The 56,714-nt window shown below is 74.8% G+C and carries 54 protein-coding genes and 1 tRNA gene (1 of these 55 running past the window's edge); 28 read left to right on the forward strand and 27 right to left on the reverse strand.

Annotated features, from left to right (window positions below; genetic code table 11):
• Positions 1–263 (forward strand): hypothetical protein (locus tag BMY88_RS20735; RefSeq protein WP_428978327.1); only part of this gene is annotated, 263 nt, incomplete at its 5' end.
• Positions 264–348: 85 nt separating this feature from the next.
• On the opposite strand, the gene BMY88_RS20740 is transcribed toward BMY88_RS20735, so the two are convergent.
• Entirely contained in the window at positions 349–708 is a 360-nt protein-coding gene (locus BMY88_RS20740) for a Rieske (2Fe-2S) protein (protein ID WP_091948369.1), read from the reverse strand.
• A gap of 91 nt (positions 709–799) precedes the next feature.
• On the opposite strand from BMY88_RS20740, the gene BMY88_RS24750 reads away from it, so the two are divergent.
• Positions 800–2,806 carry a TPM domain-containing protein gene (locus tag BMY88_RS24750; RefSeq protein WP_280138751.1) on the forward strand — a complete coding sequence of 669 codons (2,007 nt, stop codon included), beginning with the start codon at positions 800–802 and terminating at the stop codon, positions 2,804–2,806.
• A gap of 89 nt (positions 2,807–2,895) precedes the next feature.
• Here the strand turns inward: BMY88_RS24750 and BMY88_RS20750 are convergent, their stop codons facing one another.
• From BMY88_RS20750 to BMY88_RS20765, 4 genes are all read right to left on the reverse strand, one after another.
• Complete coding sequence (locus BMY88_RS20750; RefSeq protein WP_091948375.1) at positions 2,896–3,765, reverse strand: TauD/TfdA dioxygenase family protein; 870 nt, start codon at positions 3,763–3,765, stop codon at positions 2,896–2,898.
• A gap of 31 nt (positions 3,766–3,796) precedes the next feature.
• A complete protein-coding gene (locus BMY88_RS20755) occupies positions 3,797–4,612 on the reverse strand; it encodes an ABC transporter ATP-binding protein (protein WP_091948379.1) in 816 nt (271 codons plus the stop codon).
• Positions 4,605–5,672, reverse strand: coding sequence for a taurine ABC transporter substrate-binding protein (locus BMY88_RS20760; RefSeq protein ID WP_091948382.1), 1,068 nt, complete (start codon positions 5,670–5,672; stop codon positions 4,605–4,607). Before BMY88_RS20760 ends, BMY88_RS20755 begins: the two co-directional genes overlap by 8 nt.
• A 71-nt stretch (positions 5,673–5,743) precedes the next feature.
• Positions 5,744–6,610 (reverse strand): ABC transporter permease, encoded by an 867-nt coding sequence (locus tag BMY88_RS20765; protein ID WP_139220544.1) that lies wholly within the window; start codon positions 6,608–6,610, stop codon positions 5,744–5,746.
• Between the two features lie 309 nt (positions 6,611–6,919).
• Here BMY88_RS20765 and BMY88_RS20770 point away from each other — a divergent pair, with 309 nt between their 5' ends.
• Together BMY88_RS20770 and BMY88_RS20775 are read left to right on the forward strand one after the other, a co-directional pair.
• A complete protein-coding gene (locus BMY88_RS20770) occupies positions 6,920–8,017 on the forward strand; it encodes an LLM class flavin-dependent oxidoreductase (RefSeq protein ID WP_211435761.1) in 1,098 nt (365 codons plus the stop codon).
• Positions 8,018–8,085: 68 nt separating this feature from the next.
• A complete protein-coding gene (locus BMY88_RS20775; protein WP_091948389.1) occupies positions 8,086–8,832 on the forward strand; it encodes a VOC family protein in 747 nt (248 codons plus the stop codon).
• 68 nt (positions 8,833–8,900) lie between these two features.
• Here the strand turns inward: BMY88_RS20775 and BMY88_RS20780 are convergent, their stop codons facing one another.
• From BMY88_RS20780 to BMY88_RS20790, 3 genes are read right to left on the reverse strand one after another with little or no spacing between them, the layout of a single operon-like run.
• Complete coding sequence (locus tag BMY88_RS20780; protein ID WP_091948392.1) at positions 8,901–9,326, reverse strand: PPOX class F420-dependent oxidoreductase; 426 nt, start codon at positions 9,324–9,326, stop codon at positions 8,901–8,903.
• A 40-nt stretch (positions 9,327–9,366) separates the two neighbouring features.
• Positions 9,367–10,335 carry a pirin family protein gene (locus tag BMY88_RS20785; protein WP_091948395.1) on the reverse strand — a complete coding sequence of 323 codons (969 nt, stop codon included), beginning with the start codon at positions 10,333–10,335 and terminating at the stop codon, positions 9,367–9,369.
• Positions 10,336–10,369: 34 nt separating this feature from the next.
• Complete coding sequence (locus BMY88_RS20790) at positions 10,370–11,389, reverse strand: pirin family protein (protein ID WP_091948398.1); 1,020 nt, start codon at positions 11,387–11,389, stop codon at positions 10,370–10,372.
• A 163-nt stretch (positions 11,390–11,552) separates the two neighbouring features.
• Between BMY88_RS20790 and BMY88_RS20795 the strand changes: the two genes are divergently transcribed.
• The 5 genes from BMY88_RS20795 to BMY88_RS20815 are packed head-to-tail and all read left to right on the forward strand — an operon-like array spanning position 11,553 to position 16,911.
• Complete coding sequence (locus tag BMY88_RS20795) at positions 11,553–12,608, forward strand: methylenetetrahydrofolate reductase C-terminal domain-containing protein (protein WP_244524824.1); 1,056 nt, start codon at positions 11,553–11,555, stop codon at positions 12,606–12,608.
• On the forward strand, positions 12,601–13,365 hold the full coding sequence (locus BMY88_RS20800) for a class I SAM-dependent methyltransferase (protein WP_244524825.1): 765 nt from the start codon (positions 12,601–12,603) through the stop codon (positions 13,363–13,365). The genes BMY88_RS20795 and BMY88_RS20800 overlap by 8 nt, the downstream gene beginning before the upstream one ends.
• Before the next feature lie 53 nt (positions 13,366–13,418).
• Positions 13,419–15,068 carry a circularly permuted type 2 ATP-grasp protein gene (locus BMY88_RS20805; RefSeq protein WP_091948401.1) on the forward strand — a complete coding sequence of 550 codons (1,650 nt, stop codon included), beginning with the start codon at positions 13,419–13,421 and terminating at the stop codon, positions 15,066–15,068.
• Positions 15,062–16,012 (forward strand): alpha-E domain-containing protein, encoded by a 951-nt coding sequence (locus BMY88_RS20810; protein WP_091948404.1) that lies wholly within the window; start codon positions 15,062–15,064, stop codon positions 16,010–16,012. Before BMY88_RS20805 ends, BMY88_RS20810 begins: the two co-directional genes overlap by 7 nt.
• Positions 16,009–16,911, forward strand: a complete 903-nt coding sequence (locus tag BMY88_RS20815; protein ID WP_091948407.1) for a transglutaminase family protein — start codon at positions 16,009–16,011, stop codon at positions 16,909–16,911. The genes BMY88_RS20810 and BMY88_RS20815 overlap by 4 nt, the downstream gene beginning before the upstream one ends.
• A 142-nt stretch (positions 16,912–17,053) precedes the next feature.
• Here BMY88_RS20815 and BMY88_RS20820 read toward each other — a convergent pair whose 3' ends face one another.
• Positions 17,054–17,830: a hypothetical protein gene (locus BMY88_RS20820; RefSeq protein ID WP_091948409.1), complete on the reverse strand. Its 777-nt coding sequence runs from the start codon at positions 17,828–17,830 to the stop codon at positions 17,054–17,056.
• A 290-nt stretch (positions 17,831–18,120) separates the two neighbouring features.
• Here BMY88_RS20820 and BMY88_RS20825 point away from each other — a divergent pair, with 290 nt between their 5' ends.
• From BMY88_RS20825 to mnhG, 7 genes are all read left to right on the forward strand, one after another.
• On the forward strand, positions 18,121–19,941 hold the full coding sequence (locus tag BMY88_RS20825) for an ABC-F family ATP-binding cassette domain-containing protein (RefSeq protein ID WP_091948411.1): 1,821 nt from the start codon (positions 18,121–18,123) through the stop codon (positions 19,939–19,941).
• A 184-nt stretch (positions 19,942–20,125) separates the two neighbouring features.
• Entirely contained in the window at positions 20,126–22,981 is a 2,856-nt protein-coding gene (locus BMY88_RS20830) for a Na+/H+ antiporter subunit A (RefSeq protein ID WP_091948413.1), read from the forward strand.
• Complete coding sequence (locus tag BMY88_RS20835) at positions 22,978–23,478, forward strand: Na(+)/H(+) antiporter subunit C (RefSeq protein WP_091948416.1); 501 nt, start codon at positions 22,978–22,980, stop codon at positions 23,476–23,478. The genes BMY88_RS20830 and BMY88_RS20835 overlap by 4 nt, the downstream gene beginning before the upstream one ends.
• Positions 23,475–25,205 carry a Na+/H+ antiporter subunit D gene (locus BMY88_RS20840; RefSeq protein ID WP_211435762.1) on the forward strand — a complete coding sequence of 577 codons (1,731 nt, stop codon included), beginning with the start codon at positions 23,475–23,477 and terminating at the stop codon, positions 25,203–25,205. The genes BMY88_RS20835 and BMY88_RS20840 overlap by 4 nt, the downstream gene beginning before the upstream one ends.
• On the forward strand, positions 25,202–25,780 hold the full coding sequence (locus tag BMY88_RS20845) for a Na+/H+ antiporter subunit E (RefSeq protein WP_091948419.1): 579 nt from the start codon (positions 25,202–25,204) through the stop codon (positions 25,778–25,780). Before BMY88_RS20840 ends, BMY88_RS20845 begins: the two co-directional genes overlap by 4 nt.
• On the forward strand, positions 25,777–26,106 hold the full coding sequence (locus BMY88_RS20850; RefSeq protein ID WP_091948422.1) for an MrpF/PhaF family protein: 330 nt from the start codon (positions 25,777–25,779) through the stop codon (positions 26,104–26,106). The genes BMY88_RS20845 and BMY88_RS20850 overlap by 4 nt, the downstream gene beginning before the upstream one ends.
• Positions 26,103–26,555 carry a monovalent cation/H(+) antiporter subunit G gene (gene mnhG / locus BMY88_RS20855; protein ID WP_091948426.1) on the forward strand — a complete coding sequence of 151 codons (453 nt, stop codon included), beginning with the start codon at positions 26,103–26,105 and terminating at the stop codon, positions 26,553–26,555. Before BMY88_RS20850 ends, mnhG begins: the two co-directional genes overlap by 4 nt.
• 47 nt (positions 26,556–26,602) lie before the next feature.
• Here the strand turns inward: mnhG and BMY88_RS23975 are convergent, their stop codons facing one another.
• The 5 genes from BMY88_RS23975 to BMY88_RS20880 all read right to left on the reverse strand — a co-directional run bounded on the left by BMY88_RS23975 (position 26,603) and on the right by BMY88_RS20880 (position 32,526).
• A complete protein-coding gene (locus BMY88_RS23975) occupies positions 26,603–27,490 on the reverse strand; it encodes a VOC family protein (protein ID WP_091948429.1) in 888 nt (295 codons plus the stop codon).
• Positions 27,487–28,014 (reverse strand): RNA polymerase sigma factor, encoded by a 528-nt coding sequence (locus BMY88_RS20865; protein WP_091948432.1) that lies wholly within the window; start codon positions 28,012–28,014, stop codon positions 27,487–27,489. Before BMY88_RS20865 ends, BMY88_RS23975 begins: the two co-directional genes overlap by 4 nt.
• Before the next feature lie 52 nt (positions 28,015–28,066).
• Positions 28,067–29,818, reverse strand: a complete 1,752-nt coding sequence (leuA, locus tag BMY88_RS20870; protein ID WP_091948435.1) for a 2-isopropylmalate synthase — start codon at positions 29,816–29,818, stop codon at positions 28,067–28,069.
• Between the two features lie 171 nt (positions 29,819–29,989).
• Entirely contained in the window at positions 29,990–30,619 is a 630-nt protein-coding gene (locus tag BMY88_RS20875; protein WP_170861218.1) for a helix-turn-helix domain-containing protein, read from the reverse strand.
• A gap of 287 nt (positions 30,620–30,906) precedes the next feature.
• Entirely contained in the window at positions 30,907–32,526 is a 1,620-nt protein-coding gene (locus tag BMY88_RS20880; RefSeq protein WP_244524826.1) for a phospholipase D family protein, read from the reverse strand.
• A gap of 74 nt (positions 32,527–32,600) precedes the next feature.
• Here BMY88_RS20880 and BMY88_RS20885 point away from each other — a divergent pair, with 74 nt between their 5' ends.
• Both BMY88_RS20885 and BMY88_RS20890 read left to right on the forward strand, forming a co-directional pair.
• The gene (locus tag BMY88_RS20885; protein WP_091948441.1) at positions 32,601–33,869 is read left to right on the forward strand and encodes an aspartate kinase; all 1,269 of its coding nucleotides are present in this window, start codon (positions 32,601–32,603) and stop codon (positions 33,867–33,869) included.
• Positions 33,866–34,918 carry an aspartate-semialdehyde dehydrogenase gene (locus BMY88_RS20890; protein ID WP_091948443.1) on the forward strand — a complete coding sequence of 351 codons (1,053 nt, stop codon included), beginning with the start codon at positions 33,866–33,868 and terminating at the stop codon, positions 34,916–34,918. The genes BMY88_RS20885 and BMY88_RS20890 overlap by 4 nt, the downstream gene beginning before the upstream one ends.
• Positions 34,919–35,000: 82 nt before the next feature.
• Here BMY88_RS20890 and BMY88_RS20895 read toward each other — a convergent pair whose 3' ends face one another.
• The 5 genes from BMY88_RS20895 to BMY88_RS20915 all read right to left on the reverse strand — a co-directional run bounded on the left by BMY88_RS20895 (position 35,001) and on the right by BMY88_RS20915 (position 40,355).
• The gene (locus BMY88_RS20895; protein WP_091948446.1) at positions 35,001–36,809 is read right to left on the reverse strand and encodes a S9 family peptidase; all 1,809 of its coding nucleotides are present in this window, start codon (positions 36,807–36,809) and stop codon (positions 35,001–35,003) included.
• A gap of 4 nt (positions 36,810–36,813) precedes the next feature.
• A complete protein-coding gene (locus BMY88_RS20900; RefSeq protein WP_091948449.1) occupies positions 36,814–37,911 on the reverse strand; it encodes a hemolysin family protein in 1,098 nt (365 codons plus the stop codon).
• The gene (locus BMY88_RS20905; RefSeq protein ID WP_091948452.1) at positions 37,908–39,227 is read right to left on the reverse strand and encodes a hemolysin family protein; all 1,320 of its coding nucleotides are present in this window, start codon (positions 39,225–39,227) and stop codon (positions 37,908–37,910) included. Before BMY88_RS20905 ends, BMY88_RS20900 begins: the two co-directional genes overlap by 4 nt.
• Before the next feature lie 87 nt (positions 39,228–39,314).
• Positions 39,315–39,391 (reverse strand) — tRNA-Pro (locus BMY88_RS20910).
• Between the two features lie 52 nt (positions 39,392–39,443).
• The gene (locus BMY88_RS20915; RefSeq protein ID WP_091948455.1) at positions 39,444–40,355 is read right to left on the reverse strand and encodes a metallophosphoesterase; all 912 of its coding nucleotides are present in this window, start codon (positions 40,353–40,355) and stop codon (positions 39,444–39,446) included.
• A gap of 53 nt (positions 40,356–40,408) precedes the next feature.
• Between BMY88_RS20915 and BMY88_RS20920 the strand changes: the two genes are divergently transcribed.
• Entirely contained in the window at positions 40,409–40,888 is a 480-nt protein-coding gene (locus tag BMY88_RS20920; RefSeq protein WP_244524827.1) for a GatB/YqeY domain-containing protein, read from the forward strand.
• A gap of 19 nt (positions 40,889–40,907) precedes the next feature.
• Here the strand turns inward: BMY88_RS20920 and BMY88_RS20925 are convergent, their stop codons facing one another.
• From BMY88_RS20925 to bagA, 3 genes are read right to left on the reverse strand one after another with little or no spacing between them, the layout of a single operon-like run.
• Positions 40,908–43,346 (reverse strand): penicillin-binding protein, encoded by a 2,439-nt coding sequence (locus BMY88_RS20925; RefSeq protein ID WP_091948457.1) that lies wholly within the window; start codon positions 43,344–43,346, stop codon positions 40,908–40,910.
• 41 nt (positions 43,347–43,387) lie between these two features.
• A complete protein-coding gene (gene bagB / locus BMY88_RS20930; RefSeq protein ID WP_244524828.1) occupies positions 43,388–44,590 on the reverse strand; it encodes an ATPase BagB in 1,203 nt (400 codons plus the stop codon).
• Complete coding sequence (gene bagA / locus BMY88_RS20935; RefSeq protein WP_211435763.1) at positions 44,587–45,579, reverse strand: ATPase BagA; 993 nt, start codon at positions 45,577–45,579, stop codon at positions 44,587–44,589. The genes bagB and bagA overlap by 4 nt, the downstream gene beginning before the upstream one ends.
• A gap of 81 nt (positions 45,580–45,660) precedes the next feature.
• Here bagA and sp36 point away from each other — a divergent pair, with 81 nt between their 5' ends.
• From sp36 to BMY88_RS20950, 3 genes are read left to right on the forward strand one after another with little or no spacing between them, the layout of a single operon-like run.
• Entirely contained in the window at positions 45,661–45,834 is a 174-nt protein-coding gene (gene sp36 / locus BMY88_RS23980; RefSeq protein ID WP_091948604.1) for a Sp36 family protein, read from the forward strand.
• A gap of 7 nt (positions 45,835–45,841) precedes the next feature.
• A complete protein-coding gene (locus BMY88_RS20945) occupies positions 45,842–46,315 on the forward strand; it encodes a RidA family protein (protein ID WP_091948462.1) in 474 nt (157 codons plus the stop codon).
• 16 nt (positions 46,316–46,331) lie between these two features.
• Entirely contained in the window at positions 46,332–47,132 is an 801-nt protein-coding gene (locus tag BMY88_RS20950; RefSeq protein ID WP_091948465.1) for an NUDIX hydrolase, read from the forward strand.
• A 193-nt stretch (positions 47,133–47,325) separates the two neighbouring features.
• Here BMY88_RS20950 and BMY88_RS20955 read toward each other — a convergent pair whose 3' ends face one another.
• Both BMY88_RS20955 and BMY88_RS20960 read right to left on the reverse strand, forming a co-directional pair.
• The gene (locus tag BMY88_RS20955) at positions 47,326–48,000 is read right to left on the reverse strand and encodes a Crp/Fnr family transcriptional regulator (RefSeq protein WP_091948468.1); all 675 of its coding nucleotides are present in this window, start codon (positions 47,998–48,000) and stop codon (positions 47,326–47,328) included.
• Positions 48,001–48,214: 214 nt separating this feature from the next.
• Positions 48,215–48,448, reverse strand: coding sequence for a hypothetical protein (locus BMY88_RS20960; protein WP_091948471.1), 234 nt, complete (start codon positions 48,446–48,448; stop codon positions 48,215–48,217).
• Positions 48,449–48,599: 151 nt separating this feature from the next.
• On the opposite strand from BMY88_RS20960, the gene nth reads away from it, so the two are divergent.
• The 5 genes from nth to BMY88_RS20985 are packed head-to-tail and all read left to right on the forward strand — an operon-like array spanning position 48,600 to position 52,418.
• On the forward strand, positions 48,600–49,394 hold the full coding sequence (gene nth / locus BMY88_RS20965; protein ID WP_091948474.1) for an endonuclease III: 795 nt from the start codon (positions 48,600–48,602) through the stop codon (positions 49,392–49,394).
• Between the two features lie 11 nt (positions 49,395–49,405).
• Positions 49,406–49,984 carry a TlpA family protein disulfide reductase gene (locus tag BMY88_RS20970; RefSeq protein WP_244524829.1) on the forward strand — a complete coding sequence of 193 codons (579 nt, stop codon included), beginning with the start codon at positions 49,406–49,408 and terminating at the stop codon, positions 49,982–49,984.
• Positions 49,981–50,757 (forward strand): NUDIX hydrolase, encoded by a 777-nt coding sequence (locus tag BMY88_RS20975; protein WP_244524830.1) that lies wholly within the window; start codon positions 49,981–49,983, stop codon positions 50,755–50,757. The genes BMY88_RS20970 and BMY88_RS20975 overlap by 4 nt, the downstream gene beginning before the upstream one ends.
• Complete coding sequence (locus tag BMY88_RS20980; protein WP_091948481.1) at positions 50,747–51,232, forward strand: plastocyanin/azurin family copper-binding protein; 486 nt, start codon at positions 50,747–50,749, stop codon at positions 51,230–51,232. The genes BMY88_RS20975 and BMY88_RS20980 overlap by 11 nt, the downstream gene beginning before the upstream one ends.
• Before the next feature lie 4 nt (positions 51,233–51,236).
• A complete protein-coding gene (locus BMY88_RS20985; protein ID WP_091948484.1) occupies positions 51,237–52,418 on the forward strand; it encodes a MarP family serine protease in 1,182 nt (393 codons plus the stop codon).
• Between the two features lie 33 nt (positions 52,419–52,451).
• On the opposite strand, the gene BMY88_RS20990 is transcribed toward BMY88_RS20985, so the two are convergent.
• From BMY88_RS20990 to acs, 3 genes are all read right to left on the reverse strand, one after another.
• The gene (locus BMY88_RS20990) at positions 52,452–53,378 is read right to left on the reverse strand and encodes an alpha/beta fold hydrolase (protein WP_091948486.1); all 927 of its coding nucleotides are present in this window, start codon (positions 53,376–53,378) and stop codon (positions 52,452–52,454) included.
• 11 nt (positions 53,379–53,389) lie between these two features.
• On the reverse strand, positions 53,390–53,896 hold the full coding sequence (locus BMY88_RS20995; RefSeq protein WP_091948489.1) for a phage holin family protein: 507 nt from the start codon (positions 53,894–53,896) through the stop codon (positions 53,390–53,392).
• Between the two features lie 209 nt (positions 53,897–54,105).
• Entirely contained in the window at positions 54,106–56,055 is a 1,950-nt protein-coding gene (gene acs / locus BMY88_RS21000) for an acetate--CoA ligase (protein ID WP_091948611.1), read from the reverse strand.
• A 100-nt stretch (positions 56,056–56,155) separates the two neighbouring features.
• Between acs and BMY88_RS21005 the strand changes: the two genes are divergently transcribed.
• Positions 56,156–56,714: the 5' portion of a (2Fe-2S)-binding protein gene (locus BMY88_RS21005; protein ID WP_244524831.1), read on the forward strand. It continues 167 nt past the right edge of the window; the window shows 559 of its 726 coding nt (coding positions 1–559); the start codon lies at positions 56,156–56,158; the stop codon falls past the right edge of the window.

A 56,714-nucleotide genomic window follows, 5' to 3' on the forward strand; every position in this document is an offset into this window, starting at 1 on the left:
CCTGGGAAAGCGCGCCGGCGCACGGTGGGCCGGCGCAGCTACCGCTGCAGACCGACGCCACCGTGCACCGACTCACCGTCATCCCGCACGGCACCGTGACCCTCGGCCGGCACCTGATCCGCCTGGGCGCCGCCTACGGCGGCGCCCAGGTCACCGCCCTGGTCAACGGCCCCCAGGTCAGCTTCCACGCCCTCAGCGGCGACCTGATCGGCCAACTGACCCTGAACCCGGCCAAGCGTTACGCCACACTCTGCGCGGCCTAACCGAAGTGCGACACATGTCCTCAGACATCACTGCGACAGAGGTCCGGAGACACGACACGCAGGTTTCCTGCGCTCGCGCACTCCGCTACTCGAGGACGACGTCGTCGCCGCGGCGCACCGCCCGGCGCACGCGGAGCTTCAGGTAGCGGGCGTAGCCCCGGACCAGCTGCGAGTAGCCCGGCGTCGGGCCGTGGTAGCCGAGGAACCCCCGGGGCCCCTCGACCATCTCGCCGGTCCGGACGTCGTAGCGGCTGCGGTGCCAGGGGCAGACCAGGCAGCCCTCGGCATCGAGGGTGCCCTCGGAGAGGTCGGCCAGCTGGTGCCGGCAGCGGCGGGAGACGGCGAAGGGGGCGCCGCCGCGGTTGCCCACCGCCCAGTCCCCCACCCGGCGCACCGCTCCGGGCGGCAGGTCGGCGGCGGGGATGCGGTCGGGCTCGTCGGCCATGTCGGCTCCAGGTCGGGAGGGTGCGCGCGGACCGGCTCCCTACCCGCTCGCGCCCGTCCCAGACCGGGAGCGCGTCGGTAGGGTCGCCGTCGTGGTCCTCCGCCGGTTCGCTGTCGTCCTCGCCGTGGCCGCAGCGGTGGTCCTGACCGGGACGACCGCGCTCGCCGAGCCGCCCGTCGACGTCGTGGGCCAGGTGGACGACCGCGCCGACGTGCTCTCCGACGACGAGCAGTCGGCGGTGGAGGACGCGCTCGAGCAGCTGCAGGTCGACGAGGACATCGAGCTGGTCGTCGTCTTCGTCGACTCCTTCGACGGCCTCGACCGCAGGACCTGGGCCGACGAGAGCGCGACGGCGTCCGGCCTGGACAGCACCGACGTCCTGCTCGCCGTCGCGGTCGAGGACCGGGAGTACGGCTACGCCCTCGGCAGCGACGTCGACGTCACCGAGGACGAGGTCGACGAGTTCGCCGCGTCCGACGTGGAGCCGCTGTTCGGCGACGGGGACTGGGCCGGTGGCGCCGAGCAGTTCGCGGAGGGTCTGGCCGAGGCCAACGGCACCGACTACGGAACGGTGGCCGTGGTCGGCGGGCTGATCGCGCTCGGCGGCGGCGCGTACGTCGTCACCCGGGTGCGCCGGAAGCGGCGGCAGGCGGCGGCACCCGAGGTGACGCGGCTGGAGCGGCCCGACCCGCACGCCGGCGTGCCGACCGACCAGCTGCAGGCCCGGGCCAGCACCGCGCTGCTGGAGCTCGACGAGGCGATCAAGACCTCCCAGCTGGACCTGGACTTCGCCCGGCTGCAGTACGGCGAGGACGCCGTCACCGGGTTCGGCGAGGCGCTCGCGCAGTCCCGGGACGAGCTCACCCGGGCGTTCACGCTGCGGCAGCAGCTGGACGACGAGGTGCCGGAGGACGAGCCGACGACCCGGGCGATGCTCGCCGACATGCTGGCGCTGACGGCGGCGGCCGACGCGCGGCTGGACTCGCAGGCCGAGGAGTTCGACCAGCTGCGCGACCTGGAGAAGAACGCGCCGCAGGCACTGGAGGCGCTGGGCCCGCGGATCACCGCGCTGCACGGGCGGCTGCCCGCCGACGAGCAGCGGATGGCCGAGCTGCAGCGCCGGTACGCCCCGGCGGCGATCGCGCCCGTCGCCGACAACCTCGAGCAGGCCCGCGCCCGGCTGGCCGCCGCCGAGCAGGAGGTCACCGAGGCGCGGACGGCGCTGGACTCCGGCCGGCCCGGGGAGGCCGTCGGCGACCTGCGCGCCGCGGAGGACGCCGTGGTGCAGACCGGGCAGCTGCTGGACGCGATCGGCCGGCTGGCCGCCGACCTGGAGTCCGCGGTGCAGCGCATCCCCGCGGCCCGCGCCGACACCGAGCAGGACCTGGCCGAGGCCCGGGCACTGGTCGCGTCGGGGGACCGCAGCGGCCTGCAGCCGCAGATCGCCCGCGCCGAGGCCGCGATCGGAGCGTCCGACGAGGCGATGGCGGGGGCCGCCGGCGGGCCCGATCCGTTCACGGCGCTGCGCCGCCTGGAGGAGGCCGACATCGCGCTGGAGCAGGCCCTGGGGGCGGCCCGCGACGCCCAGGCGCGGGCCCACCGGGCCGCCGCCGCCCTCGAGCAGACGCTGCTCAACGCCCGCTCGACGATCGCGGCCGCCGGTGACTTCATCGCCACCCGGCGCGGCGCCGTCGGGCCCGAGGCCCGCACCCGGCTGGCGGAGGCGGAGCGGCACCTGCAGGCGGCGACGGGGCTGGCCGGCACCGACCCGGTCGGCGCGCTCCAGGCGGCGCAGCAGGCCGACGCCCTCGCCGCGCAGGCGCTGCAGCGCGCCCAGTCCGACGTCTCCGGCTGGAACTCCGGCTACGGCGGGGGTGGCTACGGCGGCGGGTTCGGCGGCGGCGGGTTCGCCGGGCCCGGGTACGGGCGCGGGCCGGACCTCGGCAGCCTCGTGCTCGGCGGCATCCTCCTCGGGGGCGGCGGCGGGGGCGGGTACCGCGGCGGTTCCTTCGGCGGATCGGGTCGGCGCTCGGGCAGCTTCGGGGGCGGCTCGCGCGGCGGTGGAGGGGGCCGGCGCGGGGGTGGCGGCCGCTTCTAGGCCGCCCCCGGGTTCGAGGCGACGTCCTCCCTCACCGCGGCGCGTCCTCCCGCACGGCGCGCGGTGCGGGAGGACGCGCTCGGATCAGGTCAGCTGATCGTGGCCGGGCCCACCGGCTCGTCGCCGCGCAGCGTCACCCGGTGCATGATCCGGCGGAAGTCGCCGTAGTCCCGGGCGGCGTAGTGCAACGTCGACCGGTTGTCCCACATCGCGACGTCGCCGGGCGACCAGCGGTGCCGCACGATGTGCTCCGGCTTGGTCAGGTGGGCGTAGAACGCGTCGAGCAGGCCGCGGCTCTCCGCCTCGGAGACCCCGGCGATGTGGGACGTGAAGCCCGGGTTGACGAACAGGCTGCGGCGCCCGGTCTCCGGGTGCACCCGGACGACGGGATGCTCCACCGGGGTCAGCCGGGTGTACTCGCCGTCGTCCCATCGGTTCCCGCCCCGCTGGGCCAGGTGGTAGCCCCACTCGCGGTTGCCGTCGTGCACCGCGGTCAGCTGGTCGGCCAGCGCCCGCACCGGCGCCGACAGCGAGGCGTAGGCGGCCTCGGCGTCGGCCCACGAGGTGTCGCCGCCGACGGGCGGCAGCTGGACCGCGCGCAGGATCGAGCCCAGTGGCGGCCGCCGGACGAACGTGACGTCGGTGTGCCAGGTGTCGCCGAAGCCGTTGTCGGCGGCGTCGAGGGCGTAGATCTCCGGGTGCTCCTCGTCCACGCCGCGGACGACGGGGTGCGACGGCGTCAGCTCGCCGAGCCGGCGGCCGAGCCGGACCTGGCTGTCGGGGTCGAGGGCCTGCGCCGGGAAGAACAGCACCTTGTGCGCGGTCAGGGCGGCGCGGACGGCGGCGATCGTGTCGTCGTCGGCGCGGGCAAGCTCGACCCCGAGGACCCGGGCGCCGTGGAACGGCCCGATCGGCTCGACGGTCAGCAGGTCGGTCGGGGCGGTGGCGGTGAGCGTCATGGCGGTCTCCTGCGTCGATCGGTGCGCGGGGTCAGCTGGCGACGGAACGGACGGCGGCCCCGATCTCGGCGCGCAGCGCGGCGTAGCCGGGGAGGCCGCGGAGCTCGTCGGGGGAGAGGCCGGAGCGGGGCAGGTCGACGGGCACGTCGAGCGCGACCGTGCCCGGGGACCGGGTGAGGACGACGACGCGGGTGGCCAGGAAGACCGCCTCGTCGACGCTGTGGGTGACGAACACCGACGTCGTGCCGGCCTCGGCCGACACCCGGCGCAGGTCCTCCTGGAGCCGCTCGCGGGTGAGGGCGTCGAGGGCGGCGAAGGGCTCGTCGAGCAGCAGCAGCGGGGTCGACCCGGCCAGCGCCCGGGCGATGGCGACGCGCTGCTGCTGGCCGCCGGAGATCTCCCAGGTCCGCCGCTGCGCGGTGCCGGCGAGGCCGACGCGGTCCAGCAGCTCGGCGACCCGGGCGGCGCGCTGCTCGCGCGGCACCCCGGCCAGCCGCAGCGCGAGCTCGACGTTGCCGCCGACGGTCCGCCACGGGAGCAGCCGCGCCTGCTGGAAGACGACGCCGGCCTGCCGCCCGGGGCGCGGGACCTCCCCGCCCACCCGGACCTGCCCGCCGGTGGGCCCCTCGAAGCCGGCGATCAGCCGCAGCAGCGTGCTCTTGCCGCAGCCGGAGGGGCCGACCAGCACGAGGAACTCCCCGGCCGGCACCTCCAGCGACACCGGGCCGAGCGCCGGCACCGCGGTCGCGCCGCGACCGTAGGTGTGGGTGACGTCCCGGACCGACAGGGGGGCACCCCCGGCCGGGGCGCGCGCCCCGGCCGGGGGACCGGTGAGCGGACTACTCACCGGTATCGCTCGAGACGTCGTCCTCGAGCCCGTCGGTGTAGATCGCGGCCTGCAGGTCCTCCAGGGAGGGCGCCTCCGGGATCTGCTGCTGGCCGACCAGGAACTCGCCGGCGTCCTGCAGGTTGGCCGCCAGGTTGCCCGGGGCGTCGGGCGTGCCGAGCCACTCGGCGGTGGTCAGCTCGGTGGGGTCGAGGAAGACGCCCTGGCTGAGCTGCTCGGCGGCCTCCTCGGGGCTGATGCCCAGCTGCCGGCCCACGGCCTCGGCCGCGGCATCGGGGTCCTCGGCGATCAGCCGCAGCGCCCGGGCCTGCACCTGGCGCCAGGCCGAGATGGCCTCGGGGTTGGCCTCGATGAACTCGGTCGAGGCGACGCCGAGGTCCAGGGTCGGCTTGCCGTCGCCGGCCAGCTCGCGGCTGGTGATCAGCGTGCTGCCGGTCTGCTGGATCTCCGACAGCGAGGGCAGCCACGTGTAGGCGGCGTCGATGTCGCCGCGGGTCCAGGCGGCGACGATGTCCTGCGGCTGCAGGTCGATCAGGTCGACGTCGGCGGAGTCGACGCCGGCCGCGTCGAGGGCGGCGAGCAGGCTGTAGTGCGAGGTCGAGCTGAACGGCGTCGCCACCTTGTGCCCGACGAGGTCCTCGACGGACTCGATGCCCGTGCCCTCGCGGGCCACCAGGGCCTCGTTGTCACCGGCGACGTCCAGGATCCAGGTGACCTGGTACGGGATGTCCAGCGGCGCGGACAGGCCGCGCGCGACCGGGCTGGAGCCGATCGCGGCGATGTCGACGGAGTCGGCGACGAACGCGGTGTTGATGCTGGCGCCGGAGTCGAACTTGGTCCACTCGATGTCGTACTCGGGCAGCGCGTCCTCCAGCCAGCCCTGGTCCTTCACGATCAGGTCCCCGCTCGGGAAGGCCTGGTAGGCGATGCGGATCGTGCCCGCGCCGCCGCCGTCCCCCTCGGCGGAGTCGCCGTCGTCGCCGCAGGCGGCGACCCCGGTGACGAGGGCGGTCAGGGACAGGGCTGCTGCCAGGCGGCGCCAGCCGCGGGGCGTGCTCATGGGTGTTCCTTCTCTTCGGGGAGGACTCGGCGCCGGACGGCGCCGGGGGATCGGGGGGACGGCGGCGCGGCTCAGCCGCGGCCGCGCCAGGGGACGAGGCGGCGCTCGATCGCGCGGAGCACCCCGTCGATGGCCAGGCCCGAGAGGCCGATGGCGAACAGCCCGAGGATCACGACGTCGGACTGCAGGTAGGTCTGGGCGTCGCGGATCATGCCGCCGATGCCCGGCATCCCGTTGACGGTCTCGGCCGCGACCAGCGACGAGTAGGCGATGCCGACGGCCAGCCGGATGCCGGTGGCGATCTCGGGCAGCGCCGCCGGCAGGACGACGGTCGTGGTGACCTGCCAGCCCCGGGCGCCCATGGCCCGGGCCGCCTCCACCAGCGCGGTCGGCGCGCCGACGACGGCGGCCGCGGTGGCGACTGCCACCGGGGGCATCGCGGCGATCGCCAGCAGCCACACCTTCGGCGACTCGTCGATGCCGAACCAGATGATCAGCAGGCTGAAGTAGGCCAGGGGCGGGAGCGCCCGCACGAACGTCACCCACGGCTCGACCACCACGCGGACCCACGGCAGCGTGCCCATGAGCAGCCCCACCGCGAGGCCGGCCGCGATCCCGAGCACCGACCCGAGGGCGATGCGCTGCAGGCTGATGCCGAGGTGCTCGATGAGCAGGTGGCCCTGGTAGCCGACCGTGCCGTCGTGCGTGGTCGACGTGCGGATCAGCGCGTCCCACACCGCCCGCGGCGAGGGCAGGAGCACCGGGCTCCAGATCCGCAGCGAGTACAGCAGCTGCCACAGCCCCAGCAGGGCCGCGGTGGCCAGCACCCGGACGCCGACGCGGTGCCAGCGGCCGGAGCCGCGGCGGCGCCGGGCCGCGACCGTCGCCGGCTCGACGGTGGCGGTCTCGGAGGCAGGGGCGGAGAGCAGGGCGGACACGGTGGGCTCCTGGTGGCGGACGACGGCACGGGGGGACGTCGCGAGGGGGTGTCCGCAGGCGGGGCGGACGCGGGGGCCGGGTCAGGAGCGGCGACAGAGCGCGCTGGCGACGCGCGCGTGGTCGATCGTGCGGCGGGAGGTGAGCGGGCAGGGGGTCATGCGGCGCTCCTCTCCTCACTCGGCGGGGCGGACACCCCGGGAATCGACGACCGCGGACGTTAGGCCGCGATGATCCATCCCGTCAATCCCGATCGGCTTGATGTGGTTTGCTCCACACGATCTCCCGTCCCCTCCCCGCCCGAGGCCGCCGTGCAGTTCTCCTGGTTCCTGCCCACCCGCGGCGACGGCCGCGCCGTCAACCCGGTGACGACGGCGCGCGGCTCCGACGCCGCCGCGCTGAGCCGCCGCCCCACCCTGGAGTACCTGACCTCCGTGGCCCGGGCCGCGGAGCAGTCGGGGTTCGAGGCGGTGCTGACGCCGGTCGGGTCCGGCTGCGAGGACCCCTGGGTGGTGTGCGGGGCGCTGGCCGCGCTCACCGACCGGCTGCACTTCCTCGTCGCCTTCCGCCCCGGCTTCACGCTGCCCACGCTGGCGGCCCAGCAGGCGGCCACCTTCCAGCGGCTGTCGGGCAACCGGCTGCGGCTCAACGTGGTCACCGGCGGCGACCCGGTGGAGCAGCGTGCCTACGGTGACTTCCTCGACCACGACGCGCGCTACGCCCGGGCCGGCGAGTTCCTCGAGGTGCTGCGCGGGTGCCTCGCCGGGCGGTCGGTGGACTTCGCGGGCGAGCACTTCCGCGTGGAGGGGGGCGGGCTGGCCGAGCCGCCGGCCGTCGTCCCGCCCGTCTACCTGGGCGGTGCCTCCGCCCCGGCGGAGGACGTGACGGCCCGGTTCGTCGACACCTACCTGACGTGGGGCGAGCCGCCGGCGCAGGTCGCCGTCCGGCTGGACCGGGTGCGGGAGAAGGCGGCGGCCGTGGGCCGCGCGCTGCGCTTCGGGCTGCGGATCCACGTCGTCAGCCGGGACACCCCGGAGGAGGCCTGGGCCGAGGCCGATCGGATGCTCGCGCAGATGTCCCCGGCGGCCATCGCCGCGGCCCAGCAGCGCTTCGCCCGGATGGACTCGGTCGGGCAGGCCCGGATGACGGCGCTGCACGGCGGGACGGCGGGCGAGGGCGCCCGGTCGCTGGAGATCGCGCCGAACCTCTGGGCGGGCATCGGCCTGGTCCGCGAGGGGGCGGCGACCGCGCTGGTGGGCAGCCACGAGCAGGTGGCCGAGCGGATCGCCGAGTACGCGGCGCTCGGGTTCGACGAGTTCGTCCTGTCGGGCTGGCCGCACCTGGAGGAGGCCTGGCGGGTGGGGGAGGAGGTGCTCCCGCTGCTCGGGGCGGCGTCGCGCGCGGCCTGAGGCGCAGGTCCCTGGGAATCGTCGGACCCCGATGGCAGCGTGACCTCCCCCACCCCGGAGGAGGAGCGATGCCCACTCGGACCACCCCCTGGCCGGCCGGCACGCCGTGCTGGATCGACTACGGCGCCACCGACGTCGACGCGGCGCGGGAGTTCTACGGCCGGCTGCTCGGCTGGACGTTCACCGGCGGCGACCCCGAGTACGGGGGCTACCTGAACGCACTTCGCGACGGCGGCCCGGCGGCGGGCATGGGCCCGTTGACGAACCCCGACGACGCGCCGGGCTGGACGGTCTACGTCGCGACCGACGACTCCGCCGCGACGGTCGAGGCCATCCGCGGGGCCGGTGGCGCCGTCGTCGTCGAGCCGATGGAGATCGGGCCGCTGGGCACCATGACGATCGCGGCCGACCCGCAGGGGAACGCCTTCGGGCTGTGGCAGTCCGGCGAGCACACCGGCGTGCGGGTGTTCAACGAGCCCGGGTCGCTGGTGTGGGAGGAGGCCGCGGTCGAGGACGTCGCCGCCGCACGGGCGTTCTACACCGCCGTGTTCGGCTACCGCTTCGACGAGATCCCCGACATGGGCGGCTATGCCACGTTCGCCACCGATGACCGTCCGCTCGGCGGCCTCGGCCCGGTGCAGCCCGGGCTGCCGAAGGGCTGGGCGGTCTGCTTCGGCGTCTCCTCGACCGACGACACGGTGGCCGCGGTCGAGGCGCGGGGCGGAAAGGTGCTGCACCCGGCGGAGGACACCGAGTTCGGCCGGTTCGCCGTCGTCGAGGACCCGTGGGGCGCGGCGTTCTCCGTCATGGAATGACAGGATCCCGTCCTCCTCGCCCCTCGCGCGCTCGGGGCGAGCCTCGGGACGGGGCCGAGAGCGCGTGACTACCTGAGCTGGCCGTAGACGTGCTCGGGCCGGAACCGGACGACCAGCCGGCGCTCGGCGACCATCGCCGCGCGGAACTCGTCCCAGTCGGGGTGCTCGCCGCCGACCCCGCGGTAGTAGGCGACGAGCTCCTCGACCGTGGCGTCGTGCGGGTCCGTGGCGACGGGGGTGAGGTCGGCCGTGCCCTCGACGGCCACCCAGCCCCAGAAGTCGTCGGAGGAGACGTGCAGCGTCACCCGGGGGTCGCGCTCGAGGTTGCGGGTCTTGGCCCGGTCGGCGGTCACCGACACCCGGAACAGCTGCCGGTCGGCGTCGTAGGCGTACCCGACGTTGGACAGCTGCGGGCGGCCGTCCCGCTTGACGGTGGCCAGCACGCCCCACTTCCGGCCGGCGACGAACTCGAGCAGGCGCGGGTCGACGGTCACGGGAGAACTCCTTCGAGGGGTGGGGGGAGGGGGGCGTCGCTCAGCGTTCCCTGCCGCGGGCCTTGAGCGGGACCGGCGGGAGCACGGGCGCGGCGAGCCGCGGGCCGTCGTAGCCGACGACGGCGCCGAACCGCTCGTGCTCGGCGTTCCACTGCTCGGCGAAGGCGGCGATCTCCTCGCCCGAGCGGCCGACGAAGTTCCACCACATCACCAGCTGCTCCTCGAAGGGCTCGCCGCCCAGCAGCAGCAGCTTCGTGGGGGCCTCGCTGCGCACCCGGACGGTGCGGCGTCCGGTGCCGAGGTACAGCAGCTGGCCGTGCCCGAGCGGCGCTCCCTCGACCTCGGCGCCGCCCGAGGCCCCGAGCAGCGCGTACTCGAAGTCCGGCTCCAGGGCGAGCTCGACGTCGGCCCCCGCGCCCAGTTCCAGGTCGGCGCCGACCAGCGCGCTGTGCGCGGTGCCGGGCGAGGTCGCCCCGCCGAGGGACCCCATGAGCACGGTCGCCGTCAACCCGTCGGAGGTGAACCCGGGAAGGACGGCGTGGTGCTCGAAGGTGGGTGCGGTGTCCCGCGCGGCCTCGGGCAGCGCCACCCACAGCTGCGCGCCGTGCAGATAGCGCGGGTGGGCGACCGGCGACTGCTCGGAGTGGGCGATGCCGTGCCCGGCGGTCATCAGCGCGAGCTCGCCCGGGCCGAACTCCACGTCGCTGCCCAGGGAGTCGCGGTGGTGCACCCGCCCCTGCAGCAGCCAGGAGACGGTCTGCAGGCCGGTGTGCGGGTGCGGCGCCACCTGCATGCCCGCCCCGGCGGCGACGTCGTCCGGGCCGTAGTGGTCGACGAACGCCCAGGCGCCGACCAGCCGGCGCCCGAGGGTGGGCAGCAGCCGGCGCACGCGGGTGCTCTCGCCCAGCCGGACCTCCTTGGCCGGCAGCAGCTCCAGCACCGGGCGGGGCGCGGTCGCCGCCAGGCCGCCCAGTTCGCGGGCGGCCGGGCGGCGGTCGAGGTTGCTCATGGCGATGCCCCTCCGTGGTCTTCCGTGCCCGGCGTCAGGCGCCCGGCGTGCCGTCGGTCTCGCCCCGGACGGCGCCGTGCGGAACGGGCTCCGCCGGGACGGACCCGAGCCGGCCGGCCTGGAAGTCGGTGAAGGCGTCCATGACCTCCTGCCGGGTGTTCATGACGAACGGCCCGTACATGGCGATCGGCTCGCGAATCGGCAGGCCGCCGAGGATCACGACGTCGAGCGCCGGCGTCCGCGACTCCTGCTGCTTCGCGCCGCTGACGGTGATCGTGTCTCCCGGGCCGAAGACGGCGAGCTGACCGGTGCGCACGGGCTGCCCGTCGACGCCGACCGAGCCCGCGCCGCTGAGCACGTAGACCAGGGCGTTGAAGTCCGGGCGCCACGGCAGGTCGAGCGTCGCTCCGGGCGCGATGGTCGCGTGCACCATGGCCATGGGGCTGTACGTCGAGCCGGGGCCCTTGTGGACGACGGAGCGGCCGGCGTCCGGGAGCTCTCCCGCGATGACGCGCAGGAAGGCGCCGGCGTCGGGGCTCGCCAGCAGCGCCGCCTGCTCGGCGCGCAGGTCCTGGTAGCGCGGCTCCGCCCACTTCTGGGCGCGGGGGAGGTTCACCCACAGCTGCAGCCCGTGGAAGAGGCCGCCGCTGGCGACCAGCGCCTCCGGGGGCTTCTCGATGTGCAGGAGCCCGCTGCCGGCGGTCATCCACTGGGTGTCGCCGTTGCTGATCGTGCCGCCCCCGCCGTGGGAGTCGGAGTGCTCGAAGGTGCCGTCGATGATGTAGGTGACGGTCTCGAAGCCGCGGTGCGGGTGCCAGGAGGTGCCCTTCGGCTCGCCCGGCGCGTACTCGACCTCGCCCATCTGGTCCATGTGGATGAAGGGGTCCAGGTCGCGCAGGTCCACGCCGGCGAAGGCGCGCCGGACCGGGAAGCCCTCTCCCTCGAAGCCCGACGGCGCCGTCGTCACCGAGCGGACCCGGCGGCGGACGGTCCCCGGGGCGGGCGCGGGGACGCGGGGGAGGGTGGTGGTGTCCTCGACGGTGATGGCGGGCATCTCGGTCTCCTTGAGTTGAGAGCTCAACTACCTGTGGTCACCCTAGCGCCCCGGGGCACGGTTGTGTTCCCGCCGGGACGTCTCGAGTGTCCCGCGCGCGCCCCGGCCCCCGAACGCGGGCCTTCGCGCGCGAAAGTCCCTGGCAGGCGTCAAGGTGGAGCGCGTGCCGACCCCGCTGCTCGCCGACCTGCCCGCCCGGGAGGGCTGCCCCAAGCACATGGTCTTCGGCCCCTGCGGAGGGGTCCGCGCCGACGAGCGGTGCGAGGTCGCCGAGCACCGCTGCGTCTTCGTCGACGAGCCGGCGATGCCGTGGCCCGACGAGCCGCCGCCCGCGCCCGCGCCCCGGCCCGGCAGCCTCCTGGACCGCGCCGCCTCCGGCCCCGTCGTGCTCACCGACCTCTCCGTCGTCCCGTACGACCCGCAGTCGCTGCGCCGGGTGGTGGACGTGCTGGCGCCGGTCTCCGACGGCCTGCTGGTGGGCGAGCACGCCAACCGGCCGGACTTCCCCCCGGCCGTCGTGGCCGCCGAGGTGCACGCGGCCGGCGGGCGGCTGTGGACGACGCTGGCCTGCCGCGACCGCAACCGCGTGGTGCTCGAGCAGGAGGTCGCCGGTCTGGCCGCGCTCGAGGTGGACGGCGTCCTGTGCGTCACCGGCGACGCCCGCGGCCCCGGCGTCCGGTCGGGCGCCACGCAGGTGTTCGACCTCGACGGGCCCCGGCTGGCCGCGCTGGCCACCGCGGCCGGGCTGAACGTCGCCGTCCCGGAGTCGCCGGCCGCCCCGCCCGTGGACCTGCGGCCGGCCCGCGTGGCGCAGAAGCAGCGCGCCGGCGCGCAGCTGTGCGTGCTCAACCACGTGCGGACACCGGCGGAGGTCGCCCGCTTCGTCGCCGCCGCGCGGGCCGCGGGTGCGACCCTGCCGTTCGTCGCCGGGGTCGCCGTCTACACCGACGAGCGCTCGGCCCGGGTGCTGCAACGATTCCCCGGTCTCTACCTGGACGACGACGCCGTCGAGCGGGTGCTGGCCGCGGCCGATCCGCGCGAGGCGGGGATCGCCGTCGCCGTGGCCGAGGCCCGGGCGCTGCTGGCGATCGACGGCGTGGCCGGGGTGAACCTGTCCGGGCTCGCGTCGGCCGACGGCGAGGACGAGGGAGCGCAGGTCAAGGCCGAGGTGGCCGCCCGGATCCGGGGAGAGCGCACGGGGGAGGAGTCCGGTGGTTGAGCTGCCCGACGAGGCGATGGAGGTCGAGTTCGACACCGTCGCCGGCTGGACCGAACGGGCGGTCCGGACGCTGGGCCCCGAGTACGCCGTCCCGGCCGGGTGCCGCGGCAGCGGCAGCGAGAGCGCGCTGCGGTGGCTGGCCGACGGCCTGGAGCTCTCCGCCGGCAGCCGGATGCTCGACGACGGCGCCGGCGTGGGCGGCCCGGCCGGCTGGCTCGCCGCCGAGCGCGGGGTGCGCGCGGTCTGCGCCGAGCCGATGGTCGGCGCCGTGCAGGCCGCGCGCCGCCTGTTCCACCTGCCCGCGGTCGTCGCGGTCGGCCAGGAGCTGCCCTTCGCCGACGGGTCGTTCGACGCGGCGTGGTCCCTCGGCGTGCTCTGCACCATCCCGGACAAGGCCGCGGCGCTCGCGGAGCTGCGCCGGGTCCTGGCGCCCGGCGGGCGGGCGGGGCTGCTCGTCTTCGTCGCCGTCGCGCCGCTGACCCCGCCGCTGCCCGACGGCAACGAGTTCCCGACCGAGGAGGAGCTGGCCGGCCTGATCGCCGGCGCCGGGCTGCGGCTGGAGCGGGCCGGACGGGCCGATCTGTCCGCCAGCCCGCCCGAGTGGCTCGAGCGCGCGGCCGCCGTCGACGCGGAGATCGAGCGCCGGCACGGCTCCGACGAGCGGTGGGCCCTGGCGCAGGAGCAGTCGGGCCGGGTCGGCCGGCTGCTCGCCGACGGCGAGCTGGTGCCCTGGCTGGGCATCGCCACCGCGCGGTGAGGGAACTGCGCCCGAAACGCGCGGGACACACGGCCGAACTAGCGTCCCCGCGCATGGCGGACCTCTTCGACGGCTATCCGCTCGGGCAGCAGTGGGACGAGATGTTCGGGACGCCGGGCCAGCCGCGGCCGGCCTACGCCGGGCTGTTCACCTCGCTGCAGCCGATGGCGGGGGAGGAGCTCTCCGCGCGGGCGGACCTGCTGTCGCAGACCTACCGCGACGCGGGCGTCACCTTCGCCCACGCCGGCGAGGAGCAGCCGTTCCCGCTCGACATCGTCCCCCGGGTCATCGGCGCCGAGGAGTGGGACGTCATCGAGCGCGGCGTCGCCCAGCGGGTGCTGGCGCTGGAGGCGTTCCTGGCCGACGTCTACGGCGCCGGTGAGGTCTTCGCCGACCGGATCGTGCCGCGCAGCGTCGTCACCACCAGCGCGCACTTCCACCGCCAGGCCCACGGGCTCGTGCCGCCCAACGGCGTGCGGGTCCACGTCTCCGGCATCGACCTGGTCCGCGACGAGGCCGGCGACTTCCGGGTGCTGGAGGACAACCTGCGCTCGCCGTCGGGGGTCAGCTACGTCATCACCAACCGGGCGGCGATGAGCCAGGTGCTGCCCGAGCTGTTCGCCGACCACCGCATCCAGCCCGTCGACGACTACCCGACCCGCCTGCTGGCCGCGCTGAAGGCCTCGGCGCCGGCGAACGTGGCCGACCCGACCGTCGTCGTCCTCACCCCGGGCGTCTACAACTCCGCGTACTTCGAGCACGCGCTGCTCGCCCGCCAGATGGGGGTCGAGCTGGTCGAGGGCCGGGACCTGGTGTCCGCGGGCAACCAGGTCAGCATGCGGACGACGGACGGCCAGCGCCGCGTCGACGTCATCTACCGGCGCATCGACGACGAGTTCCTCGACCCGGTGCATTTCCGGCCCGACTCCGTCATCGGCTGCGCCGGCCTGCTCAACGCCGCCCGCGCCGGCCGGGTGACCATCGCCAACGCCGTCGGCAACGGGGTGGCCGACGACAAGCTGCTCTACACGTGGGTGCCCGACCTGGTGCGCTACTACCTGAACGAGGAGCCGGTGCTGGCCAACGCCGACACCTACCGGCTCGACGACGCCGACACCGTCCAGTGGGTGCTGGAGCGGCTCGACCAGCTGGTGCTCAAGCCCGTCGACGGCTCGGGCGGCAAGGGCATCGTCATCGGCCCGCGCGCCGACGAGCGGACACTGACCGACCTCGCCGTGAAGGTGCGCGCCCGGCCCCGGGACTGGATCGCGCAGAAGCCGATCGGGCTGTCCACCTGCCCCACGCTGATCGGCGGGCGGATCGCGCCCCGGCACGTGGATCTCCGCCCGTTCGCGATCAACGACGGCTCGAAGGTGTGGGTGCTGCCCGGCGGCCTGACCCGGGTCGCGCTGCCCGAGGGGGAGCTGGTCGTCAACTCCAGCCAGGGCGGCGGCTCCAAGGACACCTGGGTGCTCAGCCACCCGCGGCCGGCCGGTGAGCCCGGTCCCGGGCGCCCGGAGTCGACCCGCATCGAGTTCACCGCCGCCGACCTCCCCGACGAGCCCCCGGCGCAGGACCCCGGCCCGCTCAACGACACCGTCGTCGGCCAGTCCCAGCAGCAGCAGCAGTCGCGGTTCGGCCCCCTGCAGGGGCCCGCTGCGAGCTTGCGGGCAGTGGGGGGCAGGGGGTCCTTCACATGCTGAGCCGCATCGCCGAGTCGCTGTTCTGGATCGGCCGCTACGTCGAGCGCGCCGACGACACCGCCCGGATCCTCGACGTGCACACCCAGCGGCTGGTCGAGGACCCGTGGATCGACGAGCGGCGGGCCTGCGCCAACCTGCTCGCGCTGATGGGCTCGCCCTGCGACGAGGACGACGCCGACACCGAGCGGGTGCTGGACACCCTGGCCTTCGAGCGGGACAGCCCCAGCTCGATCGTCGGGGCCCTGTCGGCGGCCCGGGAGAACGCACGCGGCGCCCGGGAGGTGCTCTCCGGGGAGATCTGGGAGTCGCTCAACGTCACCCACAACGCCCTGCCCCAGCAGCGGACGATGGCGCGCCGGTACGGGCCGCACTCGCTGTTCCGGTTCGTCCGCGAGCGGTCGGCGATGGTGTTCGGCCTGGCCGACTCGACGATGAGCCGCGACGAGAGCTGGCTGTTCCTCGTGCTGGGCCGCTCGCTGGAGCGGGTCGACATGACCGCCCGGATCATCTCCACCCGCGTGATGGCCGGTGACGCGGCGCCGTCCTGGACGCTCGTGCTGCGCTCCACCGGCGCCTACGAGCCCTACCTGCGCACCTACCGCGGGGTGGTGGACTCCAGCCGGGCGGCGGAGTTCCTGCTGCTGGACCGCCTGTTCCCGCGGTCGGTGTTCGCCGCGCTGGACCAGGCGGAGAGCTGCCTGGCCGAGCTGGAGCGCAGCACCGTCCGCGACGCGACCCGGATCGGCGTGGCCGGCGAGGCGCACCGCATCGTCGGCCGGGCCCGGACCCTGCTGGAATTCATGAGCACCCCCGAGCTGCTGTCCCGGCTGCCCGCCCGGCTGGAGGAGCTGCAGCGCACCTGCTCGGCGGCCAGCGCCGCGGTCAGCAGCCGCTTCTTCACCGAGCAGGCGCCGCAGGTCTGGGTGCCGGAGGGCGTGGCATGAGCCCGCAGCAGACGCAGACGCAGACCGGGTCTGCGCAGCCGGACGGGCCCGCGCCGTCCCGGTGGCGGCTGCAGGTGGTGCACCGCAGCCGGTTCTCCTACGGCGGGCCGGTCCGCTCGTCCTACAACGAGGCCCGGCTGACCCCGGAGAACGGCGGCCGGCAGACGACGCTGCGCTCCCGGGTGGAGATCGAGCCGGCGGCCACCGCCTTCACCTACCGCGACTACTGGGGCTCCACGGTCACCGCCTTCGACCTCCACACCCCGCACGAGGAGCTGGTGGTCACCGGCACCTCGATCGTCGAGGCCGGGCCCGAGCCGGTCGGGCACGAGCACGTCGGCTGGGAGGTGCTGCGGGGGGCGGAGGTCCGCGACCAGTACGGCGAGCTGCTGGTGCCGACCCGGCTGACCAACGTGGACGCCGAGGTGGGCGCGCAGGCCCGGGAGGTGGCCGGCGACCTGCCGCCCCACGAGGCCGCCGCCGCGGTCTGCCGCTTCGTGAACGGGCACATGGAGTACCTGTCGGGCGCCACCCACGTGAAGACGACGGCGATGCAGGCCTGGCGGCACCGCAAGGGCGTCTGCCAGGACATCTCGCACGTCACCGTGGGCATGCTGCGCGCGCTCGGGCTGCCCGCGCGCTACGTCTCCGGGTACCTGCACCCCAAGCGCGACGCCGTGGTGGGGCAGACCGTGACCGGCGAGAGCCACGCCTGGGTGGAGTGGTGGGACGGCGGCTGGTGCGCCTTCGACCCGACCAACTCCGTCGAGGTCGGGACCCGGCACGTGACGCTGGGCCGCGGCCGCGACTACGGCGACGTCTCCCCGTTCCGCGGCATCTTCTCCGGAGCGGGAAGCGAGGGGCACACCGTCTCGGTCGAGGTCACCCGCCTCGCCTGAGGCCCCGGGGCAGAAGCGCGGAATTGCTCCGGGGCAGAAGCGCGGAGTTGCCCCGCGCAGAAGCGCGGAATTGCTCCGGGGCAGAAGCGCGGAATTGCCCCGGGGCAGAAGCGCGGAATTGCCCGGGCGGGGGCCGGGGCGGCTACTTCAGCAGGCGGGCGACGCCGGTGGGTGCGTCGTCGGTCTCCTCGTCGGGGAGCACCTCCGCGCGGTCGGCCAGCCGGGACCGCCAGCACGGCGGGGCCGCCGCCAGCCACGCGGCGCCGGCGTCGGTGAGCCGGCCGTCGCTGCGCAGCGGGGCCCAGCCGCGCAGCACCCGCAGCGCCTCGGCCGTGGACACCAGCAGCGACGCCACCCCCCGCCGGCGGATCGCGGGCGCCACGGTGACGGCGTCGACGATCCCCGACCGGTTGAACCAGCGGACCTGCCCGACGCGGTCGGCCATCCGCAGCCCCGCGGCGGCGACCTCGCGGGGGGTGACCACCGACCCGGGGTGGAACGGGCCACCGGTGAAGGCCAGCAGCGAGGACGCCGGGATGTTGCTGGTCGCGTGGTGCAGCTCGGCGAACCACAGCGGGGGGCACAGGCCGGTCAGGTCCTCGGAGGACTCGATGCGGACGACGGCGCCGTCGGTGGCCCGGTAGCGGACGTCGACCAGCCAGCCGACCGGACGGCGCCCGCGCGACTCGATGGCGGTCATGTCCACGGGAGTGCCGTCGGCGAAGCGGTCGGAATTGACGGCGACCAGCGAGTGCTCCGCGGACGACGGTCCGCCGTCGGCGATCCGCGCCCACCACACCGCCTCCGGCGCCGCGACAGGCTCCACCGCCACCAGCCGCGGGCGGCGGGCCGGCGCCGGACGCCGCGCCGGCAGGGCGAGGAGGTGCGGGGCCTCGTCGTGAGCGGCGGCGGTGAGCATGGCGTCCTCCAGGTGCTGGGCCCGCCGGGGGCGGGGCGGTGCGGGTCGGCCGGGGGGCCGGTGATCACGAGTCTCGGGCGCGCGCTTGTGCGCTCCTTGTGGCCGACTGGTGGTCCGGCCGGTCGCCACCCGCCACCCTCCGTGAGCGCGTGTCCCGAGGGACAGGGGCGGCGGTCCCGGTCGGGCCGGGACGCGGTCGCCTCCGGCCGCGACACGCCGGGCCGGCGCCTGGGCGGGCCGGTGGTCGTCCCCTGATCCCCTCCGGGAGGGGGGCAGGGATACTGGGGGCGATGAGCGCTCCGCTGAACCTGGTCAACCTCGAGCGGGTGCACAAGGCCCACGGCACCACCGTGATCCTCGACGACGTCTCCCTGGGGGTCGCCGCCGGTGAACGGATCGGCGTGGTCGGGCGCAACGGCGGCGGCAAGAGCACGCTGCTGTCGCTGCTGACCGGCACCGACGAACCCGACTCCGGGCGGGTCACCCGCCGCGGCGACATGGCGATGGGGGTCCTCGACCAGTCCGGCACGCTGCCGGTGGGGACGACGGTGCGCGACGTCGTCCTCCCGCCGTCGACGTTCGCCGCCGAGCACGAGTGGGCCGGCGACCCCGCGGTCCGCTCCGTGCTGACCGGCCTGGAGCTCGACCGGCTCGGCCTCGACGCCCCGGTCGCCCCGATGTCCGGCGGCGAGCGGCGCCGGGTCGCCCTGGCCGCCCAGCTGATCCGGCCGCTGGACCTGCTGGTGCTCGACGAGCCGACCAACCACCTCGACGTCGAGGGCGTGGCCTGGCTCGCCGAGTACGTCAACCAGCGCGCCGGCGGCCTGGTCGTGGTGACCCACGACCGGTGGTTCCTCGACGAGGTCTGCACGACCACGTGGGAGGTCGCCGACGGGAACGTGCACGCCTACGACGGCGGCTACTCGGCGTACACGCTGGCCCGGGCGGAGCGCGCCCGGATCTCCTCGGTCACCGAGGAGCGGCGGCAGAACCTGGTCCGCAAGGAGCTCGCCTGGCTGCGCCGCGGCCCGCCGGCCCGGACCAGCAAGCCGAAGTTCCGGATCGAGGCGGCGCAGGCGCTGATCGCCGACGAGCCCCCGGCCCGCGACACGATGGCGCTCAAGGGCTTCGCCGCGCGCCGGCTCGGCAAGACCGTCTACGACGTCGAGGCCGTCGACTACGCCGTCCCCACCGAGGAGGGGCCCCGGACCCTGTTCCGCGACCTCACCTGGAACGTCGGGCCGGGCGACCGGATCGGCATCGTGGGCGTCAACGGCGCCGGCAAGACCTCGCTGCTCAAGCTGCTGGTGGGCGAGACGCGGCCCGACAGCGGCCGGATCGTGGTGGGGCAGACCGTCGCCCCGGCCTACCTGTCGCAGCACGTCACCGAGCTGCCCCCGCGCGCCCGGGTGCTGGAGGCGGTGCAGGACGTCGCGCGCATCGCCCGCATCGGCAACCAGGAGATCTCGGCCTCCACGCTCGCCGAGCGGTTCGGGTTCGCGGCCAACCGGCAGTGGACGCCGGTGGGGGACCTCTCCGGCGGGGAGCGCCGGCGGCTGCAGCTGCTGCGGCTGCTGATGGCCGAGCCCAACGTCCTGGTCCTCGACGAGCCGACCAACGACCTGGACATCGACACGCTGACCGCGCTGGAGGACCTGCTCGACAGCTTCCCCGGCACGGTGCTGGTGGTCAGCCACGACCGGTACTTCGTGGACCGGGTGTGCGACAAGGTCGTCGCGCTGCTCGGCGACGGGTCGCTGGCCGAGATGCCCGGCGGGGTCGACGAGTACCTGCGCCGCCGCGCGGCCGGGGGCGCTCCGCTGACCACGGCGGCGGGGGGCGACGGGACCCGACCGGTCGGTACCCCCTCGACCGCGGCCCCCGCGGTCTCCGCCGCCGAGGCCCGCGCGGCGAAGAAGGAGGCGAGCCGGCTGGAGCGGCGGATGCTCAAGCTGGACGCCGACGAGAAGGGGCTGCACGAGCAGCTCGCCGCCGCCGCGGCCGACTACGCGAAGGCCGCCGAGCTCGACGCCCGGCTCAAGGCCCTCCATGCGGAGAAGACCGAGGTCGAGGAGGCCTGGCTGGCCGCCTCGGAGCTCGCCGACGGCTAGCCGGGCCGGATCGCCGAGGGTCGCTGCCGTCGTGGGTGGCGGCGACCGATCAGGCGGTCGCGCCCCGGGGCCGGGCGCCGCCGCCCCGAGCGGCGCGGACCGCCCCGGTAGGCTGGGGGCACCGCCGGCCGTCGTCGACCGACGTTCTGTGGTCCCCGAGCCGCCAACGACTCCCGGGAGACCCGTGCTCGCACTGCTGTTCCTGCATCTCGTGGCCGCGCTGGTCGCGCCCGTGCTGGTCCGGTGGTGGGGACGGCAGGCGTTCGTCGCGCTCGCGCTCGTGCCCGCGGTCTCGTTCGGGTGGGTGCTGCTGCAGCTGGGCGCGGTGCTCGACGGCGACGAGGTCCGGGAGACCGTGTCGTGGATCCCGGCCCTGGACCTCCAGATCGCCCTGCGCCTGGACGCGCTGGCCCTGCTGTTCGCCGGGCTGGTCACCGGCGTCGGGGCGCTCGTGCTCCTCTACTGCGCCCGCTACTTCGGCCCCGACGACGAGGGCACGGGCCGCTTCGCCGGCAACCTCACCGCCTTCGCCGGGTCGATGCTCGGCCTCGTCGTCGCCGACGACCTGCTCCTGCTGTACGTGTTCTGGGAACTGACCACCGTCTTCTCGTTCCTGCTGATCGGCGGGTCCGGGCAGCGGCTGGCCGCTCGCCGTGCGGCCACGCAGGCGCTGATCCTCACCACCGCCGGCGGCCTCGCGATGCTCGTCGGGTTGATCATGATCGGCCAGGCCAGCGGCTCGTTCCTGCTCTCGGAGGTCGTCGCCGACCCGGGCAGCGGCGCGGTCGTGACCGCCGGCACGGTGCTGGTGCTGATGGGCGCGATCACCAAGTCGGCCATGGTGCCCTTCCACTTCTGGCTGCCCGCCGCCATGGAGGCGCCGACGCCGGTCAGCGCCTACCTGCACGCCGCGGCCATGGTGAAGGCCGGCATCTACCTCGTCGCCCGGCTCGCGCCCGGGTTCGCCGAGGTGCCCGGCTGGCGGCCGATCGTGCTCGGCCTGGGCCTGGCCACCATGCTCGTCGGCGGCTACCGCGCGCTGCGCCAGAGCGACCTGAAGCTGCTGCTGGCCTTCGGCACCGTGAGCCAGCTCGGCTTCCTGATGGTGCTCGTGGGCGCCGGCAGCCGGGAGCTCGCCACGGCGGGGCTGGCGATGACGGCCGCGCACGCCCTGTTCAAGTCCACGCTGTTCCTCACCGTCGGGGTGATCGACCACGCCACGGGCACCCGCGACCTGCGCAAGCTCTCGGGCCTCGGCCGGCGGCTGCCGGTCGTCGCCGGTGTCGCCGTCCTCGCCGGGGCGTCGATGGCCGGCCTGCCGCCGATGTTCGGCTTCGTCGGCAAGGAGGCGGCGTTCACCGCGCTGTGGGAGGGCGGCCTGCCGTCCCGCACCGCCGCGGCGTTCGAGCTGACCGGCCTGGTGCTGGGCTCGATCCTGACCGCCGCCTACACGTTCCGCTTCCTGTGGGGCGCCCTGGCCCGCAAGCCGGGGGTCGCCGACACCGTGCCGGCGCACCCGCCGGGCCCGCTGTTCCTCGCCGCCCCCGTCGTCCTGGCGCTCGCCGGCCTGCTGGCCGGCCCGGCCAGCGCGCTGCTCGCGCCGCTCGTCGCCGGCTACGCCGAGACGCTGCCCCTGCTCGCCCCCGAGTACGAGGAGCTGGCGCTCTGGCACGGGCTGCAGCCGGCGCTCGCGCTCTCGGCCGTCACGGTGCTCGGCGGTGGCCTCCTCTTCGCGGCCCGCAACGGCCTCAACCGGGTGCAGCGCCGGTTCGCCGTCGGCGCCTCGGCCGACGAGGGCTACTGGAACGTCATCCAGGGGCTGGACCGGCTGTCGGTGCTGGTCACCGGCACGACGCAGCGCGGCTCGCTGCCGGCCTACCTCGGCACGATCCTCGTCGTCGTCCTCGCGCTGCCCGGCACGCTGCTGCTCACCCGGGCGCCGTGGCCGGACGAGTGGCGGGCCTGGGACACCCCGGTGCAGGCGATGGTCGGCGTCGTCGTGGTCACGGCCGCGGCGCTCTCGCTGCGGGTCCGGCAGCGGCTGTCGGCCGTGCTCGTCGTCGGGGTCACCGGCTACGGCACCGCCGTGCTCTTCGCGCTCCAGGGGGCGCCGGACCTGGCGCTCACCCAGTTCCTCGTCGAGACCCTCACGCTCGTCGTCTTCGTCCTGGTGCTGCGCAAGCTGCCCAAGGACATCAGCGAGCGGCACCGCCCCCGGGAGCGCGCCGCCCGGGGCGTGATCGCGGTGGGAGTCGGCGCGTTCATGGCCGCGGTCGGCGCGGTGGCGCTGAGCACCCGCACCGCCACCCCGGTGTCGGCGGACTACCCCGAGGAGGCCTACGACTTCGGCGGCGGCAAGAACATCGTCAACGTGACGCTGGTGGACATCCGGGCCTGGGACACCCTGGGGGAGATCTCGCTGCTGGTCGTGGCGGCGACGGGCGTCGCCAGCCTGGTGTTCCTGCGGCGGCGGACCGGCGGCGTCGAGCGGGCCGACCGGTCCGAGCTCGCCGACGGCGGGCGCGGCGGCTGGCTGGCCGCCAGCGCCACCCTCGACCCGGCTCGGCGGTCGGTGGTGCTCGAGGTGATCACCCGGATCCTCTTCCACACCATCCTGGTGTTCTCGATCTACCTGCTGTTCTCCGGCCACAACGAGCCCGGTGGCGGGTTCGCCGGCGGGCTGGTCGCCGGGCTGGCGCTGGTGCTGCGGTACCTGGCCGGTGGGCGCTACGAGCTCGGCGAGGCCGCGCCGGTGGCTCCCGGTGTGCTGCTGGGCACCGGCCTGCTGTTCGCCGGCGGCACCGGGGTCGCGGGGCTGCTGCTGGGGGCCGAGGCCCTGCAGACGGCGATCCTCGAGTTCACGCTGCCCGTGCTCGGCGACGTCAAGCTCGTGACCTCGCTGTTCTTCGACATGGGGGTCTACCTGATCGTCGTCGGCCTGGTGCTGGACGTGCTGCGCAGCCTGGGCGCCGAGCTGGACCGGCAGGACGACGAGGACGACCCGATCGAGCTGAACGAGGGAGAGGTGGTCGTGCGATGACCCCGACCGTCGTGCTGCCGGTGATCATCGGCGGGCTCTACGCCGCCGGCGTGTACCTGCTGCTGGACCGCAGCCTCACGCGGGTGCTGCTGGGCTTCCTGCTGCTGGGCAACGCCACCAACCTGCTGCTGCTGTCCGCCGGCGGCCCCGCCGGGCTCGCGCCGATCCTGGGCGTGTCCGACCCCGAGGACATGAACGACCCGCTGCCCCAGGCCCTGATCCTCACGGCGATCGTCATCACCTTCGGCGTCTCGGCGTTCGTGCTGGCGATGATCCACCGCTCGTGGCGGCTGGTCCGCCAGGAGGTCGTCGGCACCGACGAGGAGGACCGCCGGGTCGCCGCCCGCAAGGGCACCGACGCCGACGAGCTGGACCCCGACGACCTGGCGCCGGGGGACCGGCCGGCCGGGCACGCCGACAGCCTGCACACGGTCGACGCCGACGAGGGCCCCGAGGACATCGCCGACGACATCGACCTGCCGGCGGGCGCCCGGTGAGCAGCGTGCTCATGCCGCTGCCGGTGCTGCTGCCGCTGCTCGGCGCGGCGGGTGCGCTGCTGCTGGCCCACCACCCCCGGGCGCAGCGGGCGCTGAGCCTGCTGGTGCTCACCGCCGTGCTCGCCGTGTCGGTGGCGCTGCTGGTCATGGCCGATGCGGACGGTCCCACCGCGGTCGCCGTCGGCGGCTGGCCCGTTCCGCTGGGCATCGTGCTGGTCGTCGACCGGCTGTCGGCGCTGATGCTGGTCGTCGCGTCGTCGGTGGCGCTGGGCGTGCTCCTGTTCGCCGTCGGCCAGGGAGCCGCCGACCGGGACGAGGACACCCCGCTGTCGATCTTCCACCCGACGTTCCTGGTCCTCGTCGCCGGAGTGAGCAACGCGTTCCTCGCCGGTGACCTGTTCAACCTCTACGTCGGCTTCGAGATCCTGCTGATGGCCAGCTACGTGCTGCTGACCCTCGGCGGCACCGCGCCCCGGATCCGCGGCGGCATCACCTACGTGATCGTCAGCCTGACCAGCTCGCTGATCTTCCTCGCCGCGATCGGGCTGGTCTACGCGGCGACCGGGACGGTCAACATGGCCGACCTGGCCGTGAAGCTGGCGGAGCTCCCCGAGGGCACGCAGGTGCTGCTGCAGTCGATGCTGCTCATCGCGTTCTGCATCAAGGCCGCGGTCTTCCCGCTGTCGGCCTGGCTGCCCGACAGCTACCCGACGGCGCCCGCCCCCGTCACCGCCGTGTTCGCGGGGCTGCTGACCAAGGTCGGCGTCTACGCGATCATCCGCACCCAGACGCTGCTGTTCCCGGGCGGCGCGCTCGACGACCTGCTCATGTGGGCGGCCCTGGCCACGATGGTCGTCGGCATCCTCGGCGCGGTCGCCCAGACCGACCTGCGCCGGCTGCTGTCGTTCACCCTGGTCAGCCACATCGGCTACATGGTGTTCGGCATCGCCCTGGGGACGACGGCGGGGCTGGCCGGCGCGATCTTCTACGTCGCCCACCACATCGCCATCCAGACCACGCTGTTCCTCGTCGCGGGCCTGATCGAGCGGCAGGGCGGGACGACGTCGATCGACCGGCTCGGCGGCCTGGCCCGCCGCTCGCCGCTGCTGGCGGTGCTCTTCTTCGTGCCGGCGATGAACCTCGCCGGCATCCCGCCGCTGTCGGGATTCATCGGCAAGCTGGGGCTGCTGCAGGCCGGCGTCGCCGAGGGCAGCGCGGCGGCCTACGCGCTGGTGGGCGGTGGCGTGGTGACCAGTCTGCTGACGCTCATCGCCATCGCGCGCGTGTGGACCCGCGCCTTCTGGCGGCCGCCGACGCAGTCGCCGGCCGACGACACGGCGGCCGCCGCCGCGGCGGACGCCGGCCCGACCGGCCCCGCGTCCGGCGAGGAGGACGCGCTCGTGGGCGCCGGTGGGGAGGCCGGCGCCGACGGAGGCGCCGCGGACGGGCGGCGGACCGCGCGCGCGGCCGCCTGGCGCCGGCACACCCGGGTCGCGACCGCCGCCGACCCGGACCTGGCCCCGGCCGACGGCGCGGTGCAGGCCCTGCGGCCGCTGCCGGGGTCGATGGTCGCTGCGACCGCCGGGCTGGTGGCGGTCACGGTGGCGCTGACCTTCGTCGCCGGCGGCCTGTACGGGCTGGCCGACGGCGCAGCCCGCGACCTGGTCGAGCGGACGCCCTACATCGAGGCGGTCTTCGACGCCCCGGCGGCGGAGGAGACCCGGTGACCGGGCCGGCCACGCCCTCCCGGCTGCGCACCCAGCTGCCGCTGCTGGTGTGGCTCGTGCTGGTCTGGATGCTGCTGTGGGGCACGCTGTCGTGGGCGAACCTCGTGTCCGGGGCGGCCGTGGCGCTGCTGGTGACCCTGCTGCTGCCGCTGCCGAGCACCACCGGTGGCACGCGGGTCCGGCTGGTCGGGTTGCTGGACTTCGCCGGTCACTTCCTGCTGGACCTGTTCGTCTCGGGCGCGCAGGTGGCCTGGCTGGCCCTGCGGCCGGGCCTGCGGCACTCCGCGATCGTCCGGGTGCAGCTGCGCACCAACTCCGACCTCGTGCTGACGATGGTCGCCGAGGCGCTGTCCCTGGTGCCCGGCTCCCTGGTCCTGGACCTGGACCGGGAGGAGCGGAGCATCGCCGTCCACCTCCTGCACGTGCGCGACCGCGACCACGTGGAGCAGGAGCGGGCCGACGTGCTCGTCGTCGAGGCGCGGCTGATCCGGGCGTTCGGCTCCGCGGAGGACCGCGAGGCCCTGGAGCGCGACCTCGCCGAGCGGGGTCGCCGCGTGGAGGGGACGGTCCCGTGACGGTGGTGTCGTACGTGCTCTACGGGCTGATCGGCGGTGGGGCGCTGCTGGCACTCGTCCGGCTGGCGATGGGCCCGTCGCTGCTGGACCGGGTCGTGGCCACCGACACGCTGCTGGTCATCATCTCCGCCGGACTGGCGGTGTACGCGGCCCTCGAGCGCGACCCGACCGTCGTCCCGGTGCTGGTGGTGGTGTCGCTGCTGGCCTTCGTGGGGTCGGTGTCCATCGCCCGGTACGTGGGCGGCATGCTCCGCGGCTCGGTCACCGGCGACGGCAGCGACCTGGGGCTGCCCGTGGCGGCCGAGGAGCGGGAGGCGCGCGGGTGAGCGCCGTCCTGGACGTCGTGTCGATGACCTGCCTCGTGGCAGGCGCGTTCCTCTGCCTGACCGCGGGGCTGGGGCTGGTGCGCTTCCCGGACGTGCTGTCCCGGATGCACGCGGGCACCAAGCCGCAGGTGCTGGGCGTGCTGCTGGTCATGGTGGGTGCCGCGCTGCGGCTGCAGGGCTGGTCGAACGCCTGGATGCTGCTGCTCGTCGCGGCCTTCCAGATGCTCACCGCACCCGTGAGCGCGCACATGATCAGCCGGGTCGCCTACCGCCGCCGCCACGTGCGCCGGGACCTGCTGCTGGTCGACGAGTTCGGCGCCGCGCCGGCCGGGGACCGGCTGTACGTCGGCGACGAGCCCGGCGACGCGCCGCCGGAGGAGCCGGAGATCGCGATCGCCGAGCACGTCGTCGACGACCGGGGCCCGGGGGACGGCGCCCCGCGCCGCTGACCACCGGGGACGGCGCCTCGGCGCGGCCCGGCCCGGCCCGGCCCCGGTCAGCTCAGCTGGCCGAGCCAGAACGGCAGACCCTGGTCGTCCCGGCACGAGGCGGAGAGCCCGTAGGACTGCCGCTCGACGTCGCCGGCCTCGCCACCGGCCGCGCGCACCGCGGCGACGGCGGCCTCGATGTCGGCGACGGCGTACATCGGGACCATGCCGAGCTCCGTCGCCCCGCCGCCGATGCCGACCATGGGCGTGCGGCCCTCCACCTGCCAGCCGTCGGGAACGCGGCCCGGGACGGCGGTCCATCCGAGGACTGCCCCGTAGAAGTCCAGCGCCCGCCGGCCGTCGGGGACGTTGAGCGTGAGATAGACGGCGTCGCCGGGCTCCGGGGCCTGCTCGGCGGCGGCCGGGGCCGACTGCACGATCCACCGGTGCCCGTAGGGGTCGACGAGCCGCCCGCCGCGGCCGTAGGGCTCGTCGGTGGCGGGCCGCTCGATCGTCGCCCCGGCCCGCTCGGCGCGGCCCATGACGGCGTCGACGTCGGGGACGGCGAGGTGCAGCGAGACCGGCGGCTTGGCGGTCCCCGGCGCCTCCAGGCCGTACTCCGGATACGGATCGGCCAGGTAGAGGGTGGCGCCGGCGATCTCCAGCTCCGCGTGGCCGACGCGGTCGCCGTCGGGGTACGGGCCGTCGACGGTGCGGGCGCCGAAGGCCTCGGCGTACCAGGCGATGGCGCCGCGGGCGTCGCGGACCACGAGGTACGGGCTGATCGCGGGCATGGGGGTCCTCCTCGGTTCGGCGGGAACGGGCGGACGCTGCTGGAGCAGCAGCTCTCGGCGGAGCCGGTCGCGCAGCGCGGCGGCGAAGGCCGGGTCGGGGGCGACCGGAGGGGTCGGGCCGGCCAGGGACCGGAACGGCCGGTCGGGATCGGCGGCGGTCACGGGGCACCCCCTCCGGTGGACTCGTAGGCGCGGCGGAAGGCGGTCCGGGCACGCACCAGGAGCGCCTCCGTCGCATGCACCGTGCGTCCCAGCAGAGCCGCGACGCGGGGCACGGGCAGGTCGTCGACGTACCGCAGGGTGAGCGCCGCCCGATGCTGCGGGGCGAGCGCGTCGAGCACCTGCTGCGAGCGCAGGGCGTCGAGCTCGGCGTCCCAGGGGTCCTCGACCTCGTCCGTGCCGTGCAGCAGGCGCAGGCCGCGCTCCTCGCGCTCGAGCCGGCGCCAGTGATCGACGAGCTTGTGCCGGGCGGTGCCGATGAGCCACGCGACGGTGGTGGGCGCGCCCCCGGCGGCCTCGGCGCGGACGGCGGCCAGGAAGGTCTCGCCGGTGAGGTCCTCCGCGACCGCGCGGGAGCGGCAGCGGGCCAGCAGGTAGCCGTAGACCTCGGGGAGCGCGCGGTCGTAGAGCGACAGCAGCCCGGGATCGGGCGGTGGTCCCACCGCGCGCGTTCCCGGGCTGCTCATGTCCTCTCGTCGTCCGGGGGCGCCGGCTTCCGACGCCCCCGCACGAGATTTCCTACCGCTGGGCCCGGTTGACCGCCGAGACGACCGCCCGCAGCGAGGCCGTCACGATGTTGGGGTCGACCCCGACGCCCCACAGGACGCGCTCGCCGACGGCGCACTCGACGTACGCGGCAGCGCTGGCGTCACCGCCGGAGGACAGCGCGTGCTCGGTGTAGTCGAGCACCCGCACGTCGACGTCCAGGCTCCGCAGCGCGTCGACGAACGCCGCGATCGGCCCGTTGCCCCGGCCCTCGACGGTGGTCGGGACGCCGCCGTCGACCAGCTCGACGACCATCTCGTCCAGCTGGCCGTCGCCGTGCGCGGTGTGCCGGTGGCCGGTGAGGGAGAACCGGCCCCAGGGTGCCGTCGGGTCGGGCAGGTACTCGCTGCTGAAGGCCGCCCACATCTGCTGGGCGGTCACCTCGCCGCCCTCGTCGTCGGTGTGCCGCTGGATGACCGCGCTGAACTCGATCTGCAGCCGGCGCGGCAGGTCCAGGTGGTTCTCGGTCTTCATGATGTAGGCGACGCCGCCCTTGCCGGACTGGCTGTTCACCCGGATGACGGCCTCGTAGCTGCGGCCGACGTCCTTGGGGTCGATCGGCAGGTACGGAACCGCCCAGGGCATCTCCTCGACCGGCTTGCCCGCGGCGGCGGCGTCGGCCTCCAGGGCCTTGAAGCCCTTGTTGATCGCGTCCTGGTGGGAGCCGGAGAAGGCGGTGTAGACCAGGTCGCCGCCGTAGGGGTGCCGCTCGTGCACGCCCAGCTGGTTGCAGTACTCGACGGTGCGGCGGATGTCGTCGATGTCGGAGAAATCGATCTGCGGGTCGATGCCCTGGCTGAACAGGTTCAGGCCCAGCGTGACCAGGTCGACGTTGCCGGTGCGCTCGCCGTTGCCGAACAGGCAGCCCTCGATGCGGTCGGCGCCGGCGCGGTACCCCAGCTCCGCGGCGGCGACGGCGGTGCCCCGGTCGTTGTGCGGGTGCAGGCTCAGGACGACGGCGTCGCGGCGCCCCAGGTTGCGGTGCATCCACTCGATCTGGTCGGCGTAGACCGTGGGCTCGGCCATCTCGACGGTGGCCGGCAGGTTGAGGATGGTCGGGTGCTCGACGGTGGGCTCCCACACGTCGGTCACGGCGTTGCAGACCTCGACGGCGAACTCCAGCTCGGTGCCGGTGAAGGACTCCGGGGAGTACTCGAAGTGGATCTCGGTGTCGCGCATCTGCTCGGCCAGCTTGCGGACCAGCCGCGCCCCGTGGACGGCGATGTCGACGATGCCGGCGCGGTCGGAGCCGAACACGACCCGGCGCTGCAGCGTGCTGGTGGAGTTGTAGAGGTGGACGATCGCCTGCTTGGCCCCGCGCAACGACTCGTAGGTGCGTTCGATCAGCTCGTCCCGGGCCTGGGTCAGGACCTGGATGGTGACGTCGTCGGGTACCAGGTCGTCCTCGATCAGCTGGCGGACGAAGTCGAAGTCGGTCTGGCTGGCGGCAGGGAAGCCGACCTCGATCTCCTTGTAGCCCATCCGGACCAGCAGCTCGAACATGCGGCGCTTGCGGTCGGGGGTCATCGGGTCGATCAGGGCCTGGTTGCCGTCGCGCAGGTCGACGGCGCACCAGCGGGGGGCCACGGTGGTGACCGTCTCCGGCCAGGTGCGGTCGGGCAGCGGGATCGGCGTGAAGGGCGCGTAGCGGCCGATGCGCATGGGCGAGGCCTGCTGCGGACGGCGGACGTGCGGGTGGGTCTCGGGCAGCTGCTTCTGGGACATGGTGGGACTCCTCGGGCGCGGGCTGGACTCAGCTCCGTGGGGCGGTCAGCAGGCGCCGGGAACGCGCTCGGTCACGGCGGGACACCGCGGCGAGGGGGCCGACCTAGGAGAGGGCCTCGCCGCGGCGGGTAAGCAGGAGGCTGCCGCGCACGCACCCACCGTAGCAGCGGCTCAGCCGAGGTCGCAGCGACACGGGCAGTCGCCGGTGTGGAACGGCCGGGTCCCGTCGTCGCCCTCCGCGCACTCCGGGGGGCACTCGCAGCCGAAGTCCGGCAGCGGGGGGAGCTCGCCCGCGTCGCGCCGGCGCTCCCACGCGGCCCGTTCCGCCCGCCGTGCCGCGTCGCGCCGGGCCGCAAGACGGGCGGCGGGGGAGTCGCCCGGCTGCGGGAGGAGGTGGTCGTCCGGCATGCCCCGGCGGTCACGCTCGGCGTCCCGGAAGCGGCGGGCGCGGTCGAACGTGTACGACGGCTGCGCCCGGCTGTAGCGCTCGGGCCCGTGCCACCAGCCCTCGTCGGAGTGCCGGGTGTCGAGGTGGGCCGGGAAGCGGCGGCCGTTCCGGTCCCGGACCGCGCCCTCGGCCATGGCCTGGATCTCCGCGCCCGCGGCGTCGAGCAGCGCGAGCCGCAGCCCCGCCAGTTCCGCGGCCCGTACCAGGACGCGGGCATCGATACCGCCCCGGCCGGTCTCGGCCGCGGCGAGGGTGGACTTGGGTACGCCGATCCCTGCGGCCAACTCCCGCTGCGACAGGTCGGCGAGCCGGCGGATGCGGCGCAGCAGACCCGCCACGAGGTGTTCCTCCACGGGGGCAGCGTCGCGTTGCGGCGGGCGCTCGGGCGCTCGCGCTGTCCATCTGGGGACGGTCGTGCTCTGCCCACAGGGCCGGGCACAGCACAAGCGCGCAAGGAGGTATGCGGCGGGCGGTCGCTTTGTGCTCTGCCCACGGGGCTGGGCAGAGCACGAGCGTGCGGGGTGGTGCATGGCGGGGTGGTCGCTTTGTGCTCTGCCCGCGGGGCTGGGCAGAGCACGAGCGTGCGGGGGCGATGCGGGGCCGGGGAGAGGCGCCGGCGCCCGCCTCGCGCCGCGCCCGCTCAGAAGCTCCCGCGCCGGCGGAGCCTCAGCGGGCGGCCGTCGGGGTCGTCGATCAGGCGGTAGACCGGCGTGGCCCACAGCCGCGTGATCCGCGACAGCTTCTCGGGCCGGTGCCGGCGCAGCCGGCCGCGGGGGCGCGGGCCCTCCCGGCCCCCGGCGTGCCAGGCGTCGAGCGCGTCCGCCGAGGCCTCCAGGGTCGCCACGAACGCCGCCGGGTCGATCAGGCCGGCGTCCTCGGCCCCGCCGGGGTCGCGGTCGGTGTGCTCGCGGGCCAGCCGCAGGCGCAGGTCCCGGGCGAACACCCGAGCGCCGTCGCCGACGCCCGTGGGGTCGAGAGGTTCGCGCTGGTCGCGGGTGGTGTCCAGCACGGCGCTGGAGAGCTCGCTGTCGTGCGTCCACGACCGGCGGTTGAAGTTGTCGCTGCCCACGCTGGCCCACACGTCGTCGACCACGCAGACCTTGGCGTGCACGTACACCGGCGTGCCCTCGTGGTTCTCCACGTCGAACACGTGCACCCGGTCCGGTCCCGCCGACCGGCACAGCTCCAGCGCTTGCCACCGGCCGACGTACTGCGGGCGCTCGGCGATCGCACCGTCCTGGTCGGGCACCCGGGGCACGACGACGACCAGGTGCAGGTCCGGGTACTTCCGCAGCGCATCGGCGAACAGCTGGGCGACCTCGGCCGACCACATGTACTGGTCCTCGAGGTAGATCAGCCGCCGCGCGCGCTCGATGGCCTTGGTGTACCCCCGGGCCACCGACCGCTCGCCCTCCGGGGCGAACCGGTACCGGGGCCGGATCGCCGGATAGGTCCGCAGGTTCTGCACGAACATCGGCCCGCACGGTGGCGGCGGTGGCAGCTGCGGCGGTAGCCGGTCGGCCGTCATGCGACCGCGGCTGAACCGGTCGATGACGTGCGCGATCGGGTTCCCCGCGTCGGGGTCGGTCGGGTCGCCCCACCGCTCGCGGAACACGGTGTCCACGGCCGCGACGGCCGGACCGCGGATCTCCAGCTGCACGTCGTGCCACGGCGGGGTCGGGCCGTACGCCTCGGCCATCGCCAGCGCCTGCGGGTCGCCGCGGTGCTCCGCGTCGTCGCGGCGGCTGTGGCACAGGTCGATGCCGCCGACGAAGGCCACGTCCTGGGTGGCGTCCTGGTCGTGCCGGAGGACGACGAGCTTCTGGTGGTGGCTGCCGCCCCGCCGGACCCGCTGGTCGAGCACGACCACGCCGCCGCCGTCCTCCACCTCCCGGTCCAGCGCCCGGTTCTCCGCGGCGCTGAACGACATCCAGTCCACGTGCGAGCGCCACACCAGCCCTCGCACGAGCACGCCCCGGCGGACCGCCTCGGTGAACAGCTGCGCCACGGTCGGCCCGCCGGGGCGCAGCTCCTCGTCCGGATCACCCCGCCAGTCGGTGAAGAAGAGGTGGTCGCCCTCGTCGAGTCGTTCCACCGCCTCCACCAGCCGGTCGAAGTACTCCGACCCGTGCACCAGCGGGATGCACAGGTTGCCCGCGGTCCAGCGCGGGAGGTCGGTCGACGGGTTGCCCCGTTCCTCGGCAGTCAGCAGCCAGCGCTGCGGGTCCTCGCCGGTCAGGTCGTGCTCGGGGTCGCCCACGCAGGTGATCACAACCCGCCCTCTCCGGGGACGCAACCACGGGCCCCGCGCAGACGTCGGTAGCCTGTGGACCCGTGGCCCTCGTCGTCCAGAAGTACGGCGGCTCGTCCGTCGCCTCCGCCGCGCACATGAAGCGCGTCGCCGAGCGGATCGTGGCCGCCAAGAAAGCGGGCGACGACGTCGTCGTGGTGGTCTCCGCGATGGGGGACAGCACCGACGAACTGCTCGACCAGGCGGCCCAGATCACCGACGACCCGCCCGGTCGCGAGCTGGACATGCTGCTCACCGCGGGTGAGCGCATCTCGATGGCGCTGCTGGCCATCGCCATCAGCACCCACGGCTACGAGGCGCGGTCGTTCACCGGGTCGCAGGCCGGCGTGATCACCACCAGCAGCCACGGCAGGGCGCGGATCATCGACGTCACGCCCGGCCGCCTGCGCTCGGCCCTCGACGAGGGCTCGATCGTGATCGTCGCCGGCTTCCAGGGCGTCAGCCAGGACACCAAGGACGTCACGACGCTGGGCCGCGGCGGGTCCGACACCACCGCCGTCGCCGTCGCGGCCGCGCTCGAGGCCGACGTCTGCGAGATCTACACCGACGTGGACGGCGTCTTCACGGCCGACCCCCGCATCGTCCCCAACGCCCGGCGGCTCGACACCGTCACCTACGAGGAGATGCTGGAGCTGGCCGCCTCGGGCGCCAAGGTCCTCATGCTCCGCTGCGTCGAGTACGCCCGCCGGTACGGCATCCCGGTGCACGTGCGCAGCTCCTACTCACAGCTCCCCGGCACGATCGTGACCGGCTCGATGGAGGACCCCAGCGTGGAACAGGCGATCATCACCGGCGTCGCGCACGACCGCAGCGAGGGCAAGATCACCGTCTACGGGGTCCCCGACCGGCCGGGCGAGGCCGCGCAGCTCTTCCGCGTGCTCGCCGACGCCGAGATCAACATCGACATGATCGTGCAGAACGTGTCGGCCGAGGCGAGCAAGCTGGCCGACATCTCCTTCACGCTGCCCAAGAGCGACGGGCCGGCGGCCATTGCGGCCCTGGAGCAGGTCAAGCACACCGTCGGCTACACCGACGTCCGCTTCGACCAGCACATCGGCAAGGTCAGCCTGGTCGGCGCCGGCATGCGCTCGCACCCGGGCGTCTCGGCGCGGTTCTTCGGCGCGCTGGCCGACGCCGGGGTCAACCTCGAACTGATCAGCACCTCGGAGATCCGCATCTCCGTGGTCTGCCGGGACACCGACGTCGACATCGCCGTCCGCGCGGTGCACGACGCCTTCGACCTGGGTACCGACGAGGCCCAGGCCGTGGTCTACGGAGGGACCGGACGATGACCGCTCAGCTGCGCCCCCTGCACATCGGGATCGTCGGCGCGACCGGCCAGGTCGGCGCGGCCATGCGCTCGATCCTCGCCGAGCGCGACCTGCCGATCGCCTCCATCCGGTTCTTCGCCTCCGCCCGCTCGGCCGGGAGTACGCTGCCCTGGGGCGACGGCGAGATCACCGTCGAGGACGCCGCCACCGCCGACCCGGCCGGGCTCGACGTGGCCCTGTTCTCCGCGGGCGCCACCACGTCGCGCGCGCAGGCCCCCCGCTTCGCCGCCGCCGGCGTGATCGTGATCGACAACAGCTCGGCGTTCCGCCGTGACCCGGAGATCCCGCTGGTCTGCAGCGAGGTGAACCCCGGCGACATCGCGAAGGCGGCCGGGCGGATCATCGCCAACCCCAACTGCACCACGATGGCCGCGATGCCGGTGCTCAAGCCGCTGCACGACGAGGCCGGCCTGGTCCGCATCGTCGCGAGCACCTACCAGGCGGTCTCCGGGTCGGGCATCGCCGGCGTGCAGGAGCTCCACTCGCAGGTCCGGGCCGTCGTCGACAAGGCCGACGAGCTGGCCTACGACGGGTCGGCGGTGACCTTCCCCGAGCCGCAGAAGTACGTGCGCCCCATCGCCTTCAACGTGCTGCCCATGGCCGGCAGCGTCGTCGACGACGGCACCTTCGAGACCGACGAGGAGCAGAAGCTCCGCAACGAGAGCCGCAAGATCCTCGGGATCCCGGACCTGCGCGTCTCGGGCACCTGCGTGCGGGTGCCGGTCTTCACGGGCCACTCCCTGTCGCTGAACCTGGAGTTCGAGCGGCCGATCAGCGTCGAGCGGGCCACCGAGCTGCTGGCCGCCGCGCCCGGGGTCGAGCTGTCCGACGTCCCCAACCCGCTGCAGGCGGCCGGGCGCGACCCGAGCTACGTCGGCCGGATCCGGCAGGACCCGGGCGTCGACGGCGGCCGCGGCCTGGCGCTGTTCGTGAGCAACGACAACCTCCGCAAGGGTGCCGCGCTCAACACCATCCAGATCGCCGAGCTGATCGCTGCCTCTCGCGGTTGATCATCGGCGGGTGGCTGTCCGACACGCCGTCGGGGGCAGCCACCCGCCGATGATCAACGAGGTGTGGGCTTCAGGTGATGCGTCAGGGCTGCACGTGGCGCAGCGCGAAGTCCAGCGCGAGCTCGACCTGGCGGATCGTCTCCTCGATCACCAGCGAGCCGTGCCCGGCGTCGAACCGGTACACCTCGTGCGCCTTGCCCAGCCGCTCCAGCTCGCCCAAGTAGTTCTCGATCTGCCGGATCGGGCACCGCGGGTCGTTCGCCCCCGCGACGACGAGCACAGGGGCGCTCACGGCCTCCACGTACGTGAGGGGGGAGGAGCGGACGTAGACGTCGCGCACCTCGTCCGGTGAGCCGCCGAACAGGGCCCGGTCGTACGCGCGCAGGCCCTCCATCTCGTCCTCGTAGGCGGCCAGGTAGTCGGCCACCGGCACCTCGGCGATGCCCGCCGCCCACCGCTCCGGCTGCGTGCCCAGGGCGAGCAGCGTGAGGAAGCCACCCCAGGAGCCGCCCGTGATCAGCGCGCGGGCGGGATCGAGCAGCCCCTCGGCGACGAGCGCGTCGTAGACGGCCGCGACGTCCTCCAGCTCGGTCGGCCCCGGGCGGCCGGTGAGCGCGTCGCGCCAGGCGCTGCCGTACCCGGTGGACCCGCGGTAGTTCACGTGCACGACGGCGTACCCGGCGTCGACGTAGGCCGCCCGGCGGGCCCGGTAGGAGTCGTCGTCGGCGGCCTCGGGGCCACCGTGCACGAGGAACGCCGTGGCGTACGGCGGCGGGCCGGCCGGGCGGACCAGCAGCGCGTGCACGTCGCCCCCCGGGCCGGGGATCCAGCGGTCCTCCACGGGGTACGCCTCCGGTGGCGCCTCGCCGGGCGCGGCCAGCACCACCGGCCCGTCGGCGCGGCGGATCACCGGGGGCAGCGCCGCCGAGGACCAGGCCAGCTCCACGGTGCCGTCGGGCCGCGCCGTCGCGCCGCGGACGACGCCGCGCGGGGTGTCCAGCTGCTCCAGCGTGCCGGTGGCCAGGTCGTAGCGGTACAGCTCGCTGCGGGCGGCGTGGTCGTGCCCGACCAGCAGCGCGCTGCCGTCGGGGTACCAGCCGGCGGTCACGTCACCGGGCAGGTCGAGCCCGATCTCGGTCTCGGTGTCGGTGCCCACGTCCCAGACCAGCAGTTCCTCGCGGCCGCGACGCTCGTGGCCGACCAGCAGCCGCCGGTCGCCGGAGAGGGGCGCGAACTCCAGCGCGTGCAGGCCGCGGCCCTCGCCGTCCCACTTCTCGGCCACGACGGCGGGCGCCTCGAGGGTGGTGTCGGCGGTCCGCAGCACCCGCAGGGCGGGGTAGCGGGGGTCGCCGTGCTCGGAGTGGGAGATCACCAGCAGGTCCTCGTCGTGGGTGAGCGCGTCCACCGACGCCGGGTCGGGGTGCCGGTAGACCACCCGCGCGGGGCCGCCGGTCGGCGCCAGCCACAGCTCGCTGCCGTCGTCCGTGGAGCGGCCCACCGCCACGGTCCCGTGCCCGATCTCCAGGCCGGCCGGGTAGGCGGGGCCGACATCGGGCAGCGCGACCCGGTCCTCGCCGCCGGCGAAGGGCTGCACCATCCACACGCCGAACTCGTCGCCGTCGGTGTCGGCGAACCACCAGATGGTCTCGCCGTCGGGGGAGAGCGTGGCGATCATCGTGCCGTTGGCCCGGTCGGTGACCTGCCGGTGGACGCCGGTGGTGCGGTCCCACGCGTACTGCTCGACAACGCCGCTGACGTCGGAGGAGTACAGGTTGCGGTGCGGGGCCTCCAGGGCCCAGTCCGGCAGGCTGACCCGCGGGGCGCGGAACCGGGCCTGCCAGCGGGCGGTGACCTCCGGGGGGAGGGTGGGAGACGTCGGGGAGGCAGTCACCCGGTCATCTTCCCCCGCTGCCGGCGCCCGCCTCCGCGCCGGTCCGGCGGCCGGCGGCGTCCGCGGCCAGCTCCACCGCCGCGTCGCGCACGTCGCCGATGAGGAGCTCGAGCACGTCCTCCAGGGCCACGACGCCGACCGCGTCCGCGAGCGGCCCGACGACCCCCAGGTGGGCTCCCTGCGTGCGCATCTCGGCGAGGACGTCGGGGAGCCCGCTCCCGGGGGCCAGCGGCACCAGCGGGACGACGGACTCCTCCGGCATCGGGCGGTCCCGGGCCTCGCCCTGCGCCCCGAGCGCGTCCTTGATGTGCACGAAGCCGGCCAGCGCGCCGTCGTCGCCGCGCACCGGGTAGCGGCTGAACCCGTGCTCGGCGACGACGGCCTCCAGCTGCCGCGGCGTCGTCGTCCGGGGGACGGTGACCACCGACGCCATCGGCATGAGCACGTCCTCGACCGCGTGCTGCTCGAAGGTGAGCGCCCCGGTGGCCAGGTCGCCGACCTCGCGGCCGAGCCGGCCCTCCTTGCGGGACTGGGTGATCATCGACCGGATCTCGGCCTCGTCGAAGCTGGCGGCGACCTCGTCGGTCGGCGTCACCCCGAACAGCCGCACGAAGCCGTTCGCCGTCGTGTTGAAGAACCAGATGACCGGGGACAGCAGCCGGGCGAACGTGGCCAGCGCCGGGCCGAGCGCCAGGGCGGCGCGATCCGGCCCGGCGATGGTGATGTTCTTGGGCACCATCTCGCCCAGCACCATGTGCAGGACCGTCACCAGCGACAGGGCGATCACCAGCGCGACCGGGTGCAGCAGCGCCTCCGGGACGCCGACCGCCGCCATCGGCTTCTCGATCAGGTGGGCGACGGCGGGCTCGCCCACGGCGCCCAGACCCAGCGAGCACAGCGTGATGCCCAGCTGCGCGCCGGCCATCATCTTCGACACGTTGCGCAGGGCCGCGAGGGTCTTGACCGCCCGGGCGGACCCGGCCTCCGCGCGGGGCTCGATCTGGTCCGCGCGGACCGAGACCAGCGCGAACTCGGCGGCCACGAAGAACGCGTTGCCCAGCAGCAGCGCGACGAGGACCAGCAGGCTGACGGCGTCGCTCATGCCGCCACCTCCTCGCCGGCCGGCTCCGGCAGCCGTTCGGCACGCACCCGGGCCACCCGCCGTCCGTCCAGGGTCTCCACGGTCAGGCAGGCGCCGGGCACGGTCACCTGGTCGCCGACGGCCGGCAGGCGCTGCAACCGCTCGGTGAGGAAGCCGGCCAGGGTCTCGTAGCGGCCCTCGGGGACGGCGATGCCGGTGCGGTCGGAGACCTCGTCGGGCCGCAGTAGGCCCGACAGCAGCCAGGAATCCTCGTCGACGCGGCGCGTCGTGCGCAGCGGCCGGTCGGTCTCGTCGGTGATCTCGCCGACCAGTTCCTCCACGATGTCCTCCAGCGTGACCAGGCCGTGCGTGGCGCCCCACTCGTCGACCACCAGGGCGACCTGCAGGCCCTGCTCGCGCAGGAGGTCCAGCAGGCGTTCCAGCTGCAGGGACGACGGCACGGCCAGCAGCGGGACGGCGAGTTCCCCGGCGGTCCGCCGGTCCCGCTCGGCCTCGGGGACGGCGACGGCGTGCTTGACGTGCACGATGCCGGTGACCTCGTCCAGGTCGGCGCCGTAGACGGGGAAGCGGGAGTTGCCCGACTCCGTGGCCGCGCGGACGACGTCGGCGGCGGTCGCGCCCGAGCCCACGGTCCACAGCCGGGTGCGGGGCGTCATGACGTCGGTGGCGTACTTATCCCGGAGCCCGAGCGACCGGGTGAGCAGCCGGGCGGCGACGGGAGAGAGGTCACCCTCCGCGGCCGAGCGGCGGGCGACGGCCATCAGCTCCTCCGCGCCGCGGGCGGAGTCCAGCTCCTCCTTGGGCTCGAAGCCCAGCCGCCGCACGATCGCGTTGGACAGCCGCTGGAGGCCGTTGACGACCCAGGCCGTCGAGGCGGTGAACGCGCGCATGCCGGGGGCGACGGCGGCCGCCACCCGCAGCGGGTTGGCGATGGCCAGGTTCTTCGGCCCGAGCTCGCCGAGCCACATCTGCAGGGCGGTCGCGAGCGCGATGGCGACGCCGTAGGCCACCCCGGTCACGGCTGCGGCGGGGACCCCCACCGCCTCCAGCGGGCCGTGCAGCAGCTGGCCGAGGGCCGGCTCGGCCAGGTAGCCGACGACGAGCGTGGTGATCGTGATGCCGAGCTGGGCCGCAGACAGCTGGGTGGACAGCCCGCGCAGCGCCGTCACCACGCCCCGGGCGCCGCGGTCCCCGGCCTCGGCGGCCTCCTCGGCACGACCGCGGTCGACGGTGGTGAGGGAGAACTCGGCGGCGACGAAGAAGCCGGTCGCCACGGTCAGCAGCACGGCGGCGAGGAGGAGCAACCACTCGGTCATCGGGCCCTCCGGTGCCCGACCGGAGGCACTGCCAACCGGATCCGGGGACGAAACGACTCAGGGGCCGCCGGATGGCGGCCCCTGAACTGGTCGGGGTGACAGGATTTGAACCTGCGGCCTCGTCGTCCCGAACGACGCGCGCTACCAAGCTGCGCCACACCCCGAGGCTTGCGGGCCCCACTCTACCTGTCCGGCCCCCTGGCCCCTGCGGCGGGCTCAGGCCGGGCGGGCGGTGAGCGTCAGGAGGGTCGCCTCGGGCGGGCAGGCGAAGCGGACCGGCGCGTAGGGGCTGGTGCCGAGGCCGGCGGATACGTGCAGCCAGGTGCCGTGGGGCCGCTCGGGCGACGGCTCCGCCCACCGGGACACCCAGCGCACCCGCTCCCGGTCCAGGCCGCAGTTGGTCACCAGCGCGCCGTAACCGGGCACCCGCAGCTGGCCGCCGTGGGTGTGGCCGGACAGCAGCAGGTCGTAGCCGTCGGCGGCGAACCGCTCGAGCACCCGCGGCTCGGGGGCGTGCACCAGGCCGATGCGCAGGTCCGCGGTGGGGTCGGCCGGGCCGGCCACGGCGTCGTAGCGGTCCCGCTTGAGGTGCGGGTCGTCCACCCCGGCGAGCACGATCCGCCGGCCGTCGACGGTGATCTCGCCCCGCGCGTTGGTCAGGTCCAGCCAGCCGCGGCCGGTGAAGGCGTCGCGCATCTCCCGCCAGGGGAGGGGGTCCCCGTGCACCCGCTTGTGCTTTTTCTTGAAGTACTTCAGCGGGTTCTTGGGCTTGGGGGCGTAGTAGTCGTTCGACGACGTCACGAACGCGCCGGGGACGTCGAGCAGCCCGTCCAGCGCGCGCAGGGTCGGCGGGACGGCGTCGGACCCGGCCAGGTTGTCGCCGGTGTCGATGACCAGGTGCGGGCGGAGGCCCGCGAGCCCGGCCAGCCACTCCTGCTTGGACCGCTGACCGGCGGTCATGTGGACGTCGGAGACGTGCAGCAGCCGCAGCGGCGCCGAGCCGGGCGCCAGCACCGGGACGTCGAAGCGGCGCAGGGTCCAGCGGGTCCGCTCGTAGAGGCCCGCGTAGCCCAGCGTGGCCGCTCCGGCGACGAGCGCCCCGGCGGGGGCGGCGGTGTACCAGCGCATGTCCGACCAGGGTACGGGCCGGGGCGTCGGCCGGCCGTGTCACGCTGGGGGGCGTGCCCCCTGCTCAGGACGAGACCGCCCCCGCCCAGCTGAAGGCCCGGCTCCGCGCCGACCTGACCACCGCGATGAAGGCCCGCGACGAGCTGCGCACGGCCACGCTGCGGATGGTGCTCGCCGCGATCAGCGCCGAGGAGGTCAGCGGGAAGGAGGCGCGCGAGCTCTCCGACGACGAGGTGCAGTCCGTCGTCCGCCGCGAGGCGAAGAAGCGGCGCGAGGCGGCCGAGGCGTTCGCCGGCGCCGGCCGCGGCCCGCAGGCCGACCGCGAGCGGGCCGAGGAGGGCGTCCTGGCCGACTACCTGCCGGCGCAGCTCGACGACGCCGACCTCGCCGCCCTCGTCGCCGACGCGATCACCACGACCGGCGCGGCCGGCATGAAGGACATGGGGCGGGTCATGGGTGCCGCGACCGCCGCCGTCGCCGGCCGGGCCGAGGGCTCGCGGGTCGCCGCGGAGGTCCGCCGCCAGCTCGGCTGAGCCGGGACGGACCGGGGGCTCACCCGCCGGGCGCGGGGGCGGGCGCGGGCGCGGGCTCGCCGGGGGCGAGGGTGCCGGGTTGCTGGCCACCGCCGCCGGGCTGGCCGCCGCCTCCGGGCTGGCCGCCACCGCCGGGCTGGCCGCCGCCCCCGCCACCGGGCTGGCCGCCGGGCGTCGGGGTGGGCGTCGGGGTGGGCGTGGGCGTGGGCTCCGGGGCGGGCTCCACGTACTGCGAGCCGTTGCTCACCTGGATGAGCACCACCTGGTCGACGACGGCACGGCCACCGGCGGCCGGGCTCGTGCCGACCACGGTGCCCTCGGGTCGGTCGCTGTCGACGGCGACGGTCTCGAAGCGGAAGCCGGCCGCGCCCAGCGCCTGCTGGCAGCCGCTCACCGTCGAGCAGCTGGGGACCGGGCGGGTGTTGCCGTTCTGCACCACCGGGTCGGCGGGCGGGAAGGGCACCATCGGCTGCCCGGTGAGGATGGGTGCCATCGCGTCGTGCCAGATCGTGGCGCCCTTGCCACCACCGAAGCCGCCGACGCTGGTGTTCCCCGCGGAGTTGAAGACGATCACGCTCGCCGCGTACTGCGGCGTGTAGCCGACGAAGGACACCGACACGTTGTCGTTGGTCGTGCCCGTCTTGCCGGCGATCTCGTGGCCCGGCACGAAGGCCCGGGAGGCAGTCTGCCCGCTGTGCCCCGGCTCGACGTCCTTGCGCAGCATCTGGTTGAGCGTGGTGGCGACGCCCGGCGGGATGGCCTGGGCGGCGCACGCGTTCTCCCCGACGACCGGTTCGCCGTCCTCGTCGGTGAGCGGCTCCCCGTTGCGGTCGAGCACCTGCACGATCGGCGTCGGGTCGCACCGGGTCCCGTTGGCCGCCAGCGTGGAGTAGGCCGAGGCGAGGTCGAGCGGGCTGACGGCGTCGGTGCCGAAGGTGAACGACCCGCGGTTCTCCTCGATGATCTGGTCGGCGGGGTACTGGTTGGGCGCATCGAAGTGCATGCCCATCCGCTCCGCCATCCGCACGGGCCCCTCGATGCTGCCGAGGGCGTCCTCGAGGGCGAGGAAGTAGGTGTTGGAGGACATGTAGAGCGCCCGCTCCATGTCCAGCGTGCCCGGGTAGCCGCTCCCGGCGTTGCCGATGTCGTACGGGGCCGAGCCGTCCCGGTACACGCGCGAGACGTACCGGCTCCCCGTCGTGATCGTGTAGTACTGCGAGAAGCCCCGCTCGAGGGCGGCTGCCGCCGTGAACACCTTGAACGTGGACCCGGTGCCGCGGCTGGGGACGACGTTGAGGTTCACCGACTCGCACTCGGGGCCGTCGCAGCCGAAGCGGCGGTTGTTGGCCATCGCCAGCACGTGTCCCGTGCCCGGCTCGATCGCGGTGTAGACGCCGATCAGCGGGTCCCCGAGGGGAAGGGTGTTGAGCACCGCCTGGTCGCCGGCGGCCTGCATGTCCGGCCGCAGCGTCGTCTGGATGGTGAGCCCGCCGCTGCGGATCTGCTGGTTGGTGAGCCCGAGGGTGTCGGTCAGGTAGGCGAGCACGTAGTCGCAGAAGAAGCCGCCGATCGCCGCGTCGATGCAGTTGTTCGGCGGCGCCTGCCCGGGCACGACGGCGACGGGCGTCCCGACGATCGCGTCGTACTCCTCCTGCGTGATGCTCTCCTGGTCGAGCATGCGGCCGAGCACCTGGTCGCGCCGGACCTGCGCGTTCTCCGGGTTGTTGATCGGGTCGTCGTTCGTCGGGCTCTGCACCAGCCCGGCCAGCATCGCGGCCTCGGGCAGGGTGAGGTCGACGGCGTTCTTGCTGAAGTAGGTCTGGGCGGCGGCCTGGACGCCGTAGGCGCCGTTGCCGAAGTACACGATGTTCAGGTAGCGCGTGAGGATCTCGTCCTTGGAGTAGGTCTCCTCCAGGGCCAGCGCCAGGCGGGCCTCGCGCAGCTTGCGGGACACGCCCGCGGTGCCGTCCTGCTCCTGGGCGGCGGCGATCTCCTCGGCGCTGTCGGCCGTCTCGATCAGCGTCTGCTTGACCAGCTGCTGGGTGAGGGTCGAGCCCCCCTCCTCGACCTCGCCGGCGGCCAGGTTCTTCACCAGCGCGCGGAGCGTGCCCTGCACGTCCAGGCCGTTGTGCTCGTAGAACCGCGAGTCCTCGACGTCGACCAGCGCCTGCTTCATCACGTCGGAGATCTGGTCGTGCGTGACCACGGTGCGGTTGTGGTCGTAGAACATCGTGATCAGCGAGCCGTCGGCGGCCAGCACCCGGCTGTTGCCCGCCGGCGTGGCGTCGGTCAGCTCGACCGGGAGCGCGTCGAGCAGGGACGCGGAGTTGCGCGCCACGAGCCCGGTGCCGCCGATGAACGGCAGGAGCATCCCCGCGAGCAGGGCACCGGCCAGCACGATGGCGCCCGCGAGCTTCGCCAGGACGACGGAGCGTTGAGGGGCAACTGGAGTCGACATCGCCGACGAATGTACGGTGTCGCGCCCGCGCGACGCCGGGATCAGGCGCGGCGCGCGGGCAGCACCCGGGTGCGCGGCACGCCCGTCGGCGTGTCGCCGTCGGGGCCGGTCAGCTCGTCGGCCATGACCCGCAACCCGTCGAGGTCGTGCACGTCGCCGGCGGCGGCCGGGACGGCGCGCACCGGGACCTCGGGGTGGGCGCTGGTGAACCGGTCGGCCAGCCGCTGCTCGCGGGCCGCCAGCGTCATCCGCTCGGCGTGCACCCGCAGCGCGCCGGCGGCCAGCGCCGCGCCGTCCCCGCCGGCCTCGGCGATCTCCTCGGCCGCGGCCTCCGCCCGCGTCGCGCTGAGCGCCGTGCTCGCCGGCGGGTGGGTGCGGTTGAGCACCAGCCCGGCCAGGGGCATGCCCTCGGCCGACAGCCGGTCGACGAAGTAGGAGGCCTCGCGGAGGGCGTCGGGCTCGGGGGTGGCGACGACGACGAAGTAGGTGCCCGGCCGGCGCAGCAGCTCGTAGGTGGCGGTGGCCCGCTCCCGGAACCCGCCGAACATCGTGTCCAGCGCGGAGACGAACGCGGAGATGTCGCGCAGCAGCTGCCCGCCGAGGATCTTGCTGATGATCCGGCTGAACACCATGAACCCCGCGCCGACCAGCCGGATGCCCGCCCGGCCGCCGGCCCGCGCCGGCGCGGTCAGCAGCCGGATCATCGTGCCGTCGAGGAACCGGCCCATCCGGTTGGGTGCGTCGAGGAAGTCCAGCGCCGACCGGGACGGCGGCGTGTCGACGACGATGAGGTCCCAGCGGTCGGTGGCGCGCAGCTGGCCGAGCTTCTCCATCGCCATGTACTCCTGCGTGCCCGCGAAGGAGGACGACAGCGACTGGTAGAAGGGGTTGGCGAGGATCTGCTCGGCCCGCTCGGGCGTCGAGTGCGCGGCGACGACGTCGTCGAACGTCCGCTTCATGTCCAGCATCATCGCGTGCAGCTCGCCGTCGACCCCCGGGACGTCGACCTGCCGCGGCTCGTTGTCCAGCTCCTCCAGCCCCAGCGACTGCGCCAGCCGCCGGGCCGGGTCGATGGTCAGGACGACGACCGTGCGCCCGGCCTCGGCCGCGGCCAGGGCCAGCGCCGCCGACGTCGTCGTCTTGCCGACGCCACCGGCGCCGCAGCACACCAGGATCCGGGTCTCGGGGTCGGCGATGAGGGCGGCCAGGTCCATGGGCAGGGCCGGGCGTGGCTGCCCGCTCACGCCGCCTCCTCGCTCGCCAGGTGCTCCTCGAGCCGCTCGGCCAGCTCGTACAGGCAGGACAGGTCGATCGGCCCGGTCAGCAGGGGCAGCTCCACCGTCGGCCGGCCGAGGGCGGTGACCTGGCTGCGCAGCGCGTCCTGGGCGGCCCACCGCTGGGCGTGCTCGACGGCCTCGGAGGCGAGCGCGTCGGCGAGCGCCGCGCCGTCGGGGAGGTGGGCGGCGGCCAGGGCCGGCGCGAGGTCGGCGCCGGTGAGCCGGCCCGCCGCGGCCGCTTCCAGGCTCGCCTCGGGCAGCACCGGCTCGGTGGCCATGTTCACGATGACCGAGCCGACCGGCAGGCCGGCGGCGGTGAGGTCGGCGATCGCGTCGGCGGTCTCCTGGACGGGCATGTCCTCCAGCAGCGTCACCAGGTGCACCGCGGTCTGCGGCGACTTCAGCACCGCCATGACGCCGTCGCTCTGCGTCTTGATCGGGCCGGACCGGGCCAGGCCGGCCATCTCGCCGGTGACGCCGAGGAACCGGGTGATCCGGCCGGTGGGCGGGGCGTCGACCACGACGGCGTCGTACACGCGGCGGCCGTCCTTGCGGCGGGTGACGGCCTCCTTGATCTTCCCGGTGAGCAGCACGTCCCGCAGGCCCGGCGCAATCGTGGTGGCGAAGTCGATGGCGCCCATCTTGCGCAGCGCCCGGCCCGCGCGCTTGAGGTTGTAGAACATCTCGAGGTACTCGAGCAGGGCCTCCTCGACGTCGATCGCGAGCGCCTTGACCTCGCCGCCGCCGCGGGCCACCGCCACCCGGCGCTCCTCGTAGGGCAGCGGCGGGGTGTCGAACAACTGGGCGATCCCCTGCCGGCCCTCTGTCTCGACGAGGAGCACGTGCCGGCCGTCGGCGGCCAGGGAGAGGGCCAGGGCGGCGGCCACGGTCGTCTTGCCGGTCCCGCCCTTGCCCGACACCACGTGGCAGCGCACGGGGAAGGGATCGGTCGTCACCGGACAGAGCCTAGGAGCAGCGCGCGGTCCCGGCCCGTGCGGGCGGTCGGCGGGGTCACCGCCTGCGCTAGCGTCGCGCCCATGAGCGAAGCGGCCCGCCAGCGGTGGGAGTACGCCACCATCCCCCTGCTGATCCACAACACCAAGGCGATCCTCGACTCGTGGGGGGTCGACGGCTGGGAGCTCGTCACCGTGCTCCCCGGTCCCGGCGGCGCCGACCAGCTCGTCGCCTACCTCAAGCGGCCCGCGAGCTGAGCGCGCCATGACCACCCCCCGGACGCAGAGCTGGACGGCCCGGCTGGCCGAGCTGGGCATCCGCCTCCCGGTCGTCGCCGCACCGGTCGCGGCGTACGTGCCGGCGGTCCGCAGCGGTCAGCTGGTCTTCACGTCCGGCCAGCTGCCCTTCGTCGACGGCGGGCTGCGGCGCACCGGCAAGGTGGGCGGCTCCGTCGACGTGGAGGACGCCGCGCACGACGCCAAGGTCTGCGCCCTCAACGCGCTGGCCGCCATCGACGAGCTCGTCGGCCTGGACTCGGTCGCCCGCGTGATCCGGGTGGTCGGCTACGTCGCCAGCGCGGAGGGCTTCACCGGCCAGCCGCGGGTCGTCAACGGCGCCAGCGAGCTGCTGGGCAAGGTGTTCGGCGAGGCCGGCCGGCACGCCCGCAGCGCCGTCGGCGTCGCCGAGCTGCCCCTGGGGGCGCCGGTCGAGGTCGAGCTCACCGTCGAACTGCGATGACGACGGACGCCTCCCGGTGAGGGAGCCGGCCCCGCTGCGGCAGGCGGCCACCGTGCTGCTGGTCCGCGACGGGACCGCCGGCCTCGAGGTCTACCTCCTCCGCCGCACCCGGGGCATGCCGTTCGCCGGGGGGATGACCGCCTATCCCGGCGGCGGGGTCGACCCGCGCGACGCGGACGTCGACGTGGCCTGGGCCGGCCCCTCCCCGGCGGACTGGGGCAGCGCCCTCGGCTGCGACGAGCGGCTGGCGCGGGAGCTCGTCTGCGCCGCGGTGCGGGAGACCTTCGAGGAGGCCGGCGTCCTGCTGGCAGGGCCGGCCGGCGGGGACGCCGTCGTCCCGGACGTGACCGGGGCGGACTGGGAGGAGCAGCGGCAGGCGCTGCTGCGCCGGGACCTCTCGCTCGCCGAGCTGCTCGCCGCGCGCGGCCTCGTGCTGCGGTCGGACCTGCTGCGCCCTTTCGCCCACTGGATCGCCCCGCCGCGCGAGCCCCGGCGCTACGACACCAAGTTCTTCGTCGCCGCCGTGCCCGAGGGGCAGGAGGCGCGCAACATCTCCGGCGAGGCCGACGAGGCGACGTGGCTGGCGCCGTCCACCGCCCTGCACGAGATGGCGGTCGGGCAGCGGCCGATGCTGCCGCCCACGATCCACACCCTCGGCCAGCTGGAGCCCTACTCCGACGTCGCCGCGGTGCTCGCCGGCGCCCCGCCCGAGCCGCTGCACGCGATCACGCCGCGGTTCGAGACCACCCCCGACGGGACCTGGGCCGTGCTCCCCGACGGCACCCGACTCCGCCTGGTCGTGCCGCTTCCCTCGTGATCCTCCGGATCACACCGCGATCAGGTGTCGTCCCCGAGCGGCGCCGAGCCCCACCCGGCCACCCGGCGACTGTGCCGGCGGATTCCCGACAGTGCCGGCGGGATCGCGTCGGCACCGTCGGCAGAACACCCGCAGACTGCGAGAGGCCGGCCACCCCAGCGGGTGCCCGGCCTCTCGCGACGTCAGGGAGTCGTCAGCGTGCGCGGCGGCGCAGGCGCTCCTCGTCGAGGACGACCACGGACTTGCCCTGCAGCTGGATCCAGCCGCGGTGCACGAAGTCGGCCAGCGCCTTGTTCACGGTCTCGCGGGAGGCGCCGACCAGCTGGGCCAGCTCCTCCTGCGTGAGGTCGTGCTTGACGCGCAGGCCGTCGGACTCCCGGCTGCCGAAGCGGTCGGCCATCTGCAGCAGCGCCTTGGCCACGCGGCCGGGGACGTCGGTGAAGATCAGGTCGGCGACGGAGTCGTTGGTGCGGCGCAGGCGACGGGCCAGCACCTGCAGCAGCTTCTCGCCGATCTCCGGGTGGCTCTCGATCCACGGGCGGAGCACCGACTGCGGCATCCGGGCCAGCTTCACGTCGGTGACCGCGGTCGCCGTCGCCGTGCGCGGCCCGGGGTCGAAGACGGACAGCTCGCCGAACTGGTCGGAGGGACCCATGACGGCGAGCACGTTCTCCCGGCCGTCGGGCGAGCGCCGCGACAACTTGATCTTGCCCGTGAGGACGATGTACAGGCTGTCTCCGGGCTCGCCCTCGTTGAAGACGACCCGGCCACGCGGCAGGGTGATCGTCTCCAGCCGGCTGGCGACCGGCGTCACGGCCTCCTCCGACAGCCCCTGGAAGAGCCCGGACTGGGCCAGCACCTCGTCCACTACGCGTCCTCTCGACCGATCCCTCGGCACCACGGTGTTCCGCATCGGCGACGGCCCGGGAGCGGGCAGCGGTCGTCGATCTCGGGACGAGTCTAGAGGGGCTGTGCGCACGGTCACCCGATCGGTGGGAGCCGGGGCACCCCCGACGGGTGAGTCAGGCCCCGTCCCGAGGCTCACCCGAGCTTGCGAGGGATGAGGAGGACGGGGTCCTTCTCTAGACGAGCGGTGGAGTGGCGCGCTTCACTCGACGGCGGCTGCGCCAGCGGCCCATCGCCCGGCCGACGCCCGAGTTCGTCAGGGTGTCCACCTCGCCGAGCGTCGCGGTGTCGACGAACTCGGCGACCTCCCGCCGGCTGGTCGGACGGCGCAGCGGCTCCTCCACGCGCTCCATCACCAGCAGGAAGGCGATCAGCAGCGGGGGGAACAGGATCACGACCAGGGCGACCACCGGTTACCTCCTCCTCCGGTCTGCGGGGGTCCCGGCGCAGATCGCCCGCAGCCCCCGGGTCACCCCCCGTACCGGCGTCCATGCCCGGGGTGGTGCCGTCGGCGATGCTCTCACGTCGGAGCCGTCGGTACCGCCGCCTACCCTCGGTTCCGTGTCCTCGCCGGCCTACGCGCGCCCCGTCCCGCCCCGCTCCGCGCCGGCTCGCCGCGCCGCCGGCCGGGGCGGGGAGCCCTTCGACCCCGACGAGACGCAGCTGGCCCGCACCCGCCGGGCCCGGCGCATGGCCCGCGAGCTCGCGGTCATCCACCCCGACGCCCACTGCGAGCTCGACTTCACCAACGCCTTCGAGCTCCTGGTGGCCACCGTGCTGTCCGCGCAGACCACCGACAAGACGGTGAACAAGGTCACCCCGAGCCTGTTCGCCCGGTACCCCGACGCCGTCGCGCTGGCCGGCGCCGACCGGGCCGAGCTCGAGGAGATCCTCAAGCCGACCGGCTTCTTCCGGGCCAAGGCGAACTCCGCCCTGGGGCTCGCCCGTGCGCTGGTCGAGCGGTTCGACGGCGAGGTGCCCGGCCGGATGGCCGACCTGGTCACCCTCCCGGGCGTGGGCCGCAAGACGGCGAACGTCGTCCTCGGCAACGCGTTCGGCGTGCCGGGGCTGACCGTCGACACCCACTTCGGCCGGCTCGTGCGCCGCTTCGGCTGGACGGCGGAGGAGGACCCGGTGAAGGTCGAGGCCGAGATCGCCGAGCTGGTCCCCAAGCGCGAGTGGACCATGTTCAGCCACCGGGTGATCTTCCACGGCCGGCGCGTCTGCCACGCCAAGAAGGCTGCGTGCGGCGCCTGCGGGCTGGCCCGCTGGTGCCCCTCCTACGGGATCGGCCCGACCGACCCGGAGGTCGCGACCGCGCTGGTGAAGACCCCGGTCGCCTCGGACACCGAATGAGGTCGGCGCGGGTGCGGGGGAGCCTCGCCGCCGCCGGGCTGGCGCTCGCCGTCCTGACCGGGTGCACGGCGGACGACGACGGCGGCCCTGCCGGCGACCCCTCGGCATCCGGCGGGGGCCCGTCGGTGCTCGGGGCCTGCGCGGAGTGGCCCGACCGGGCGGCGTCCGGCGCCGAGACGATGCCCGGCCTGGAGTTCGACTGCCCGGGTGGCGGCACCCTCGACCTGGGGCGCGCGCCCGGCGTGCCGACCGTGGTCAACCTGTGGGCCAGCTGGTGCGGTCCGTGCCGCGCCGAGCTCCCGCTCATGCAGGAGCTCGCCGAGCGGGCCGGGGACCGCGTGCAGGTCGTGGGGGTCGTCAGCAAGGACGGCGTCCCGCAGTCGGAGTCCTTCGCCGAGGAGGCCGGCGCCACCTTCCCCGCGGCCTTCGACGGCGACGGCGAGCTCATGGCCGAGCTCGGGCTGGCCGCCCTGCCCTTCACCTACTTCCTGGACGCCGAGGGCGGGATCGCGTTCGTGCAGGTCGGGGAGGTCGACTCCGTCGACGAGCTGACCGCGCTGGTCGCCGAGCACCTCGGGGTGCAGCTGTGACCGCGGGCGCGCTGTCGCCGGGCGACGGTGATCTGCCGGAGTTCCTACGGCGGCTGATGGCCGGGGCCGAGCACCTGCCGCTGCGGCACCGCATGCAGCAGCGCACGTCGACGGCCCGCCGCTCCGCCGTCCTCATCCTGTTCGCCGAGGGCCCGCACGGGCCCGACGTGCTGCTCATCGAGAAGTCCGCCCACCTGCGTACCCACGCCGGCCAGCCGGCCTTCCCCGGCGGCGGCGCGGATCCGGGCGAGGACTACCCGGTGGGCACGGCCCTGCGGGAGGCGCAGGAGGAGGCGGGGGTCGACCCGGCCGGCGTCCGGGTGCTCGGCACGCTGCCGGAGCTGTTCCTCGGGCCCTCGGACAACCTCGTGGTGCCGGTCGTGGCGTGGTGGGACGAGCCGTCGGAGGTGCTGGTCGGCGATCCGCAGGAGGTGGCCCGCGTCGCGCGGGTGCCGCTGGCCGAGCTCGTCGACCCGGCCAACCGCTACCGGCTCAAGCACCCGGTGGGGTTCCTGGGCCCGGCCTTCGCCGTCGCCGGCATGGAGGTGTGGGGCTTCACCGCGGGAGTGCTCGAGGCCGTCCTCGAGGCGGCCGGGCTGGCGCGACCCTGGGACGCCACCGACGTCCGGCCGATCGACCCGGACAAGATCCGGCCCGGGCGGGTGCCCGGCTCGGTCGACGAGGGCGGCACCGAGGACAGCGCCGCGCCGACGGTCGCCGATCCGGGCGGTCCGGCGCCGCGGCGCGTACGGTTCCCGGGCGATGAGCGGTAGACCGACCTCCGTGCCCTCCACCAGCCGGCGGCTCGCGGCGGGTCCGCGCCGGAGCGCCGCCGCCCTGGTGGCCGGGGTGCTGCTCCTGGCCGGCTGCGGCGGGGACGACGGCGGCGGCGGTGGTGCCGCCCCCTCGGCGGACCCCTCGCTCGGGACGGTGACCGTGGCGGCCGACGGCGTCCAGGAGGTCACGATCGAGACCCCCGACGACTACGTCTTCCTGCCCGACGAGTTCACGGTGGCGCCCGGCCCGGTGCGGCTGACGGTGCGCAACACCGCCGAGCAGATGGTGCACAACTTCCGGTTCACGCCGGACACGGGCCCGGCGGAGATCGCCGCGGAGATCCCGCTGCTGCAGCCGGGGGAGAGCGACACCATCGAGTTCGAGGTGCAGGCGGAGGGCGACTACCCCTTCGACTGCAGCTTCCACCTGCAGCTGGGGCAGGTCGGCACCATGACGGTCGCGGCGGCCTGAGCCCGTGTCCCTCGTCGACGTCGTCGTCATCGTCCTGGCGCTGGCGTTCGCGCTGTCGGGGTTCCGGCAGGGGCTGCTGGTCTCCGCGGCGTCGTTCCTGGGCTTCTTCGGCGGCGCGGTCGTCGGGGCGCAGCTGTCCGGGGCGGTGGCGGACAGCGTCGACGCCTCCCCGGTGACACGGGTCTTCGCCGCGCTCGTCGTCGTCCTGGCCGGGGCGCTGCTCGGGCAGCTGCTGGCCGGCGCGATCGGCCGGGCGGTGCGCAGCCGGGTCACCTGGGAGCCGGCCAAGGTGGTCGACTCCGTGGCCGGCGCGGCCCTCTCGGCGGTGGCGGTGCTGCTGGTGGCCTGGATGGTCGCCACGCCGCTGGCCACCGCGCCGTTCCCCGAGGTGGCCAGCCAGGTGCGGCAGTCGGCGCTGGTGCGCGCCGTGGACGCCAGCGTCCCCGAGGGCGTCCGCGCGGTCTACGACCAGCTGCGGGAGGCCATCGAGCGGCGCGGTCTGCCCGACGTCCTCGACCCGCTGACGCCGACCGACGTCCGCGACGTCCCGGCGCCGGACGCGACGCTGGCCGACAGCCCCGTCGTCGCGAGCGTGCGGGGCTCGGTGGTGCAGATCCGCGGCGTCGCGTCCTCGTGCTCCCGGCAGATCGACGGGTCCGGGTTCGTGTTCGCGCCGCAGCGGGTGATGACCAACGCGCACGTGCTGGCCGGCGTCTCCGACCCCGTGGTCACCGCCGAGGGCGAGGAGTACGAGGCGACGCCGGTGTTCGTGGACCCGGAGGTCGACGTCGCCGTCCTCGCGGTCCCCGGGCTGCCGACGGTTCCGCTGAACTTCGCCCCGGAGCCGGTCGACCACGGCGCCGACGCGATCATCATGGGCTACCCGGGCGGTGGGGGGCTGTTCGTCGGGCCGGCCCGGGTCCGCGACCGCGGCGAGATCAGCGGCCCCGACTTCCGCGACCAGCAGACCGTGACCCGCGACGTCTACGCCCTGTACGGCGAGGTGCGCGCGGGCAACTCCGGCGGGCCGCTGTTCGACCGCACCGGCCAGGTGCTCGGCGTGGTGTTCGCCTCCGCCATCACCGACCCGCTCACCGGCTACGCGCTCACCGTGCAGCAGGTGTCGGAGGCCGCGGACGTCGGGCGGACGGCGACCGCGGCGGTCGACACCGGCCCCTGCGAGTAGCGACCCCCACGCCCCTGCGACCGGGCCGCTCGGTCATCGCGCGGAGGAGATGATCGCCTCGGTCACGGCGTCGGGAGCCTCCTCCTGGGGGAAGTGGCCGACCCCGGGCAGCGTGCGCACCTCGTACGCGCCGGCGACGTAGCGGCCCGAGCCGGCCGCGGTCGTGGGCAGCACGCAGGTGTCGGCCTCCCCGTGCAGCTGCAGCGTCGGGGCGGTGATCGGGGCCGACATGCGCCGGGCGAAGCGGAGGCCGTCGGGGCGCAGCTGCGACCGGCCGGCCCAGCGCAGGTACTCCATCGACCCGTAGGCGGCCTGCGGGATGCGGGCCGCGGCGCGGTACCGGTCGACCGCCTCGGCGAAGTCCGGCGTGTGCGTCCACGCGGGCCCCGACCAGCGGCGGAGCAGGTCGGCGACGGGGTCGTCGTCGTCCCGGGTGAGCCGGCGCTCGGGCAGCCGCGGGAGCTGCGCGCCCAGGAAGTAGCGGAACGCCCGCCGCTGCGCCGGGTCGGCCATCCCCGCGCGCAGCCGCCGCGGATGGGCCATCGACAGGACGACGAGCCGGCGGACGCTGCGCGGGTGCAGGGCGGCCATCGTCCAGGCCACGAGCGCGCCCCAGTCGTGGCCGACCAGGATCGCCTCGCGCTCGCCGAGGGCGCGGATCAGCGCGGCGACGTCGTCCGCCGCGGTGGGCAGGTCGTAGCCGCGGGGAGGCTTGTCGCTGGCGCCGTAGCCGCGCAGGTCCGGGGCGACGGCGTGGAACCCGGCCGCCGCGAGGGCGGGGAGCTGGGCCCGCCAGGTCCACCAGAACTGCGGAAAGCCGTGCAGCAGCACCACCAGCGGACCCTCGCCGGCCTCGGCGACGTGCAACTGGACGCCGTTGGCCGACAGGTCGCGGTGCGACCACGGGCCCGGCAGCAGGACGCTGGTGGCGTCCGGCGGCTCCTCGGCGGGAGAGGTCACCGGGGCAGGCGTCAGACCAGGTAGGTGTCGGGGTCGCGGCGCGAGACCTGCCCGCCGGGGGCGATGGTCGGCAGGTCGCGGCGGCGCTGGCCGGGCGCCTCGCGGTGCATCACGTCCGGCAGCTCCTTGAGCGACTCGATCGTCCGCTCCGGCTTCTCGATCTTCTTCATGAAGCGCCGGCCCAGCAGGGCGGCGATCGCCGCGACGACCAGTAGGAGCACCCACACGATCAGGTAGGAGATCCAGCGCGCGAGGCCCAGCCAGGTGAGGAACTCCGCGATCGCGATGAAGAGGAAGAAGAACGAGAACCCCGCGACGACGCCCGCGGCGCCGAACGCCCCCGCGCCGATGCCGGCCTTCTTCGCCGACGTGCCGACCTCGGCCTTGGCGAGCTCGACCTCGCTGCGGATGAGCGTGGAGACGTCGGCCATCGCGCTCTGCACGAGGGTGCCGATCGAGGGCTCCTCGGCGCCGGTGGGCCGCGCCCCGGACGGGGTCGTCGATGCGCTGTGGGCCACGAGTGGCTCCTCCTCGGTCGGGCGGCGGCACGCTGGCCACCGCGGTCTCTCCCCGGTGATCGTGCCGGATGTCCGCGCAGCTCGCGCTCGGTGTCCCCCGGTCGAGGTCTCGGCCCCCGGCCTACGGTCGAGGCATAGGAGGCTTTCCCCTCGTCTGGGGCGCTCAAGACGTGGGGATAGCCTCCTATGCCTCGGTGGCCGAGGCGGCTTCAGTCCTCCGAGGCCGCCGTCGGCAGGTTCTCCTTGATCAGGTTCATCACCGAGGAGTCGGTGAGCGTCGTGACGTCCCCGAGCTCGCGGTTCTCGGCGACGTCGCGCAGCAGGCGGCGCATGATCTTGCCCGACCGGGTCTTCGGCAGCTCCTGGACGACCATGATCTGCCGCGGCTTGGCGATCGGGCCGATGTCGTGACCCACGTGCGTGCGCAGCGCCTGCACCAGCTCGTCGCCGGAGTCCGTGCCGCTCTCCCGCAGGATGACGAAGGCGACGATGCCCTGCCCGGTGGTCGGGTCGGACGCGCCGACCACGGCGGCCTCGGCGACCGCGGGGTGGCCGACCAGCGACGACTCGACCTCCGTGGTGGAGATGCGGTGCCCGGAGACGTTCATGACGTCGTCCACCCGGCCGAGCAGCCAGATGTCGCCGTCGGCGTCCTTCTTCGCGCCGTCGCCGGCGAAGTAGACCTGCGGCCCGAAGCGCGACCAGTAGGTGTCGACGTAGCGGTCGTCGTCGCCCCAGATGGTGCGCAGCATCGACGGCCACGGGGCGGTGAGGACCAGCAGGCCGGTGGAGTCGTCGCCGAGCTCCTTGCCCTCGTCGTCGACGACCTTGGCGCTGATGCCGGGGAACGGCGTCTGCGCCGAGCCCGGCTTGAGGTGGGTGACCCCGGGCAGCGGCGTGATCATGTGCGCGCCGGTCTCGGTCTGCCACCAGGTGTCGACGATCGGGCAGCGGCCCCCGCCGATGTGCTCGTGGTACCAGAGCCACGCCTCGGGGTTGATCGGCTCGCCGACCGACCCGAGGACCCGCAGCGAGGAGAGGTCGAAGCCGGCGGGGATGTCCTCGCCCCACCTCATGAACGTCCGGATGACCGTGGGCGCGGTGTAGAGGATCGTCACGCCGTACTTCTGGATCAGCTCGAACCAGCGGCCGCGGTGCGGGGTCTCCGGAGTGCCCTCGTACATCACGCTCGTGGCCCGGTTGGCCAGCGGCCCGTAGACGATGTAGCTGTGGCCGGTCACCCAGCCGACGTCGGCCGCCGTCCAGTACACGTCGGTGTCGGGCTTGAGGTCGAACGTCGCCCAGTGCGTGTAGGCCACCTGCGCCAGGTAGCCGCCGGAGGTGTGCAGGATGCCCTTCGGCTTCGCCGTCGTCCCGGACGTGTACATGATGTAGAGCGGGTGCTCGGCGTCGAAGGACTCGGCCGTGTGCCGGTCGGGCTGCCGGTCGACGACGTCGTGCCACCACAGGTCGCGGCCCTCGGTCCACTCGACGTCGGACTCGGTCCGCCGCACGACCAGCACGTTGCGCACGCCGGGGCTGCGGCGCACGGCGTCGTCGACGGCGGGCTTGAGCGCGCTGGGCGCTCCGCGGCGGTAGCCGCCGTCGGCGGTGATCACCAGGACGGCGCCGGAGTCGTCGAGCCGGCTGGCCAGGGCGTCGGCGGAGAAGCCGCCGAACACGACCATGTGGACGGCGCCGATGCGGGCGCAGGCCAGCATCGCGATGACGGTCTCGGGGATCATCGGCATGTAGATGGCGACGCGGTCGCCGGCGGCCACGCCGAGCTCGGTCAGGGCGTTGGCGGCCTTGCAGACCTCGCGGGTGAGCTCGGCGTAGGTGATCGTGCGGGTGTCGCCGGGCTCGCCCTCCCAGTGGTAGGCGACCTGGTCTCCGTGGCCGGCTTCGACGTGCCGGTCCAGGCAGTTGTAGGCGACGTTGAGCGTCCCGCCGACGAACCACTTCGCGAAGGGCGGGTTGCTCCAGTCGAGCACCTCGTCCCACTCCCGGGTCCACGTGAGCCGGCGGGCCTGGGTCGCCCAGAACGCCAGCCGGTCGCGCTCGGCCTCGGCGTACACGTCCGGCCCCACGTTGGCCTGCGCGGCCAGCTGCTCGGGCACCGGGAAGCGGCGGCCCTCCACCTCGGTCGACTCCGACATCGGTTCCTCCTTCTCCCGGCCCACGTGCTCCGGACCACACCGTATGGCCCGGCGGGCTCCGCGGCGACGCTGCCGGCGGGGGACCGGTCAGACTGGGTGGGTGGGGGAGCGCTGGGCGGACGGCGGGCAGGCGGCGGTAGCTGCGCGGGTGCCCGGGGCCGCCGCGCTCGGGCTGGTCGCGCCGCCGGTCGGGACGGTCGTCCCGGGCCCGGTCCTGGCCGATCCGGGGTGGACGGCGGAGCGGGTCGCCGAGCTCGGCCGCCGCTACCGCAGCGCCGACCGGCGGGTTCTCGCGATCGTGTGGTGGTACTCGCTGTCCGCCGTCCTCGTGACGCCGCCGCTGGCCGGGCTGGCCACCGGGGTGCCGCTGTCGGCGCGGCTGGCCGACCTGTCGGTGACGGTGCTCGCCGGGGGGACGCCGGTGGCCGCGGTGTCGGGGGCGCCGTGGGGCGACGTCGCCGGGGAGCTGCGCGAGTCGCTGGCCGCCGTCGTGGCCGCGGTCGCGCTGGCGGGGGACGTGCGGCCCGCGCCGCTGTGGGCGATCGCCACCGACTCCATCGCCAACCGGCTGCTGGCGCTGGGGCGGGCGCTGGGGGACGTCGGCGCCGTCACCGCGCTGGCCGCCCCGGTCGCGGCCGCGATCGGCCCGCCGCTGCCCG

The sequence above is a fragment of the Trujillonella endophytica genome (genome assembly GCF_900110555.1).
GTDB lineage: Bacteria > Actinomycetota > Actinomycetes > Mycobacteriales > Geodermatophilaceae > Trujillonella > Trujillonella endophytica.

Coding starts and splice junctions, on each gene's coding strand:
- BMY88_RS20805 (WP_091948401.1), top strand. CDS start 13,419: ATGGCGGACCTCTTCGACGGCTATCCGCTCGGGCAGCAGTGGGACGAG.
- BMY88_RS20820 (WP_091948409.1), bottom strand. CDS start 17,830: ATGCTCACCGCCGCCGCTCACGACGAGGCCCCGCACCTCCTCGCCCTG.
- BMY88_RS20890 (WP_091948443.1), top strand. CDS start 33,866: ATGACCGCTCAGCTGCGCCCCCTGCACATCGGGATCGTCGGCGCGACC.
- BMY88_RS20815 (WP_091948407.1), top strand. CDS start 16,009: ATGAGCCCGCAGCAGACGCAGACGCAGACCGGGTCTGCGCAGCCGGAC.
- BMY88_RS20775 (WP_091948389.1), top strand. CDS start 8,086: ATGCCCACTCGGACCACCCCCTGGCCGGCCGGCACGCCGTGCTGGATC.
- BMY88_RS20810 (WP_091948404.1), top strand. CDS start 15,062: ATGCTGAGCCGCATCGCCGAGTCGCTGTTCTGGATCGGCCGCTACGTC.
- BMY88_RS20915 (WP_091948455.1), bottom strand. CDS start 40,355: ATGCGCTGGTACACCGCCGCCCCCGCCGGGGCGCTCGTCGCCGGAGCG.
- sp36 (WP_091948604.1), top strand. CDS start 45,661: ATGAGCGAAGCGGCCCGCCAGCGGTGGGAGTACGCCACCATCCCCCTG.
- BMY88_RS20905 (WP_091948452.1), bottom strand. CDS start 39,227: ATGACCGAGTGGTTGCTCCTCCTCGCCGCCGTGCTGCTGACCGTGGCG.
- BMY88_RS20835 (WP_091948416.1), top strand. CDS start 22,978: ATGACCCCGACCGTCGTGCTGCCGGTGATCATCGGCGGGCTCTACGCC.
- BMY88_RS20900 (WP_091948449.1), bottom strand. CDS start 37,911: ATGAGCGACGCCGTCAGCCTGCTGGTCCTCGTCGCGCTGCTGCTGGGC.
- BMY88_RS20790 (WP_091948398.1), bottom strand. CDS start 11,389: ATGCCCGCCATCACCGTCGAGGACACCACCACCCTCCCCCGCGTCCCC.
- BMY88_RS20750 (WP_091948375.1), bottom strand. CDS start 3,765: ATGACGCTCACCGCCACCGCCCCGACCGACCTGCTGACCGTCGAGCCG.
- acs (WP_091948611.1), bottom strand. CDS start 56,055: ATGTCGGAGTCGACCGAGGTGGAGGGCCGCCGCTTCCCGGTGCCCGAG.
- BMY88_RS20825 (WP_091948411.1), top strand. CDS start 18,121: ATGAGCGCTCCGCTGAACCTGGTCAACCTCGAGCGGGTGCACAAGGCC.
- BMY88_RS20785 (WP_091948395.1), bottom strand. CDS start 10,335: ATGAGCAACCTCGACCGCCGCCCGGCCGCCCGCGAACTGGGCGGCCTG.
- BMY88_RS20740 (WP_091948369.1), bottom strand. CDS start 708: ATGGCCGACGAGCCCGACCGCATCCCCGCCGCCGACCTGCCGCCCGGA.
- leuA (WP_091948435.1), bottom strand. CDS start 29,818: ATGTCCCAGAAGCAGCTGCCCGAGACCCACCCGCACGTCCGCCGTCCG.
- BMY88_RS20980 (WP_091948481.1), top strand. CDS start 50,747: ATGAGCGGTAGACCGACCTCCGTGCCCTCCACCAGCCGGCGGCTCGCG.
- BMY88_RS20760 (WP_091948382.1), bottom strand. CDS start 5,672: ATGAGCACGCCCCGCGGCTGGCGCCGCCTGGCAGCAGCCCTGTCCCTG.
- BMY88_RS20945 (WP_091948462.1), top strand. CDS start 45,842: ATGACCACCCCCCGGACGCAGAGCTGGACGGCCCGGCTGGCCGAGCTG.
- BMY88_RS20925 (WP_091948457.1), bottom strand. CDS start 43,346: ATGTCGACTCCAGTTGCCCCTCAACGCTCCGTCGTCCTGGCGAAGCTC.
- BMY88_RS20865 (WP_091948432.1), bottom strand. CDS start 28,014: ATGAGCAGCCCGGGAACGCGCGCGGTGGGACCACCGCCCGATCCCGGG.